Here is a 57671-nt window from a genome sequence, read left to right on the forward strand (position 1 = left end):
AAAATCAGTCATAACCTGATACGACTCCCAGGGGTTTACAATGGGATTTTGCAGAGCATACGGCCAAAGCAAAAGCCCCAGCAAATAGCCGGCAGCCGAAAACACCACTAATTTCAAAAACGTCCGCTGAACATCAGCCCACTTTATCTGCCTTCGGTCGAAGTACTCCAACAAATAAAAAAGCACCCCGGCGAAGAGCAGATAAAAGGCTAATAAGATTCCTCCTGCCCTGATACTGACGGAAAAAGCAATACTCGCAATTAAAAGTGAAATCGAAATCGTAGAGTGTGGCTTAAAACTGGCATAGGTTAATCTCAGTGTAAAAAATACACCGGCAATATAAGCCAGAGCAAAAGGAATGTCTTTTAAATTATTTTGTAGATGCCCCAAAAAACGGGGCGAAACAGCAAACAGCAATAAGGTAATAATTCCGGCGCGATAGCCTTTGAGCCAAACGGCAAACAAGCCAGCCACCAAAATACACAGCCAACCAATAAAACTGCTGAACAGATGTCGAAAAGCATACACCTCTTCAATACCCAGCCAGTGAATCAGAATGGTGGCCATATTGTCGGGGGTTTGCCCATAATACTGCAAGTGCGTTTTAGGCGTATTCAACGCATCGCGGTCTTTCCCAAAAGTGGCAAAGTATTCGTAAACCTCTTCCGAATGCAGATAGTGCACTTCTTCATCACCTGAAATACCAGCATCGCGACTGATGAACAACAAGCTCACCAGCATGATCAATGCCGACATATAAAATAGTATTTTCAGATGACGTTCGCGCATGTTTATTGCTCTTCAGAAGAATAAATGGTTTTAATGAAATAAAGGGGACGTTTCTGCGATTCTTTGTAAATCCGGTAAACATACTCGCCAACCACCCCCAGAAAAATCAACTGAATAGATCCCAGGAAGTAGATGCTAAGCACCGTGGAAGACCAACCCAAAAGGGCAAATCCCATAAATTTGGCAATCAGCACATAGATGCCGGCCAGCAGAAACACCACTGTTCCTATCAAGCCTAAGGTCAGGCACAGCCGGATGGGGAATTTGGAGAAGGAAAAAATAGCATCGGCAGCCAGCAGAAACAATTTCCCCAAGGTCATTTTGGGCTCTCCCTGCAAGCGATCTTCCCGCACATAATCAACAAATCCCTGCTGAAAACCAACAAAACTCCGCAATCCCGGCAAGTAGCGCACCCGCTCTTCCATCGACAACAAAGCTGCCAGTGCTTTTCGGTTCATCATTGAAAAGTTGCCGGCATTCTCCAACACTTCCATATGAGTCATGGCTTTAAACAGACGATGGAAAATGCCGGTCATCCAATTTTTTGCCCGGTTGCCCTTACGCGCCAACCGTCGGCCATTCACAATATCATACTGATCCTGCGATAGTTTCTGATACATTTGCAAGAGTAACTCCGGAGGATCCTGTAAATCACCATCCATCATGGCCACATAGTCGCCCGAAGCATTTTCAAGCCCGGCAGTGAACGCGGCCTGATGACCAAAATTTTTGGACAGTTGAATCACTTTTATCCGACGATCTTTTTGCTGATGATTGACCAGTTTCTGCAGACTGCTGTCCACACTTCCGTCATCAACCAAAATCAATTCAAAGTCGTCCGGAATTTGCTCCAGCGCTTTAATTGTCCGGGGAACTAACTCATCAATAAGTTCTTCTTCATTGAAAATTGGAATGACCAGAGAGACCATAGGCTATTTTTTAGTTTTACACCATTAACTCCACTTTCCTTAGGTTAGACGGGGGAAACTGGAGCTTCCCCCGTCTTTGGTAAATAGTGGTTTAATTGGCTCAGGTATTATCAAGCTTTGTGTGCTGTTCCCGGCACAGGAACAGGAAATTCCATCTCTACCGGACCAAATTTCATCTCCTTTGGTCCCAAATCCATATCCGATTTAAATATCTCATCCCAAGTTACCTTCTGTCCGGTATAAGCGGCTGTCCGCCCCATAATAGCAGTCAGGGTTGAAATGGCTGTTTGCTCCGCTTCATTCACGTACTCACCCGTACGAATGGCATGAACCAAGTGCATATGCTCCTGTACATAAGGTGGGATTTTCACCTTCGTCATGGGCTGCCCATCCTCTCCTTCCGGATATTCAAATTGCCATTTCACCGTCCCATCCAGGTTCCAGATGGTATTCTGGCAGTTGGTGTAACCTTCCGTTCCAACAATCATCTCCCCCGTTCCATTCGCACAATTATCAATCTGCCGGCTCATACTGTGAGAACTAAGTCCGTTTCCGTAGTCGAAGTCAATGCTGAAAAAATCATACTGATCCCCCGTCAAACGTCGGGCACGACCACCATAACCAATCGCACTTTCGGGCTGTCTTCCCACAAACCAGTTGATCACATCAATGTTGTGAACATGGGTATCTAAAATATGATCGCCACACAACCAGCAAAAGTTATTCCAATTGCGAAGCATGTAAGTCATATCATCCCAGCCTTCCTCACGCGTGCGAAACCAAACATGATTCTGGTTCCAAAACGCTTTGGCCGAGGTAATTTTTCCGATGGCTCCGTTAGCCACCTGCTTGTACGTTTCAATATAATCTTCCTGGTGACGACGCTGCGTTCCGGTAACTACATTCATTCCAATCGCTTCCGCTTTTTTTGCTGTGGCAATTACCGAGCGAATACCAACCGGATCAACCGCCATTGGCTTCTCTAAAAAGACGTGCTTCTGTTGCTTAACGGCCTCCTTGAAATGCTCGGGTCGAAATTGCGGAGGTGTTGCCAGCAACACCACATCCACCTCTTTCAGCGCCATCAGCTTCTGGTAAGCGTCAAAGCCAACAAAACAGTTTTCCTCCGGAATGGGACGTTTATAGCCTGCAAAACGCTTACGGCAAGCATCAATTTTATCCTGAAATACATCAGCCAATGCCACAATTTCCAAATCAGGCCCGGCACTAATAAAATTAATCGCCGCACCGGTTCCCCGATTTCCGGCACCTACCAAACCAGCCCGCAGCTTTTTTCCGGCAGGAGCCGCTTTCAAAATAGGTGGCAAGCCTAAAACCTGAGCATCTTTCGTATTCTTACAGGATGATAAAACGGCTCCGGCTCCAATCACGCCAATTCCGGCAAATGCTGTGGCCTCAAGAAACCGGCGTCGGTTAATATTTTTTGATTTATTGGTCATGACTTTGATCTTATTTTATTGCTCAATTGATTCTTCCACTTCACAAACAACACGGAAACCAACTTCCACCACATCCGAATACCACCAAATGGATTTAGGCATCTGTGGGTCAGTCATCAACCACGCTTTTGTTTTTGTATAGTCACGCGCTGCACTGCGCACATCTTTCGCATCACTCTTAAACGATCCACCACGCACCACATGCTCGCGTCCGTTCTTAGGTCCTCTCGGATCAACCACAAGCTTCTCCTTGGCATATTCCTTATAAATGGCCGGATCATAAAAATCCAGACAGAACTCCGCCACATTACCCGAAAGGTTTTTCAGTCCAAACGCATTGGGACGAACCGAATTAGGCTCTTTGGTTTGCCCATCGCTATTAAGCTCGTAAGCCACATAAGTATTGATAAGGGTGGTATCGGGTGAAAATATTTTTCTGAAAATACCGGTGGCTGAATAGTCCTTCGGACTGCCTTCAAAGAAATACGGCGTTTGACTTCCTGCTCGACAAACATATTCCCATTCCGCTTCGGTTGGGAGCCGATATTTCTTACCGGTAACCTGACTCAGCCAGCGACAATACGTATTGGCCGCTTTCCAACTCATGGTAATCGCAGGTTTGGATCCTCTTCCCCAGCCCTGGTCCGGTGCTCCCCATGGAGGTGTTGGGCCAGTAATACCATCCACTTCTTCATCCACCTCAAGGGCTTCTTTCCTACCTTGTGAGGATGTCGCATTGAAAAACGCCAGGTATTCATCCCAACTCACTTCAACTTTTCCCATCCAGAAGTTCGACACTTGCGCATTAAAAACAGGTCCTTCGTCCGAATCACGCAGAGGCTCATCGTCAGGACTTCCCATCTGAAAAGTGCCTCCAGGCACAGCAACCATTTCAAAGGATACACTGGTTCCTGGGATTTTCTCCGTAAAACTTTCAAAGGATTCAACCTGCGTCGGCGCTTCGTAAATTTCCGTATTCGCTTCGGCAAGCTTCCCAAAACTCAGGTTGTGTTCGTGCTTGGCATTCGGATCATGATGCCCCACATGCAGGTGACAGTTGATGCAGCGCAACTCTTCCTTGCTTGTCAAGTAATATAGGTGAGCATCATCTCCTTCCGGAGACAAGGTGGTAGGAAATAAATTCTGGTGACACTTCAAACAGGCATCTTCATAAACAAAATGCCGGGCATTCTCAAGTTTTCGTTTTTCTTCCCATTTGTAGTCAGCGCTGTCTTTAAACAACATGCCATAAACGTCTTTAAAGCCATGTTTTGCTTTGGCTGCCAGGTGACCATGTCCTTTGGGAGGTAAATGACACTCGACACAATGCACAATAACTCCGGCACTATTATTATAATGGGTAGAAAGTTTCCAACTCTGCTCTGCATGCGGATGCACATGACAAGACATACAATAATCATCCGTCTCCGTGTATTCAATGGCTTTGTTCCCTAAATTCAGAACAACTACACAAGCTATGATGCCAATGAATATGAAGCCTGCATAAATTCGTTTGCCACTCCACATTCTTTCTAACTTCAATTTCATCAAGGTCTCAATTATAGTTTTTGGTAAATTAGTGACCTGAATCTAAAAGAAGGCAGTTACCCACCCTTTAATCCTGACTTAGGCAGTGGTTAATGATGGGTTAATAAATGGGTTAATTTTGTATTTTCGCTCAAAAACACAAAGCCATAAAAGACTGATAAATAAAAACATAAAAGATTAATAAAAAAAATTAACCCTCTTGAAAAAAAGCTAAGTTTAAGACTTGAGAAGATCGTCAAAAGTAAGCTCTAATTTTTCACCATAAAGTTCTTCATAAAGCGAAGCAAACTTCTCATAGGTGTATTTGGCGGTATTGAGGTTATCCTGAATGACCAGTGCACGAAGCTTAAAAGACAGGGCCTGATCATTAATCGGGTCAGTAACCAGAATCCGGTCAGCCAGCTTTAAAATCAGTTCATGATCAGTCTGTGGATCTAACAAATGAATAAACTTCAGCAGATTATCAACAATATTATTCCCCACATTGCCTTTGTAGTCATCCAGCCAATCATGCGATTCATCCTTAAACACTTCACCACCACGAATAATCTTATAGAAATCCAGATAAAAGCCGGGCTCCTTTTCTTTATTTTCATTCAGCAACTTCAGGCATTCTGCATAATCACAATAAACGGCCTTACTGAATTGAATGGTCCAGCGATCAACATTAAAAACCACTTCAACCTGATCCATTCGCTCCAAGATGATTCTCAACTTACGAATCGTAACGCCCCGGCTGTTTTTAGCATTCTGATAACTCAAATCAGGCCAAAGAATCCGAGACAGTTCCTTCGTTGAAATTCCTTTCCGGTTATGCTGTGAATAAACAAGAACCAACAAAAACAGCTGTTTAATTTTGGGCGTGAATTGTCCGGTAATGTCCGTTCCTTCAGCATCCACCACTCGAAAATCGCCAAAAAGTTGTATGAAGTTTTTTTCCGGGTAATCATGAAGCTCATCGTCCAGTTCCTTCAGCTTTTCAGGAGGCAGCAAACGCTTGCGCCCTAAACGAGCCGGCAGCTTCAGGTAGATAAGCAACAGAAAGACCAAGGCCAGAAAAATGACACCTATTTTTGACAGTAAAGGATAACGCAGAAATACATTCCGGCTTTGCGCCAAATCAACCAGATCTTTGCTCAAACTCCAGATTTCTTCTTCGCCAAGTGTTCGTGACCAAATCACCAGATCATCAATCTCCCCATTCATGTGCGCACTGGCAGCATAGCCAGCCATTCCTAAATAGATGTTTTCGCGCCCTTTGTACGAAGGATGCCCCAACGAACGACTATCCAACTTTCCGTCCACAAAAATGGCTTGTTCACCGGTCAATTTATTGTATCGCCACACCAGGTGATACCAGCGTCCTGTTTCAAGGATGGTTTTTCCTTCCAAGTCATTGGAATAAAATCCGAAATAAGGTTTCCGGTTGCGCAACACCAAGTGAATCGATTGCTGATAAGAACTGCCCTTGGTTCCAATGATACTGATATCTTTATTATTCGTATCATAAGCATCAACCTTAACCCACGCCGAAACAGTAAAGTCATGATCCCTCAGTTTGAGATCTTCTGCTTTGGGCAATTCAATGAAACTTTCACTTTCAAAAACAGCCACCATCCCCCGCAAGGGATCATTTTTGTAGTGCACGCCAACATCTTTCCCATTAAACCCATTGATGCTATAGTCGATAGCTCCATTTTCGAAACCATAGTAAGCTTCCAGTCCTTCGGTAATATCCAACGGTACAGCCACAAAATGCTGTAGTTTATTTTGTTCCGGCTCTTCAAAAACAACCGTTTCGGGCTTAAACTGGTATCCCGGACTCTTAGGACTTAAGGTCAATGTTTCACCCGGACCTACCGGGAAGCAATATTTTCCACTGGTCAAACTATTGGTTCCTTCCCAACTCACATAATTCAGGGTTTGGGCATTGAAGGTCACCGTCCCCTTTATGGTATGAAAGCTTCGCAACTGATACAGCACCTGAATAATCCAACTCTGATACCGGTCCAACATGATGAAGTTGGGAGTCTTCCCGGTACTTTTCCAAACATTTTTCACATGTTCAATCAAGTAAGGATTTTGGGTTGTATTGAAAAACGAATCATCCGGACGACCAGCCCGCCTTGGGAAATTATAATCATTATAAATCAGCAGGTTGTTCTTGGGATCGCCTTTTAAAAATTCACCAATAAAATCAGGCGCTTCCAAAATAGAGAAATAAGGTTCAACAGCATAGTCCCAAACATAATGCAGCCAATCAGGACTGTTCCGATGTTGCTGCATCATAAAAACAACCACCCGCTTACCGGTTTCCACCATGTTTCTGAGCGTTGGCCATTCATTGTCCGACTCATGAATATAGAGATAGGGCAGGATCCCGGACTCTTCAACCACTTGACTCAACTCATTGGCATTCACATTAAAATCCAGAAACAAAGTCAATATTTTATCCGGCTTGGTCTCCAGGTGCTTCCGAATCAAAATAAGCTGATCCAGAAAGGGTGTTGACTGTCCACGCGAATTACGAAGCATCAACTGGTTTTGCTGTCGCTCCCATTCGAGGTAAAACCGAAATCCGCCAATGTTTGAATTCAATAATTGTTGAACAGATTGTGTTTCTTTTAAAGTAGCATCAGTTCCTGAAAAGTTAGAAATAACAAAAATGCTTTCATCATAATGCTTAAAGACAACGTCTTCAGCAGCCTTAACAGGCCATGAGGCGAGCCAAAATGAATAGAATAGGAGGATATATCTTATCAGTTGCTGTCTTTTCATAAATTTAGAAACAAGTACGATTCAAATTTAATCAAACAAAGATATAAAAAGGCTTGATTCATCACGATAGGTATCGCATGGGATTGCAAAGTATCATAAATCAATCCATTTTTTTGATAATTTAAAAACGGAATGATAATTTTTCTATTTTTGTGATTCGAAAGGGCTGTTAGCTCAGTTGGTTTAGAGCATTACCTTGACAGGGTAGGGGTCACTGGTTCGAATCCAGTACAGCCCACATAGTTATGACGAGTGACGGAATGGCAAGTAACAAACCTCAACATTGTTAGACAATGTGAAAGTTATTCAACATTTACCACTCTCCTGATTCTTTTCAGAAATTTGTTTTGTAAATCTTAAACTGAATTGGAACAAACTAAGTGGATAGATTATTCATTAAGGATCAGAACCGATATCTTGGTCTATGTTTAAATATTGCAAATATTTAGAGGAAAAATTTCACACACGATACACTTCTGAATTATCTTCTTAACTCCTTTATTTTTGCATTGAAAGATTCACCCGCTGCATTGGTAGAGTTGCAAAATCTGGATTGACTTGGCGGCTTGGTCAAATCGCTCTAAAACAAGCGATCCGGTAACCGATATCAACAAACACAATCGCCGTTGGCCCCATGAGCTCTACTATAAACTACGGATCGTGTCTAAAAAAAACTGGTCCTTACATCCATCACCATTCTCTCTGGTTTGCGGCATCCAAGTATACACCACAAAAGACACTGCTGCCATTGGATAGTTGTTTCCCCAAGCTAGTGAACTGTTAGGCATTCACATACTGAACCAGATCAACGGGTGTAAAATCGTGCAACGTCCCTACACTAATAGATAGGCAAAGATAGGAAATACGGATTTTTTGATATTTAAGTCAAATAGTCATTAAAAATCAAAACCACCTATATTTTCTACATAATATTAGACAATAAGCCCACAGATTTTAGAACTGTACAGTATATACTAGTTCTCCTGTTTCTCCACTTCTATTTCCTTGCGAAGGCAAAAAGCTAGTAACTACAAACATGTCAGCATCAACTGACGTAATCCCAGGATTGGCGAAAGAAGTAGATCCAAGTGGCGTTTGTGGTTGCAGCGTGCAATAAAATGCACCATTCCCAAATAAAAGTCGCCAGCTACTCCAATCTCCAGATGTTATTTGAGCTTCCTGAAGCAGATAATCCCCATCATGAGAAAATGCAGCTCTACCCCCAATATTCCCTTTGTAACCCATCTCCTGAATAGTGAAATTTGACACTTCATCTTTCCATGTTCTCCAATTGGAAAAATCATGTAGAATTCCAAACGCTTGTTGGTCACGAATCCCATTGTCATAATAATGGTATCCAATGAGAATATGAGAAGAGGAAGGGCTAGATCCCTCAATTGTCCGTATATCCGGAGTTCCTTCAGCTAAGTTAGAGAAGGTTTGAGGAATTGTGGTATCATTGGAGGGTTTGTCCACGACCAAGTCTGCATAGGACGTGTAGTACCTGACACGGATATTATTAGAGCCTTGAATTGGATCTTGTTCGTTAGTTATTATATACCCTTTACCCCATTTTTTTATATCACCTTGATGTGACCGATCTCCCAATACTGCAATAGTGGTCCAGTTTTTAAGGTCATTGCTGCCAGCAAGGTAAAGTATGAATTCGTTTGTACTCGCCATGGCATGATATACACCGAGATAAGTGTACGACTCATCTGCTTTTACTATCCGCAGGACATCCATTACCCGCCCTCCGTCATCTTTCATATCAAAAGAGGGTTCGGCATTCGCCACATTATTCAACTGCTCAATTTTCTGGTTTGTCGATGCATTTTGATAGAACCACCAACTATATGCAATACTCAAATTTCTGATATTGTTTTTCTTCTGAAGTTCAGATACGGAAAAAACAGTTTTAGTTGCATTTAAATCGATGATGGAAGTTCGATATTCCTCTAAAGTCATATCTGCCAACTGTTGAGCACTAAATATATCTGCATCAAGAAAAAACTTATACATCATAGCACCCAAACACAAATCAACATCATCCATTTGTTGCAGAAAAGAGGGTGCATCCTTACATCGACTGTCAAGGTCTGAAATCAATGTATTCCGCATATCTATGTAGCTCATCGACATCACTGTTGCAGCTGAAGCCCAGTCCGTATAAAGCAAGGTTTTCGCCAATACATTTTCATTCCTGGCGGGAGTCTCCTCCGGCAATGAATCGTCGCTCCCTTTAGAACAGCCTGAAAAACAAAGAGATAAAACGAATGAAATGCAGATCAAATATTTCATCCTTATTATTTTCTTATTCTAAATACAAAGTTTTTTAAATACCCATAGAGTCAGAACTTATTGACCTCAGACAATAGACAAGCCCACAGACTATTATTCTCAATCAACTATTTCTCTTTCGAAAACGAATAAGGAAAATCCGATGCTTGGGTTCCCCGATTTTTGTTAGGCTCAGCATCCATATCAAATTTAATGCTGGCACCTTTCATCAGCTCATCGTATTTGAAGTAGTTTTTGCTGTACGACTTTCCATTTAAATCAATGGACTGAACGTATCGGTTGTCTTTTCCGTTTTTAGGTGCTTCAATATTGATGGTGTTGCCGTTCTCAAGCTCCACAGTAATTTTATTAAACAGCGGTGCACCAATTACATATTCGTCGGTTGCCGGGGCTACCGGGTAAAAGCCCATGGCGGTAAACACGTACCAGGCCGACGTTTGTCCGTTGTCTTCGTCACCGCAGTAACCATCGGCTTGCGGCGTGTACAGGCGATCCATCACTTCGCGGGCCCAGTGCTGGGTTTTCCAGGGCTGACCGGCGTAGTTGTACAGGTAAATCATATGCTGAATGGGCTGGTTGCCGTGCGCATAGTTACCCATGTTCATGATCTGCATCTCACGGATTTCGTGGATCACTCCGCCATAATAGGAATCATCAAAAATGGGAGGTACCACAAACACAGAGTCCAGCATGCTGACAAACTCTTGCTTACCGCCCATCAGGTCGATCAATCCCTGCATGTCGTGGAAAACCGACCAGGTGTAGTGCCAGCTATTTCCTTCAGTAAAAGCATCTCCCCATTTAAACGGGCTGAAGGGCGACTGGAATGAACCTTCCTCGTTGCGCCCACGCATCAGGCTGCTTTCCTTGTCAAACACATTTTTATAATTCATCGCCCGCTTAGCAAAAATGTCAATTTCGCTTTCCGGTTTGCCCAAGGCCTTGCCCAATTGGTAGACACAATAGTCGGCAAAAGCATATTCCAGGGTCCGGGCAACATTTTCGTTTACCCCAACATTATAGGGAACGTAACCCAGCTTGTTGTAATAGTCAACGCCGTAACGGCCAACCGAACTCATGGGTCCTTCGTGCATGGTGTTTTTCACCACCGCATCCCACAGGGTTTCGACGTCGTATCCACGCAGTCCTTTCAGGTAGGCGTCGGCAACAATGGTGGCCGAGTTCGAGCCAATCATGCAGTCGCGGTGGCCGGGGCTGGCCCACTCGGGCAAAAAGCCACTTTCCTTGTAGGTGTTGGCCAGGCCTTCCTGTATCTTTTCATTCAGCGAAGGGTACATCAAATTGAAAAAAGGGAAGACAGCTCGAAAGGTATCCCAAAAACCATTGTCGGTAAACATGTAGCCAGGCAATACTTCGCCATTGTATGGACTGTAATGAACCACATCGCCATTTTCGTCATACTCGTAAAACTTCCGTGGGAAAAGCAACACGCGATACAAGCATGAGTAAAACGTTTTGATTTGATCGTCGGTTCCACCTTCAACCTTAATGCGCGACAGTTCCTTGTTCCAGCTGGCTGCGCCTTTCTCCTTCACTTGATCAAACGAGTCGTTGCCCAACTCTTTCAGGTTGCGCTCGGCCTGCTCGTAGCTGATAAACGAAGAAGCTACGCGGGCATGGATCTTTTCGCCTTTTTTGGTTTTAAACTGGATGGCAGCGCCAACATGGTTATCCGTCAATTCGGTTTTGCCTTCAATAATTTTGTCTTTGCTCCACACCTCGCTTTTCACAAACGGTTTGTCGAACACAACAACAAAATAGTTTTTGAAGTTGTCGGGCACGCCACCACTGTTACGGGTAGTATAACCAATGATTTTATTCTCTGAAGGAATCAACTTAATCGATGAGCCACGGTCAAACGCATCAACCAGCACAAAGGACTCGTCATTTTCAGGAAAAGTAAAACGAAACATGGCCGCCCGTTCGGTGGGCGTAATTTCGGTGACCACATCGTAGTCGGCCAGGTACACTTTGTAGTAGTGAGGCTTGGCTGTTTCGGCCTTGTGCGAAAACCAGCTTCCGCGCTTCTCTTCGTTAATAACCAGCTTCCCGGTCATCGGGAAAAGCGAAAACTGTCCGTAATCGTTGATCCACGGACTGGGTTGGTGGGTTTGTTTGAACCCGCGAATCTTATTGGCGTCGTAGCCATACACCCAGCCATCGCCCATTTTTGCAGTTTGCGGAGTCCAAAAGTTCATTCCCCACGGCCGGGCAATGGCCGGATAGGTGTTCCCGTTTGACAGCTTGAATTCTGAATCTGTTCCCATCAGAGTATTCACATAATCAACCGGTTGAAAGATCTGTGCCTTAATTTGAAGAGACATAAAACTGTAAACGACCACACACAAAAAGAACAATATATTTTTCATTTTAAAACCAATATTAAATTTAAAGACATAACAGACTTTCAATGCCCTCTCAAACCAACGGACATTAAAAGCCTGTTATTATTCATTATAAGACCCAACCTTCCCTGTATTTATAGTGTATAAACTGATCTGCCTCAGGCATATTCGGGAAACTGAGTTTCTCAGGATCAAAACTCAGACTTTGAAAACTCAGCTTTTCTCTCAATTCAGGCCTCAGTGCAATATTGCCCAACAAAACGGTTTCCGTTAATGGTCCGGCCCATTCGTAATTGGAACCTGCCGGATCGCCGCCCTTGCAAGCGAGTATCCATTCCATTCGATGTCCAGGTGATGAAGGGAGATATGGTTCTGGCTTTTGATAAGATTCGTTCAATGAATCCGGAAGAATTCGATTCCCCAGAATCTTCCCTTTACTTCCCACATAAAGAACTCCCCCCGCGCCCAATTGAACATCATCACCCATATCCGGCAAACGTGGAGGACGCAATCCACCATCATACCAGGTGAGCCTCAATGGTGGCATATCTTCTCGTGCCGGAAAATCATAGGTTACGATGGAACCAAGTGGATAAGTTTCATCATTTACCAAAGTTGAAACCGCCTGAATACTTGTTGGATATTTTAGCTTCAATGCTCGAAAAACAGTATCAAACGAATGACAGCCAATATCTCCAAGAGCCCCGGTACCAAAGTCGAGCCAGCCACGCCATCGAAATGGATGATAATCCGAGTGATATGGACGTAAAGGCGCAGGACCGGTGAAAAGATCCCAGTCAAGACTTTCAGGAACAGGAGGCGTATCCTGTGGTCGTCTCACTCCCTGAGGCCAATAGGTATCGGCAAGCCCCCGATTTGGACGATCAGTCCAAACATGTACCTCTTGAATCGGCCCAATCACCCCATCCCAAATCATCTCTTGAATCCGACGTGAAGCATCGCTGGCCTGGCCTTGATTTCCCATTTGTGTTGAAACTTTATACTTCCGGGCCGCTTCTGTTAACATCCTTGCTTCATAGACTGTGTGAGTCAGCGGCTTTTCCGTGTAAACATGCTTTCCCCTTCTCATTGCCTCCATACTTATCAGGGCATGCGTATGATCCGGAGTAGCAACAATCACTGCCTCAATATCTTTCTGCTCATCCAGCATAATCCTAAAATCCTTGTATTTCTTTGCCTTTGGGTAGGTACTAAACACCTTACTTACAGACTCATTCCAATCCACATCACAGAGGGCAACAATATTCTCAGTCTTTGCAACATCCTCCAGATCCACACGCCCCATGCCACCGATACCAATACCTGCAATATGGAGTTTATCACTTGGAGCAAGATGTCCCAGTCCAGCAACAGCATGTGAGGGAACAACGGAAAATCCTCCTAACACAATAGAAGACGTTCCAATAAAACCTCTCCGACTTATCGTTTTTGATTCTTGCGACTTCATAATAATCAATTTTTAATAATTGCCAATTATTCAATGATTGGAGTAAGAACCAGATTACGGAACGATATTCCGGTATGATCTCCTTGAAGGTATATGGGCCCTGGAGCAAACACATCAGACTGGATCGCTCCACCAGTTGCACCATAAACAGGTTGATTATTTATAATCGTAGTGCCATTCAGCACTACAGTTACATGGCGATCACACAAGGTGATATCCAAGGTCTGCCAGGCACCCGCTGGCTTCTCCGCTTTTACGGAGGGAAGAATTCTTGTAAAAATAGCGCCCATACTACCACCCCATGTTAGCGGACGCTCATACGAATCTGCTACTTGCACCTCGTATATGCCACGTAAATAAACTCCACTATTGCTGCTTGGAGGCGCATTAACCTCAAGCTTCAAATTGAAATCCTCAAATACCTGCTCGGTTCTAAGATTCCCATACCGAATAGGAGGCATTCCTTCTTTTTGAACCGGATTATTCGTTAAAACACCATCTGTTACTGACCAGCCATTTGTCAGGTGATCCTCAATCAGTCGCCATCCTTCAAGGCTATTTTTGTTTTTAATCAATTGAACTGGTTCTCCATACTTTAAGCTCTTCAAATCCGGCGCCGGAGGAACATCAGGAAGTTTCGTCCCATCAATAAAAACAGAATCCACTCCAAGCCCGGTAACTTTTGGGCTTAAATAAAATCCAGTGATTTTATCACCATCACGCTTTAATTCAATCCATGTTGGGTAGTCGCGAGTAAATGTTGCATTTCCCTGAGTGGCCTTGGTCAAAGTTGCCTGACGAGGATTTCGTCCAAGATATAAAACATCTCCAGCGGTATAAACATAAGGCAAGCCATAAAAGACGCCTCCACCACCCCACATAAGGTCAGCATCTAAATATCCATCTTCCTGCCTCACTTGAAGCCAACCAACAGCCCTATTTCCAAAATCAAAAGTCCATTGCCCCAAAAATCGATCTACCTGATCTTGGGGTCCTTCAGTCATAGATTCTGCATTGTTAGTGTGGCACAACGCTGACACACCAATACAAGTAAATAATACCACGAAACTTAAAATTGCTGATGATTTCATAACGAAAAGATTTAGTTTGATTTAATTCATGCGATCATTATTTTTAGTTGGTTTGGTGAGCTACACAAAATTTCTTTCTTAACGCTTAGAAGCTCAACCTGAACAAATTCACAAATGGTGGTTGATTTTCAATTCGACAAGCATGCCTACAATGAATACTCAATTAATAGACTATTAACTCCTTAAGAAAGCCCCCATGTGCCAAACACATGGGGTACAATCTCATATTCTGTTCAAAACATACTACTACCCCATTGAAAAATTCGTGAAATTTCATCTACCATTTAATTTCTACTTTGATACCATCGGGATCATTCTCAAATCCTAACAAACCAGTATTACTTTCCTCGTCCCACTCCCACGAAACATTGTTCAACTCTGTTCCTTCCTGATCAAATACACGGCAGGTCTTTGGTGTATCTGGCAGCAGGATACGCATAACATTGGTTGTATTCAACGGACTTTTCGTGATAAAAGAATAGCTAGTTCTTGTATCTACCTCATCGTAAACACGAGATGCGGCGGCCAAAACCTGAGGCTTATCCTGCTGCTCAATTCTATCCACATTTAAAAGGTAAGCCTGCTCTCCGGGCATTACAGTCTTTTCATCGACGACTGGTAATTTTGGATCGAATAAATCAATTAGCCGACCGGTTTGCACAAACGGTTCATCACTTACACTTTCGTCTAAAACCGAGATTAAATCATAAGCGCCACGCTCCAGATAAAAATTATTCTTAAAGACCAATTCTCCTGCCTTAGCGGTCTCCTCGTAGAGCTGCTTAACGATACCGACATATTCGTCATCCCTGTCAGCCTCCAACACAAACTCCTTTGGATCTTGACGAAGAATATATACTGTACCTTCTCCAAACTTATATTCGCCGCTTTCTCCAGAAGATTCAATACCCAACAGTTCAAACAGATGCTCGGAAGCAGTTTTGTATTGATTTTCTCCGGTGTTCCACCACTCCTGAACAGATTGAAATGGATCAATGTCGCGGCCCGCATAAACCAGGACACCTCCACCTTTTACCCAATCCGCGATGTACTCGTGGCCCTTTGGATCAGCAGGCTTCATATTCGAGTACGACATAACTAAAACCTTGGTGTCCTTCCAGGTTTCCGGGTAAGAAACATTTTCCAAATGCATTGTTTTAACAGGAACACCACGTTTCAAAAACGGTAAAGCTTGACCATAGAAATTTGAGAAACTGGGATCTTCATACCCTTGATGTGTTGGCAAACGCTGAAACATTAACGAATTCGCCATCAACACGCTGATTCCTTCAGATCCGGACAGTTTGTTATCAGACAACGGCATACTATTTAATGTGTTGACCATAACCTGCATCTGCGTGGAATAAAAACGAGGAATCCGCTCCTTCTTGTCACTATCTGCACTGGTTTTATAAAGGCCTTCGTAAATTCTGTTTGGCCATGGCATTACTTCATAATCCGCAATGTTCGGGTAAAGCAACTGGGCTGTAAATGTCGCCTGGTAGTTTTTTTTGTAATCTACCCAGTCCCTCGGCCAATCTTCAATGGGATCGGTTAAAAAAAACATCTTCCTTCCAGTCGGGGCCGTCATGGATTCCATTGAACCATATTCAAGATAGGCTGTCTCAAAAACCCTTTCCTTCTGCTTTCCGTCAAAATAATTGGGTGTTCGGGAAGTCCCGGTCCACACCTGTGCAACATAACCATCCACCGATGGCAAAGATGCTAAACTCGCTTCGGGACTCACAATCTGCCATTGAGAGTAGTTAACCAAAGAATGGGTTGGCACATAGCATCGCACATCCATCCCCTTGCTCTTGCCATATTCTTTGGCATAAGAAAAGCACTCATCTAAAGCCCTATAATACAGGTGATATTTTAATTTATTTGACAAGTAGGTATTTTCGGGAGACTCATGCTGTGGACGCCAATCGAATCCATAATACTCCTTCCACTCTCTTCTGAATGCCTCGCTATATCCAGCGCGTGCCCAAAATTCGGGTTCTTCCAGAAAAATGGCGTCTATCCCGGCATCAATTACCCGCTTAATTTGAGTCTCTTTAATATATTCGATAAAATTTTTTGACGGCACGATGTAAGGTACCATCCTTCCGTGCCAAATGGTGTCTCCTCGCTGTGTTACCTGACCTTCATCTAAATGTGGCTCACCATCCCATTTCCCGGTAAAATAATCTTGATATTCCCCCCACGCTATGCCCGTCATAAAATGTGTGACATAGCCTCTGTCCCGCCAGGTTTGCACGCGCTCCTCAAATGTCATCCCATTGTTACGGTGATGATCCCGAACGCTATACACAATGGCAACGTCCGCCCTAACATCGATCACGGGCTTCCATGGATTAGAGGTCTGAAATGCGGTCTTCTCTCTTTTTTCAGGAACTACTTTTTCTGCTGGCTCAGAACTTGAACAAGACGCAAAAAAAAGCCCTCCCAATATACTATATATAATTGATTTAAATTTCATTGTTATTTGTTTGCTAAAAGAAAGAAGCCATTCCGAACTTTCAAAAAGCCGAAATGACTTCATTCCAAAATTAATAATAACTAATTAGGAATTTCTACTCTGATTGCTTCGTTATAATTATGTCTCCTGATATTTTCGGTCGCATAATTTATTCGAGCAGCAGCCCGAATAAAAACTGTTCTGCCTGCAGGTATTTCTCCATTTGTAGTAATTGTAACTACCTGTCCTAAAAGGTTATCGAATGAATCTCCATCATAATTTATCTGCGTCGTATACCTGTTATCCCATTCTCGGTATCCAACATGTGGCACCTGGCTAACAAATAAGCGAAGATCAGTCACATTCAACATATCATCGTTGTACCCGCCCATGGGTTGAATTTTTGCTCTAAAATCAGCAGGACTAACTCCTCGTGTCACTCTAACCTGGGCAGTAACCTTTCCATTGCTTACAGCAGGCTGACCAACCCACTCCAATTTAAGGAATGGCTGAACCTCAAACTCTACTTCAGTGACTCCTGAGATGTCAACATACTTTGATTCATCAGCAATGGTGTCTCCGGAACTGGTAGTTCTCACCAATGGAATAAAAGCACCATCAATCCGAACATTATAATGACCTTTAAACACTTTCGTATTCTGAAAGACTCCCTCCTTCATACACCAGAAATCAAAATTGTCAGGAACTTCAGTCTCAGTCCAACTAAGTTCACGAAGTCGGATCCGTGTGCCCTCACTACCTTGATCAGTAAGAACAAGGTCTCCGGTAGCAACATCCACAACCCTGCCTTTTATGGTTTCCTCAGGCAAATCAAAATTGTCAATTTCACATGCACTGAAGGAAACTACAGCTAAGCAAAACAATATGCCATAAAATATTTTTTTCATCTCTTTCAATTTTAAGATTAGATTAACGGCCTGGTTGTTGATCAATCACAGGACTCTTAGATACTTCACCACCAGGAATTAAGAAATAATATTCCTGTTCTGAAAGACGGAAGCGGCGTCGGCCTTCGTCTAAGCCAGCATCGAAAAAATATTTTCCGGTCGTTGAAGAATAGAATGGATACAATCCTTTGTAGTATGCTCCATCTTCTTGCGTATAGCCATTCAACATGTCTGAATGCTGCGTTCTCCAACGTCGTATATCCCAAAGTGTTTTGTGTTCAAACGCCAACTCTTTTTTTCGTTCTTTACGAATAACGTCCAAATCTAGTTCAGCGACACTTGTCAACATTTCGGCTCCTGCTCTTTCCCGGATATCCTGGATAGCGTCAAAGGCAATCTGCTGAAAATCATCTCCCGCTGGAGCTGTTTCACCTGCAAGCAATAACTCTTCAGCAGCCTCTGCTGCATTCAAAAGAATTTCAGCATATCTCATTAGGATAAAGTGTTGTTCAGAACGAGCCTCCAGCACCAAACTTTGTGGCATATTCGGGTTCAGCCATTTACGCACCGCAAATCCAGTCATTGCAGCAGTACCATCCGAAGTAAACGGACCACTCTTTCCTCCAGCGTTCATTATCGTTCCATCCGGCAATTCGACTGTTTCGTGAGTGTTTCCATTCTGTGAAAGGAAAAGCGCTTTTTGCCCGGCAAAATCGCCTACCGCTCGATATGCATCCACCTGATTATAGTTCGATGGTCCAGAAACCGTATAATCTGGCGCACCTCCATTGACTACTCTCAAAGGATCAATCCCATTTGACGCATCGCCAGTAAAAATACCGCGACGAATCTCAATGACTTCACCTTTAAAAACATCACCCGGAAATATTACATAAGCGCGAAGCCGTGGCTCTGCATTGGCAAAGATATCAGTCACATTGTCAAATAAAATGTATTTGCCATTCTCATCGAAAACCTTAATTGTTCCATCTTCATTCTTCTCAAATCCATCGAATAGTTCCACAAAATCAAGAGTTGGACAGTTTCCGGCAGAATATCCATTACCCCCCATTAACTGACGTGGGATATTATAAGAATCATAGCCATGAGCTAAATCGGGATAACTGTATTCTTTAATATAGATGTTCTCCGGGCTCGAAACATCAAAAAACATATCTACCATGTTTTGAAACTGAGCTTCTTTGTCATTGGGAGACCACTTTTTCTTATATAAGGAATACTTTCCCGATTTCATGACCTCGCGGGATGCATTGTAGGCTTCTCTGAAGTATTTTTTCGAAGCTGTCGCAGCCGTATTTGGATCGAACCCAATCACACGTACATCCGTTTTCTGTCCAAAACCAGTTATATTGTTGTATTTAGCCACAGAGCCAGCAAACAACATGGCTTCAGATTTAAACCCATAGGCAACATACTTATTTGCATAACCACGTTTGGGACTTGATTCAGCAAGATTTGCAATAGCCATATCAAAATCAACCAACACCTGATTCCAGGTTTCCTCCTCTGTTGAACGCGGTATCTCAAGCTCCTCGGCTGGATTATCAGGATATTTCAACACTTCTGTGACTAACGGAACTCCTCCATATCGCTTTGCCAAGGCATAAAACACCATCGCACGGGCAAAATATGCTTCCCCAATGAAATGGTTGTAGTCCGATTCGCTAAAGTTTGCCTGGTACTCTGGCAAAGTTTCAAGTAAACGGTTGGCATCACGAAGCAGATTAAACGCTCTTCCCCAATAAGCTCCATTTCTGGCCCAACCTTCTGATGTCATAGCTGTCCCCGCATCGCGACCGATCGACTCCCCTGAATTTGCCCCAGGCGTTACCAACCAGTCATCAAAAAACTGACGCGCAGGAGAATATTTAAAATCCTCAAATGGCATTTGACTATACATACGCGACATATAAACAGCCATGCCTGTTGCGTCGGTAAACAGATCTTTATCTTGTACGACGTTCATCGGTGGGATATCTAAGTAGTCATTACAGGAAATAATCACACTACTAAAAGCCATTAGTGCTAATATCAAATATTTTAATTTCATAGCTAGATTTCGTTTAGAATTTAACATTTAAACCTGCAGAAACAGTTTTATTCAACGGATACAAATAACCGTAGGTATCATTCGGATGTTCCGGATCTACATAGTCAACTTTGGTTAATGTAAAGAGATTGTAAGTGTTTACATAAACACGTAAGTTTTTGATACCCGCTTTCATTAGCCACTGAGACGGAAGAGAATATCCCAACTCCACACTCTTCAATCGCAGATAGGCTCCATTTTCTACATTAAAGGTAGAGTTCACATTGGGTAAGGTACCTGTGTATGCATAGTGACCTGCGATCCATTCTGTAGCGGGGTCATATGGATCAGCTTTGGGATCTTCGGGATGCCATCTGTCCATAAATTGCTCCATGGCGCCTGAATTTCCACTTCCCCACATGGGTTCACGAAGTTGTTCTCCATATATCACAGAGCTCATTGCCGACCCTTGTAGCAAAAAATTTAGATCGAATTTTTTGTAGTTCGCATCAAAACTATAACTAAAGTTCATCCAGGGATACTGATTATACCGAATTGGGTGAACATCGTTCCCGTTAATCTCTCCATCGCCGTTCCAATCTTCATATTTATAGTCTCCAATAATAGTCGAACGTCCGATATAGGTCGGATTTGACCAGATTTCTTCCCATGATTGGAACTGACCATCGCCTTGTAGCCCCCAGTGAACTCCCTGCAAGCGATCATTCTGATTATTCTTCCAGTTACTCCAGGAGCTTCCAATATCTCCCCGTTCTACATATAAGCGTTTGACGCGAGCAATGGAGAACATCCCTTTCATATTGTAATAAAAACCTCTTACCTTATTTCGGTGTGAAAGCTCAAGTTCAAAACCATAAGTGCGATCACTATTTAAGTTTTCCTGAGGAAGTCCAGCACCGACTACGGTTGGAATTCCTCCACTTCGAGTGGCTAACAATCCATCACGATGTCTGCTGAAATAATCTGCGGTAACTCCCAATAAACCGTCCCATCCTTCAAAATCAACCCCAACATCAAAGGTCTTAGCCGTGTACCAAGTTATAAACTGGTTTGGAATACCTTTGTTATCAGCACTTGCATTGAAACTTCCATCGAAGACGTAGCCTCCTGTAAAATTCCTTCTATCAGATCTGGTCGGATAATTATAACCAGAAATAAACTGATAGCTTGAGGCATTATCATCACCGGTTTTACCATAAGACGCTCGAAACTTTAATTGATTTACAAATGCAAAAGTTCCCGAGTTTCTAAAAAAGTTTTCTTCTGACATTCGCCATCCTAATGAGGCTGCGGGAAAGAATCCCCACTGTGAACCTGCTCCAAATTTGGATGATCCGTCATAGCGGAATAGAAATTCCGCCAAATATTTATCGCTATATGAATAATTGAACCTCCCTGCCAAGGCAAGATTCGAATTCTCATAGAGAGCATCGGCTCCTGAATTCATCGACGCTAGTTGTCCTTCTGCAATTCCAGCAAAAAGATACGGTAACTGAAGTACTAGATCACGCTGACCATAGAAGTTATCACTTTCTCTCTTCTGGCCTTCGCCCAAAACCAAGGCATTTATCCGATGCTGATCGAACGTTGCCTCATAATTCACCGATACCTGACCTAGCATCTGTGTTTTAAAATATGCTTCTCTTCTAATTCTGTTTGGCGACTGGCGAGTAAAGGTAGAGTAAGTATCCGAAGCCTCATCATACCGATATTGATTGTACTCACGTTGGAAGATATTCGTACTGGAAACATAGTAGTCGTAACTAAACAGGCCCTTTATATACAAGCCTTCAATTCCCGGGATATCGTACTGCAAAGAGGCTGACGATTGAATCCACTTCTTATTGAACTGCCTATAACCAACAATATCTTTGTCCATAAAGGAAATTGGGTTATCTCCTTCAATCAACCCATGGTAAGGCCTGCTCGGATCATCATTGGCATAAGCAGGAATGTGAGCTCCTTGCCGCCAAAACCCACGAATAATCCACCACGAGTCTTGATAAGGTCTATCCTGCTGATCCATAATCAGATTTAAGTTTAAATCAAGAGTCAAGCGATCAGTGATTTCTGTTGAGATATTTGAACGTACATTGTACTTATTGTATTTCAAGTCGCTCGACTTAAAAAAGCCTTCCTGATATTGGTAACCAAGACCAACATAGTAGGTCGTTTTATCATTGCCTCCGGTAGCATTTAAATTGTGTATTGTTTGAGGGGCATAATCGTTAAAAACCAAAGGATACCAGTCAGTGCTTTGCAGTCTTCCCGAACGGTAATCTTCAAACTGTTCATCATTAAAAATTGGTGAGCCTCCATTGATGTTGTGCATCGCTCTTTCATTCCGAAGCGTCATATACTCAATGGCATCTACCGTTGCAGGAAGTCCTGAAGGAATTTGCCATGTAAATGCCCCTGAATAATTAAGTTCAACTTTGTTATTGGTTCCTCTTTTAGTGGTAACCAACACAACTCCATTTGCGGCGCGGACACCATAAATTGCAGCCGACGCATCCTTCAATACCGAAATGTTATCAATATCATGCGGATCGAGGCGTTGAAAATCGTCGTTTGTACGTGGTATCCCATCAATAATGATCAATGGGTTTCCCATTGCCCGGATATCAAAATTATTGTTGAAAGAGCCAGGTTCTGCTGTTTTTTGTGTAACACGCACACCCGAGATCTTCCCTGTCAGCATATTCTGAGCATTCTCATTTTTTGTAGCAACAATATCCTCTCCTTTAACCGCTGAAACAGCTCCGGTCAGAGTAGCCTTCTTTTGGGTTCCATATCCAACTGCGACAACCTCCTCAATGCCAATCGCATCTTCATCCATCGTGATATTAATACTGGATTGGTTCTCAACTGCTATCTCTTGGGTTCGCATCCCCACAAAGGAGAACACAAGTGTTGCATCACCAGATACCCCCGCCAAGGTATAATTACCATCAAAATCGGAGATGGTTCCCTGAGTTGTTCCTTTTATTAAAATTGTAACTCCTGGTAGCGGAGAACCGGTGGAATCAGTCACCTTGCCTCTAATTGTCCTAGCTTGCTGAATATCATTCAAATTGCCTTCATCTGATTTTGTGAAAATAATCACATGGCGATCAACAATTTTATATGCGACTTCACTTCCACTAAGCAAGTCATCTAAAAGAGACTCAATATTCTGGTTATTAACATTGACTGTTTTCCTGTCAATATTTTGGATTTGTTCATTCTGATAGAAAAATCTAAATTCAGATTGCTCTTCAATTTCTTGAAAAATTTCGCTTAAGATACCGTTCTGAATTCTTATAGAAACTTTCGTGTTTTGCGAATAGAGAGACGCCGATGCATCGAGAACAAAAAGCAAAATCAAAAAAGATGTTAGCTTCATAATTCGTAGAATTTCAGTCCATCCCACTCTCGCGGGATAACCACATAATCGTTTTTTTTTCATAGTTTTGTAAAGATTTATAATTATTAAATCGACTCACAAAAAGGTGATCATTCGTTGGCGCGGGTGTCACCTTTTTTTAAAATTTCATTTTGAATTTAATTTGATCGTTTTATTGTCTATTTCATAGGCAACAGGTATTGTTAGGTTAATAAACTCAAGTACTTTCTCAATGCTTAGGTTATCAAGTTTTCCGGTGTAATGAATATCTTCAAAATCGCTTTCTTCATAGATAAAGTCGACAGCGTAGTATCTTTCAAGCTTTTGAATCAAATCATTAAATGACTCGTTATCAAAAACGAGAATACCATATCGCCACAACACATGATCCTTTGCTCTTACGCTTGTTTTAATAAAACCTGTTTTATTTGAATCATATGCTACTTTCTGACCGGATTGAAGTTCTATATCTTGACTAATTTCCTGAATAGTCATGGAAATCTTTCCGGTTAGCAGAGTCGCCTCAGTCATCTTGGAATCAGGGTAATGAGAAGCACTAAACTTTGTTCCAAGCACTCTTATGGACACATTTCTCATATCAACAACAAAAGGCAAATCTGGAGCATGCTCCACTTCAAAATAAGCTTCTCCTGATAGTTTGACCATACGCTCATCCTTAGTTGTAGAATATTTAACTTCAGTGTCCGCATTAAGCCAGACCGTTGTACCATCTGGGAGTGTAACCTTACTTTGCTGTCCCGCCTCTGTTGATACAACCACCCAATTTTTTTGAGTAAAAAAACCTGTTTCAGATGCAATATAAACGGATAGTCCTGCGATAGACACAATGAGAATAATTGTAGCTGCAATTTTGATCAAATACGAAACAGGCTTCAATCTTTGCGCTTCATATTGACTTGTTGCATCTATGCGTGTTAATAAACGCTGACGAGCTATGTCTATTCTACTATTCGTTTCTTCTTCACCGACATAGTTCCAATACTCTTCCATGAGCTTCACAAAAGTCAAATTTCTGTTGGATCTGTTTTTCCACTCAGCAAGACTTTCTATTTCATCCTTACTAGCATTTTTCAATAGGTAATTCGCAACGATTAAGGCAATATCTTTCATTACAAATGATGAATTTAATGTAAGGACAAAACTTCCTTCAAATTTCCCTAAAGGATTTTGATTTTTTTTTGAAAAAGAACATCAAAAACAATAATGCGGTCCCTGGCATGATTATAGTGCAAGAAGAAAGGCCGTTAAGCCTCTTGATTTTTGAGGATTAGCCAAATCGATATTCAGTTGTCCTGCAATTTTCCTAACCGCTATTACAACTTGATTATCTACGGTTTTGACTGATACATTAAGAATTCGAGCCACTTCATTGCGATTAAATCCATCTTCACGAATCAACTTAAAAATAATCTTGCATCTTGATGGCAAATTGTTGACTGCAACATTCAATGCTTCCAACATTTCATTCTCTATAAGCAAATTTTCGGCTGAGGCTTTATAATCTGCCAACTGAATATAGACATCATCCAGCATATCAACAACAAACTTTTGGTCTTTCTTGAGTGTGTTTATCGCAGTATTCCTGACTGAAACAAATAAATAAGTCTCAATATTACTGATTGAGGCTATTGTCCTTTTTTGTTCCCATAGCTTAAGAAAAACATCAAGAACAATTTCCTCTGCTAAAATCTCAGATTTAGCAATTAACACCGCAAAATGGACCATTCTAGAGTAGTAATAATCAAAGAATTCCGTGAAAGATTCTTGAGTTAATTCCTTCCTGAATCGATTAAAAATATGTTTCCCTTTACTTTCCAAGATTCTCCTTTGATGATTTATTAGGAATCATTAACACAAGTTTACAAATTAATATTTGGATACCCTAAGAAAATAAAACAAGAGCTGATTGGGAATTATATGAAAAAGAAAGGGAAAACATATTAAAGTTAGTAGGACACTTCAAGCTTCATCCAAATCAAATATCTTAATGGTAGCAAAAGTCTTTTAAGAAGTATCTTTGATCAGCCAAGCGAGCAGAAAAACAATGAAAAACTAGAGAGACTATATTTGACTTCGAGACTACAAAGCACTGGAAATTAACCGCTATTTGATTGTTTTGCTTTGTTGATATTCATTTGTCTTACAATGTGGCTTACCAGCTCATTCTGTCTTTCTGCTGGAGTCTTAATTTGCTCATCTTCTCTGGACGCTTTGGGAATTAAATATGGAATTAGTTTAACGATCGCGTCTAGCTTTTCCTTGGGTTCAAGTTTAGTCATCAAATTGGGTAAGGATTCAAGCTCTTTAGAAATCACCTGAGTGATCATTTCTTTTACTGTACCTGATACTTTATTTGGGGTACCTTTTCTTCTTCCTCCAGTTTTAATTCCTTTTGCCATCGCATCTACATTGATCTACTTTAGATAAAAGTAATCGTTAATAACCTATATTACAACTCAATGACTATCAATTTCACGACATGAAAACAAAGAATAAATAACGGAAAATAGAAACAAGCTAAACATTGAATAGCGTGTTAGAAATTTCTCGTTGCCACTGCCTAATTTGATTTGTCTCATCTGGTAGGGGAATACGGATTATGGAACAGGGCTTATCTAGTTTTCCATTCAGCTCATGATAGAAATTTCCTCTGATCGAGGAATTACCTGTAGCCGGATAAACCAGGGCCGTGTGAATCGACTGGTAATAATTCGTGTAAACATACATCTGCTTCAGATCATCATCCGATGGGCGATTGTTTTTGATAATTTTCCACTTGGTGTCAAAAATAATAGTTTGGTCTCCCTTCTTGAGTACAATATCCGGTTCAATACTTGCTTTGGAGCCGTTCTCAGGTTTCCAGAACGATTTTCTCACTTTCCCAAGCGCCAATGTGCCGTTAATAGCGTAACGCTTTAAACTGGATAAGATAAAGCTCTCCCAAAGAACATTCATGTCAAACATCAACGCCAAAACGTTGCAATTGCCAGAACTGATATCGGGATGGTAATTTAGCAGGAGCATACGGGCAATATCAATTGCCTGCTGATAAGATTCAGACTTTCGGTCAAATTTCAATCTGGAAAATGTCAATTCTTTGACTTTGATTTTATCTACACTCGGAAATGCCAGATTCACTGCTCCAATGCGACTTGACAGCAACGGAGCGTTGCAAATTGAACGGGTCAATTCAAGGGCTGCAAATAGTATCTGATTGTATATGTGATTCCCATCGTAGGTCTGATGATTAACAAAAAATCGTTCTTTATGAATCAGGTTGTAATTTAGCTGTTGTGCAAACTTCAATTTGCCTTTTAGCGATGTGCTGTTCTCCTCAATCCTGCGGTATTGTTTAGTCAAGCCCTGATGTAATAACGATTCAAGCTCTGTGATGAACAACTCGAAACATAAGTCAAGGATGGAATTTGACCTGATCTTGAGATGGCTTGTCCCGGCCTGACCTACTTTTAGGGTTCCCACCGATCTCAACATGCCGATCAGAATTTCCCGCCAATAGTTTTGATTTCCCCCATCAGTTTTAGGTAAAACCTCAATTGTTAGATTTCCAACCTGAATTACGCCAACATGCTGATTGAACTTGACCCCTTTGTGAATCAAACTAAAGTAGCAATTACCTTTTTTCCCATGGTAGCGTTGCAAAGCTTCCAAATGCTGAATTGTTAGCTCTTTGCTGACCCCTAACTTCAAGCTTTGGTGTTCAAAAACCGTTATCGTATTTCTTTTGGATTTAAGCATTAGGACGAATCACATCGTTAATGGCAGCAATAAAATCTTCATCATCCGACCAGGTTTGCCTCAGTCTATAAACCTTTCTATCTATAAAGTCATCAAGTGCATCGTGACTGAATTTTGCAAAAATGTTTAGTTCTTGTTGCGCCTTCGTTTCAAAAAACTCTTCACCAAGCACTAAGCCAATTTTTGCTATATCACCATAAAAATACTCTTGCAATAACGGGATTATTTTGTTCTGAAACACAGCTTTTAAATCCTCCAGCGAGGCTACGGACAGAAAATAGCTATGCCCTATAGTGTGATCTTTATCTAAAAGCTTCTCAATGCGGAGATTGATGATAGTCATTAATTCAACCAGATCGTCAAGAGTAAAAGGCAAATCATGCTCACCGTTATTATTCAATGAACTACTTTCTCTAAGGATTTCAGGATCTGGCAAGATCTCAGTAAAAGTGAACCGCCTTCTCAACGCCGTATCCAGAGCTTCCACACTACGGTCTGCCGTATTCATTGTTCCAATCAAATGCAAGTTGGATGGAACCCCAAAATCTTTTTGCTTGCTGTACGGAAGGGTTACTGTGAGTTGTTCTGAGGCACCAATCCTTTTGTCCGGCTCAAGCAAAGTAATTAACTCACCAAATATTTGAGCAATGTTTCCGCGGTTAATTTCATCAATGATTAAAACAAAGTTCTTCCGGTTTACTTTTTCAGTTGTGATACCCCGTTTCAGCAATTCATTCAAAAGAGGTTCATAGTAAGGTTGCAAACCTCCCTTAATGATATCATTCTGACGAGCCAGGTACATATTTTTCAGTGTTCCAACACTTAATGAATGTTTGCTTGTTCCAGCGTCTTTTTCAAAAAATATGGTTCTGTCATTGACTTCAGTAATCTTGTAGGTAGACTTTTTCATCTTAACCTCGATGGCCGTCTCTTCTTCTGAAAGCGGTTTTAAGAAATCGGTCCAAACTTTCTCAAATGGTAGTTCTGAACTGCCCGAGGATGATTGCTTAAAATTTTGATGTGCTAATTCTGAGATTTCCTTAAATACACCTGCTTTTACCTCATAATGCAATTTGCCCTCAATCTCAATTGGCTTGATCCCTTCGATGAAATCCTCGTAGCTCATGCTCTGATGGAAGGTTGTGAAGACTACCTGTCCGGTCTGCTTATAGGCATTAAATCGCTTTAGCACGCTTTCCCGGTTCCCCTTGCTCTCATCTATTATCTCTTCAATCGATTTATCTTCAATAATCGCTACTGCATGACTAACAGAGTTGTATGTTTTTCCGGTCCCTGGAGGACCGTATAAAATTTGATTCAACGGATGACCTGCTACTAACTCTTTTTCTGCATCCGGAACGTAAGGAGTGTAATTACCATCCATAATCGCCATTAATCGTTCATAATATAGTTCATAATCGGGGTGTGCTGTCTGATAGGGTGTAACATCTGTTAATGTTTTAATCGCGAGAGGAAACTCGGTATCCCAATTCCCTTTCTTCAACCATTTAACTTTTCGAGCATTCCGATAATATTGTCTGTCGTCGTCATAGTAACAATCTGACTGAACAACTCCCTTGCCCACCAATTGCTTCGATCCATTTTTCACCACAATTACATCTCCGGGACTCATCGCATGAACAAATTCATAGCAAGCAGTGGCATCATTTTTCATCGATCCCGGATTCTCCTTTCCGGATAACTCTTGAAGCTTTTTCACCAGCTCACTTTTTTGCTCATATTTTGACAGGTCACCAAGCTCATCCCAACCGATTGCAATGATCCCGGCATTGAAAAACTCATTCCAGTAAACAGACTTGGGGCCCGGAGAATAGAGCCAATATCTGACATCTCCCTGATCATTTGCGGCGACGCTAGATTGGGGATTAGCTACTTTTTTAAATGAATGAATCCATATGAAATCCTGAACAAGAATATTGGCATTTGCACCTTCTGAAAGTTCGTTGATTTTCTTCTCCAAGAGCTCACTCATCATAGGGTTTTCAAATAAAACCGGCTTTAGCTCGTCGCATACCTTCCAATATCTCACCAACGGCTCTTCATCAGGTGGGGTAATGGAAAGGTTTTTACAAAACTGACCAAACATCCTTGCTTTATACAAAAAATATTTTTCAGGATAGCGCAGCGAAAGATAAACAGCAATAGCTCGATCATCCTGATAATCATTTATTTTTTCACCAGGTCTTATTTGAGCAACTGCGTCTTTGGAGAATTGTTTAAATTCATTGATTCGACCAATTATGTCCTGCGATTCATCATACAGTCGCATAAATGCACGTCTCGTTTCCTCAGGCAATTGTTCCGCCATTTGTACAATCATCCTCGCTGGATAATAGTTCCGGCTTGCCAGCAGATTTTTGGTTTGCGACAATGCGCTTTTCAGCATCTCTGAAAACTTAGGATGATCGAGGTCGAAGTTATGCTTGAAATGTTCAAATGCCTTCCACTTATAGGCTTCGTCGTATTCCTGAGTTTGAATAAATTGTAAATAAGTCTGAATTGAATCTTCAATGTCGTGAATTGTGGTACCAATAGTGCTCGTCATAGTTGATTTAGTTTTTTCTGTTTAAATGATTATTCCTAACTCCTCTCTTGTCTGGCTCTTACATTTCCCACATTTTCTTCCGATTCGCCAATCTCCCTCTAATTATTCCAGGACTCGATCGCTGTTATGCATTTTCAAAGAGATTAAAAGGCTTCAGACTGTTGATTATTTCTTCTTCCAATAGGACCAATCGCTTCGAACCGGACGAACCGACTACCTGGTTTCAGTCGGATACTTTTCTTCACTTTCAAAGTTAAAATGCTCACTAGGGTCATCACTTTCAAATCCAAGTTGCCTCCTCAAGATTTCACTGTTGTTGGGCATATTACTGAGCTTCTTCTTCTTTTTCTTTTTTCGAGGTGTATTGGTTTTCTTTGGATGCTCATCTCTCTGGTCGGCTCCGTTTTCTTCAGTTTCCGAAAGTTCTTTGAGAACCTCAATAAATCGGGGGTGAAATTCTTTAAAACTCGCATCGTCCCCAAAAGTTATTTCCCAGATATTTTCATCACTATAAATTCTATCATCTTTCAAAAGACAAAACAAAGACCAATCGGGTTCTGACATAAGATTTTGCTTTACGATAAAGCCTTTTGGAATATTAGAAAGTACTTCTGCAATTTTATGAATACAGTACCTTGCTGCATCAACATTTTTATAATCGCTCTCTAACTCAAATTCATCAATTCCTTCTAAATAAGAAAATAGCCTGTTGCAGTATACAATTACAACTTCAAGGCGATCAAGATTTGTCAGGTGGGCCATGTTCGTTATTTTGATTTAAGTAGTTGTAAAATCGTTAACTAATCGCAGCTATTTAATAGGTAGGTGGTTCCACGTTGGTCCGGCGGATATGAATCCAATAGGCTCCACTTTCTCTAGCAAAAACCAACGGAGACAAGAGATAGTTGCCATTCCTCACAAAAAACGTTGAATTTTCTATTTGGTCGTAATGGGGAGGGTCGGTAATAATATCCAGGTTACAGAAGCAAGTATTAGTTTTCATAAAGAAGACGGTTAGTAAATTGCAAATTTCTATCCATCCAAATTACATAATATAACCGAAATAGTCAACTACTCCTTGACAGACATGTCGCTAGAAATAGCTATCAAAGAAACTAACGGCTTAAAATTAATCTCCCCACTGATCAAACCGCTCTTCACAAGCATCTTTGGGCAATCGGCTTCCTATTTCCAGCAAAAACTTCAACTTGATTGTAGCCTGCCCCGGTGCTAATAATTTCAAACGAACCAATTCATCAAAAATGAACAAAACACCTTTGACAGAAACCTGATCTTTCGATGCGGTTTTTCGTAGCAAATTGTCTCCAGTAACAAGTGTATAACGATTTTTCTTTGAATAGTGCCAAACGGAACAGTCCGGGATCGAGAGCTTTCTGACGGATTCTTGTAGAGTATTAATCTCTTCCAGCTCTTGAAATGTAGCATTAGCCACATAGAGCCGACTATCTCCGATCAAATTATCAATAATCTCGACCTGATCTGGTTCCTCAATCTCATTAATCACAAAGTCAGTCGTGTGAACCTCCAATGGCATCTGAAAAAACAGGTCGATTAATTCGGCATGAATCAAATCAAGGAAGATATTGGTATCGCTGACGACAATCTGCATTAAACAAAATTGAGTGAAGTTTTTAATGTGTTAACAGATTGTTCCGAGAGAACAGAGGCTTTACTAAAAGATATTAACTCCTGAGCAAGCCCTTTATACAACAATTGATTGAACCGGAAAGAGGCTTCATCGGACCGATAGCGAGATTCATCTACCAAGTCTTTAAAAGGCTGTTTGGTATTGTACTCAAAATAAAATTGTGACAGTTTCGACTGTGAAATAATGTTTAGATCCCGTGCACGATACATACTTGCTTGAATGCTAATCCCCCATTCTTTTTGGATTTCCGCCAATTCCTGGGCGTAAATCTTCTTTCTCGAAATACCCAACTCCGATATCATTTTGCTTTTGGGAACTAATATCGCACCTGCAAAGCGATTACAGGCCGATTCAATCTCCTTTTGAGTGAAATGACCTGCAAATGACAGTAACAAATGTCCTAACTCATGCAATAAAGTGAAGCGCTTTCGCTCAACTGGGAAGTTCTGGTTGACCACAATAACCGGGATCTTTTTATTCACGAAAGTAGAAAGACCATCAAATTCCATCGGTTCATCAACCTCTACAACTTTAATGAAATTATCTTCCAACATCTCAACAATCGAGGTAATCGGATTAAGTCCTAAATTCCATTTTTCACGCACTTGGGCTGCCGACCATTCTACTTCCTCAATTCTATGAATTGAGGCATTGGCAATAGGATTGACAAACTCATTGTTGATCATGAGTATTTCTTCCAATTCCAGGTACTTTTCCAAGCGATCGATCACCCGATATTTTATGGATTCAACCGATTTTATACCCAACTTTGCTTTTTTCCGGAAAGCTACCTCTTGAAGTTCAACTGATGACTTTCGGAAAAAATAATCTACTTTTAATTTTAGAGCCTTAGCTAATTTTAACAGATTGGCACTGTCTGGTTTCATGATTCCTTTCTCGTATCGGGAAATAGCATTTTTGCTAAGCCCTGACAAAGAAGCCAACTCATCCATACTTAGCCCAGCCATTTTCCGGGCAGAGTAGATCCGTTGTGCAAAAGTGTTATTCATGATAATTGGATTGTTTGTTGACAAATTAAGGTATTTTACTGCCTTTTGTCAACATTAGACGTGCTGTTTGAAAGCATAATTAACAAATATTTATCCTATAATATCTCCAAACAACTGTCTATTATTACTTTAGCTTTGAGGTAGATACTTCCCTCATCATTTATTCCAGATACTCCTACCATGCCCAATTGAATGTTTTGAGGTTAACCCGAGGCGTTTATCCTCTGTGAAAGCACATTTCTTGCAATAAGTCTTAACACCTTTTAGAGAAACATATCTCATATGAGCACGGTGAAGTACATTAATTGCCTCGATGTCAATATTGTTTTTGTTCTTCTCCAAATATTGCCCAACAAAAACATATTCGCCACTGGCATTTGCCTTTTCCTGATAAATTTCAGGATTCCTGTTAATATCAACGTATCCGTTGTTTGTTAGAATTGCCTCAATAATGTTTGGTTTATCAAACTCGTGATTACATTTAAGGCACTTAAAGGTTGGTTTCTTTGTCTTTCTCCTGGACAATGTACAAGAACTGCAATTGGGACATTGCTCTACCTTTGTCCCGCGTCCTTTATTAGTCGAAGGACGTGAGGACGATTTTTTTTCTTTTTTAAAAGATGCTTTTGCCTTTTCTATATATTTGGCCGTTATTTCCCTTCTAATTGCGCTGTATTGTGGTTTCCAGCCATGTTGGATTAAAAGGTTTTCTGTTGAACCACATTTGTCGCATTCATTCTTGATAATTTTTTTTCTCTTCTCTTTCCATTCTTTTGTATCCCAAGGGCGAGGGAATTTCTTAATTTCTTCCCAATACTTCAATACTGTGATAGAACCTTGGTTGAGCTGATCTAATAATTCTTGTCTGTGGATGGTTAGTTGCATGTCGGTTAAAACAATTTTCTGAATGAATAGCTATAAGAAAAATCACAAAACTTGTGGCAGGTTATGATAACGGTCATTAACTCCCATTGCTGTTGGTATTTAATTTTACATCGCTTCATGCATCAAAAAAGTGTATTTATCAACCTGTTCTAGCCTGATTCTGATTTGACTCAAGGCAAAGTTCCGATTCTGAACGTCTGGATAAGTATATGATGCCTGTAATCCATTTTTAGCAATAAACTCTAAAACCTGCGCCTTTTGTTCAACATATGCTACGTTCGGAGTTAAAGCCAGAACTACTGTTCCAAGCTTTTCATCATAATGCTTCCGCATTTTATCTGTAAACATGTTACCTAATAAAACTTCCTCAATAGCTTCCTTGGGATACGGAAACTTCCGATTATTTTTAAACTCCTCGTCTTCCATATGTCCAGGTGTCGACATATCTTTTCCAAGTCCGACTAATCTCCATTCCTCTTCTTTTTCCCAGTTCTTCGATTTGATGTTTGTCAAATACAAAAAGGTAATTGCAGGTGCTTTTAATGATAATGGCTCCCATTCTTCCTGATAATTTATCGGGAAAGGACCGAGCAGCTTGTCATGAAGATGTTTCAACTTTAACTTCAAGGCAAAACCATGGTTTGAAGAAGCATAGTGTGCCCACATAATTGGATTTGCAATGTTTTCTGTTAATGAGACAATACCAAATCCAGAGTAAAGAGAAATTGGGAAAAACTTTCTAAAATTTGCTTTGAACCAATTATAGTGCTCTTCGGATTCAATTTCTTCATGATATATTTGGTAGTAATATCTAACAAACCGATCCTCCACAGTGTCTAAATCAATCAACCCGTCAAAGCAATCGAACTTGTCATTTAGCTCCCATGGATGTGCTGCATACAAATATCCATTTTGTAGTGCATCCAAATTGTAGTCACTTAAACTGTAAAATTTGTAAAGCGCTTTTGGCCTAGGCCTTTCATAAGGAGGAATTACCTGTAACCCGGCTTTCAGATTGGTGGATGTGTCCTGAACATACCTCCATCCCATAAATTCATGTGCAATTTCATATTCTGGCATATGCTTGAATTTTATTACTATTCTGACTCTTGAATCCTAAGCGCTATTCAACATACCAAATAATCACTATTTAATCGCTTCTTCATTTACCCACTTCACAAAATCTCCATAAAACTGACTGTCAAGCTTAATAAGATGCCATCCATCTTTAAAAGCCTTCTTGGAGAAGGCATATTTGATCCCACTTTCCCATTCAACCCAAACCTTTTTATCAAGGTCCCCGGTCTTACTTAGGTAGTACTCCTCACTGCACAAGTCAAAATAGGCTCTCATATACCGCAGAGTTTTCTTTCTTGACTCAGTTGATAAGCTAACAAAGCTAAAATCAGGCTCATTGATATTCTCCGGAAAGTTTAGCATGATCTCCTGGTACCTTTTGGTGTATTCAGAAAAGAAATTTAGCTTCATTTGCTTACGAGTCAGATTTGACTGCCAGATTATTGCGCCCAAAGCAACCAGAACTCCAATACCGGTTATAATCACAGACCAAAATTGAATACATTCTGACGTACTCATCTCTATTCGGTTTAGTTATTTAAAAATTACTTCTTCCCATACCTCCCCTTCGGTTCAGCAACCATTCTACCATCCTCATCACCTTTAATCTTTCTCGTTTTACCACGCTTGGGCTTGGCAGTTTTACTCAACTCAGCCTTAGCCTTCTCAATCTCCGCCAACAACTCCCGGGCATCGCCATCAGTTGGTAATTGCTCCACCAACTCGCCTTTAAAGGCTTTTGCTAAAATGGACTGGGGCAGGTTATCTATTTTTTCTTTTAGGTTTTGGTATTGCTGTTCTATTTTATCTGCTTTGGCAAAAAGGCTTTCTATACGGTCAACGATTTCTTGTTGTTCTTCAATATTAGGCAATCTGCAATTAAACGATAGAATCTGTTTGGAGCTAATGTGAGGAATCTGTGTACCTGTCTGTTCTCCAAAGAGATGTTTAATGTATGAATCAGAGGAAATCAGAAAATACAAATAACCAGATGATAATTTTTCAGATGGCCTAAATCTGGCGACTCGTTGCACTAACACACAAGGAAGATCTTCTTTCTTTGCTTTTGCTAATTTCAATCCTGTAGAAATAATTGGTCTATCCATTGCGAGTATTACGTCTCCTTTCTCAATGAATAGGTGATTATATTTCTGTAATTTTTCTTTAGGAAAGTACACTGTATTGTTCCATCTTAATGATCCTGGTTCGATATTTTCTCCTCTTAGAAGTCTAATTCCAGCATCTTCAAATTCTGCACTTTTGAAAGCCGGACCTACATCTATTTCCGTGAAATCCTTAAGAATAATATCATTCCATTCCTCTAACTTTCTCCCAACCCGCCATTCTTCAGTTAACTTACCCGTTACAGCCTGGTTAAGCACCGCCTGCCGGAAGTTTTTAAGCAATGCAGGGACGTTGTCTAAACGGCTTTTTATTTGCTCCAAATGACCAAATAGTACATCGAGCTTTTCTACAATGCGGTTTTGCTCGGGGAGTGGGGGGAGTGGAAAAAGAAGCTGTTCAAGATGCTCTCTTTTTATATTATTAATATTGATTCCTCCTGCCAAATTTCTAATTTCATTTCTATAAAAATCTGTCAGAAAATAATAATCGAAGTAACGAGGTGCAATCAATTTTGATGGGCGAAGAAGTGTTAAAAATGCACCAAAACTTATTTCACTTTCATCTTTGTCACAAATTGCAGCTTTACCTATCAATTTCTTACTGCCGGTTGATCCGACAATAATCACATCTCCTTTCTTTATCTTTTGAATATCTTTTACAATACTGTTGTTAACATAGACACTATCACTTTTCAAATTAATTTTACCATCTTGGATATTTCCACCGCGAAGTATTAGAACGGAGTTTTCAAAATGAATTGTTGAGGCATCAGTTTTTTTGTAGGTTACACCTCTAATAATTACAGATACATCACCTGTCTGAATTTCTACCCAAGTATTTGGTAAATCTTTCCCCATTATCCAATCTCCTTAATTATAGCTTCCAATTCATTCATAATTCCTTTTAACTCATCCATAGCCTGGTTGGCAATGTCTATTGGTTCGCCCTGGTTATTGCCGTTGCTTACACTTTCGTCGGCAATTAAACCTAAATCCAGTGAATCATTCTTTTTAGCTATTGCCTCTCGGGTTATACATTGCCATCGTTCGTTTTTAATGGCCTCACGTTTTTTCTGGTCTATTTCTCCATTGTAAGTAGTTGGTAATTCTTCTTCAGATATACCTCCGGTATAGGCTTTAATAAAGTCGTTAAACGCTGCCCTGGTAAACGGTGTGCGCTTTCCATAACTGGGCACATTAGTACGCATATCGTAGTACCACACCTTATCGGTATTCCCGGTTTCGGTGGTGGCACGTTCAAAAAACAGTACGTTGGTTTTTACCCCCTGGGCATAAAATATTCCGGTGGGTAAACGCAGTATAGTGTGCAAGTTGCATTTGTCCATCAGGTCGCGGCGTATTTTGGCACCATCACCATCTTCAAACAACACATTATCGGGTAACACAACGGCAGCCCTTGCACCGCCTTTATTGTGCAGCGAGCGGTAAATGTGTTGTAAAAAGTTCAGCTGTTTATTGCTGGTAGGGAAAGTAAAATCGTCGCGGCTGGGGCGTTCTCCGCCTTTTTTAGTACCAAATGGAGGATTGGCCAATACACCATCAAATCCTTTTAGGTTTTTCCCAAACTCGGTTAAGGTATCGTTTAAATAAATTGTACTGTCTAAACCGTGTAATTTGGCGTTCATTAAGGCCAGGCGGTGGGCATCCTGCACCAGTTCAACACCACTAAGGGCATCGGTTTCCTGGAAGGTTCTTACTTTATCGCTTACACTGTATTTGTAATCGTAGCGGTGCAAGAGGTACTGGTTAATGGATATGGGAAAACCAAAAGTACCACAGGCCGGGTCGTTCCACTTTTCCTTCAATTTTGGCGCCATTAGTTCCACCATTACATTAATCAGTGGTCGCGGAGTAAAATATTGTCCGGCCCCACTTTTCTTTTCGCTGGCGTTACGTTCCAACAGGTCTTCGTAAATGTCGCCCATTACATCGCGGTCGTGTTCTTCGTACCAGTCGAGGCCGTCAATAGCGGTTACCAGAGTCCGGAGGTTTACCGGCTTTCTTAAAGTAGTAGAGGCATTGGTAAAAATCTCTTTAATGTTGGCATTGTCGGTTTTGGTGCTTACGGTAGCCAGTAACTCACGGTAGGTATCAAACAGCTCCTTATTGTCTTTGATGCTCGTGAGGGCATTCCAACGGTACTCCTCGGGCAATTCTTCCTCAAAGCCTTTTATCTCACTTAGCTTAATGAAGAGGATAAAGGTTAACTCGTTTAAATATTGGTGGTAGGTAACGCCATCGTCGCGAAGTACGTTACAAAGGTTCCATAGTTTTTGGGCTATTTGTTCTGCGCTCATATTTCTAGTCTGCTTTAAAAGCGTTTAAATATTGTTCAAAAATAAAAATCCGGTTCCGGCTTTGCCCGGTTATCTCTACCAGGTAATTCTTTTGTTGCATCGCAGCCACTAAATCGTTTGCTGCCTTGTAGCTCAACCCACAAGTTTTTGATGCCTTTTCGATTGTCGTATATGGGTTTTCCAACAAGGAGTTTAACAGGATTAAGGCAGAATTGCTCCTCCGGCCAAATTCAGCGGTTATCTCCTGTTCAATCTTTGCTTTCAATTCCAATACATTCGATAAGGTGTTCACCGCCTGAGCCGCTGTCTGCTCCACACCGGCAAGGAAATACTTGATCCATTGCAGCATATCGCTTTTAGTTCGTACCTGGCTCAGGTTATCGTAGTACAACCCTTTGTTCTTCTCAAACCAGGCTGAAAGATATAGTAATGGCTTGTCAAGGATACCCTCACTAACCAGAAAAAGCGTGATTAACAATCGTCCAATACGGCCATTACCATCCAGAAACGGGTGGACGGTTTCAAATTGGTAATGAGCAATCGCGATTCGGACTAAAGCCGGAACATTAATTTCATCGTTATTCAGAAATTTCTCAAGATCTCCCATCAGATCGTTAACAAGCGTGTGGCTTGGCGGAATAAATACCGCGTCGGCGAGTGAGTTCCCCCCAATCCAGTTTTGACTTGTGCGGTATTCACCCGGGAGCTTATGCTCTCCCCTTACACTTTGCAACAAGGTATTGTGGGTTTGCCGGAGTAACCTGGAAGAAATCGGTAATTTCTTTAGTTCAAGAATCGCTTCATTCAGCGCCTGAACATAGTTGCTCACTTCTTGCCAGTCGTTTCGTCGTTCAGGTTTCACCTCTTCCATAGGAAGAATCGCTTCATCCATATTGGTTTGGGTACCTTCAATACGGCTTGAGACTACAGCTTCCTTCGTCACGTGAAGCTGAATAAAGAGATCAATATTCGGAACCAATCTGGCAAAGGAATTTAACTCGCCCAGCTTAACAGCTGCCTTTTCCAGCAATTTATTTATTGCCGAGGTTCTCCAAACCCATTCCTCATTAATAGGTGTAGGTACAAAATACTTGTAACCATAGGCTTTTTCGTAGTGCCCCGATTGGTATTTTTCTAGTTCAATCATAGTGGGTATAAAGGTAAAATAAAAAAGATGTTATTTTACTTTCTGGCATGAAAGTAAAATATAGAATTCTTTGTTTTACTTTTGTCACATTCAGAAAAAGATCTAAATGCTTTTGCTATTCTTCTCAGACTATCAGCAATCAGCCTGTATTTTAACCTGATTGCCTGTCAGTTGTTATCGTTATCGAACTAGTTTGACACAACATTTAGTTCCTCCGTCTGTGTTAGATCACAAACCAATTGGTAATATTTTTTCAGCTTCGACACAATCTCCGCGGTATTGCTTCCGTCAATAGGAGGCATATGCAGATAAACCCGGTTTTTGACGCTTTTCTCGTCCAAATGACAGTCAGGGTATTTTTCCAAAAGTCGGTTCTTGAAAGGAGCGAAAGCTAATGAGGTCCATGCAGTAATGAAAATCCGGAACGAATGACAGGGGTCAGTTTTGCTGGCCTCAAAATTAGATTCTATCCCAAATCTCAAGTCTTTTCCATGAAACTTATTAATGCCTAAGTCCCAGCCCTGATAGACCCACCATTCTCCTTCGGTTTCTTTTTCCAGTGTCTCCAAGACCTCAGCTATTCGGGGTTTCTGGCTGTTCAATATTTCTTGTTTGTGCTGATTATAGGCTTGCATCAACTGCTTAATTTTTGATTCATTCTCAAAGATAAATTCAGTTAATTCGAGGTTGGCATAGGTGTTTTTCATGTTCTCAATGGTTTCAATAAAATCATACAAATAGGTGAGGTATTTCTGACTGCAGGTTGAGATGTATGTATCAATTTGAACTCTTACAGCATTGAAAAGTTGACTGTAAGTAATTGATCTAAATCCATTTTTTTGAATTAATTCCAACTCTTGCACTTTAGTGAATTCGTCTACCGACAATACAAGCTTGAAGACCTTTTCTGAAGGATATGCTTCCAGCCTTTTTTTGTATGTTTCCAATGGATTATAGAGGTTCGCTGTGATTTTATTCTCGATGCCAACCACAAAGTCAGGACAAGCTAGTACTAAATCAATGCGCTTCCCCTCGGCATTGTCTTCTGTTATTATTTCAAGCTGTTCCGGATCAAAACGGATATTTGCTTCTAGTATATCGAGCAAGGAACGGATAAACAAGTCACCAAGTCCATGCTCCTTAGTCGGATCGAAGTAAAAGGCCAGCAGCCGACTGCAAATTTCTTCAAAACGACGTTTGGGGTACTGACACAATTCCAGATAGGTGCTGTCCTTAAAACTGATCGGGATCTTTTTAAAGTTCTCTAATAATTGGGTTGTTGATTCTAAATTCATCTATGGTTCTTTCTAGTTCAATAGGTATCAGGGCAGAGTTATTTTAGGTTATCGCTTAGTTGAGTAGCACAATAACGGACCCAGAGCAGCATCGTCCATTCGCGGGTTTCCCAATCCAAATTTAGCTGTTGAAGTGTTGTCAACAGACTATTAAAGCTGATGACATGAAAACGTTCATCTCCTTTTTTTAGCATTCTCTGGAAGGCTATTCCTTTACTTAAAGCATTGCTGTCTCCCTCGTAGCAGAATAAGCCACTGTATGCCACATCGTAGCTCTTGTTCAGAATAGCCGATTCTACAATCAGCTGGTTTCTGAAGAGTTGGTTGTACTCAGTTCGGGTCAGCTCATCATAGCTTGCAATGAAAGCATCCGACTCTCGATACAGCTTCTCATAGCTTTCCTTTCGGTGTTCTTTGGGTGAGAAAGGTTCGGTGTACTTGCATTCCAACCCGATTAATCCACGTTTACCATCAACTGCTGTAAACTCAATTGCGATATCGTGTGCTGAATTATCGCCATTCTGAGCTGCGTTTGGGGCAAACTCGAACTGAATGTCTGTTACTTTGGCAATTGCCGGATAGTACAACTTGAATACGGAAGTCGCCAACGGCAGATTATACTTTAAACGACCAAAGAAATTGAAACAAAGCGGCTGACTGGAAAGCAGGTTGTTGAATAATCGGCCCTCTGAAATCATCCCTTTGGAACCAGATCCACGATCTTCCAGGGCTTCTCTCACCGCTCGTTTGGCATAGTCATCCAAAAAGTTGGAAAAGCCTTCGTCCCCATTGAGTATACTGCTACCAATCACTTGATCCTTTTTCATCGGGTGCTGGCCTTGATCTTCACAAAGAACAAAAGCGCGCCACCAACTTTGGTGCAGGCGCATACGACTAACTAATTTATTGTCTGATGGGCTTTGGTCTCCTAGTAGTTTTTTGTATTCCATTTTAGCGGATTAAACATTTAATCTACGCGAAATCCATATTTCAAAAGCATTTTTGGCAGGTAATCGTCAAGGCTTTCAATATGGGCGTTCTCCAATTCAAGAAGGTTAAGCTGATTGTCTCGATAGATTCTTTTCTTCTTCTCTTTTCTGGCCTGGTATTTTTCATCGTTCTCCATTCCCCAGTATTCAATATAAACTGCTTTACCACTATTCTGAGAGGGAATATAAAAATCGCAATAAACCTCATCTTCGATAGGAAGCCGGCGTTCATAAGCATGAGCAAGTCCGTATTCATATAAGGAATTGTCTATCAGTATTTCACCACGAGAACGAACCATATGTCCGTCTTTAGTCCGGAGTCCTGCCGGAAATTTTTCTCTGAAGTTTTTTGAATTTTTCAGATCTCCAATAACTTCTAAGTTGTCAGTTGTTTCTGGTTGAATGGTTTCAGCACCATTCTCTCCGGTACTAATAGAACTAATTAAGGTCTTGTTGTTTAACAATTCGGGAGGCCATAAAACAAAGATGGCTCCGGATGTATGCTCAAATTCAACACCTCCCACTTTTTTCCCCAGGGTGGTCAACGACCAGCCTTTGATTGCTTTTTCAATCCAGCCAATTTCTGATAAAATAAGATTTACCTTTTGGGATGACAAGCTGAAATCCTGGCCAATGGCTGTCGCATTTATCAGTTGTTTTTTATTGGCAGGTTCAATTGTATTCGGATCAAAATCAGAAGGCCAGACTACATACTCTCCAAACTTTGGATGGGTGGCCATTTCCCCACCGCAATCCAGTCCTTTTTTTGTGAGGTGCCACTGATCATCTTTTCTATAGATTAGCTTTAACTCACACATAAGGTCAAATAACTCATTGCCTTTTAAGTTTAGCTCACGGGATAAGGCGGTCGTACTGATTTTGTTTGTTGATTTAATCATAGAGTCACGTTTATGCTATTTCCTCATAAAGATTCTCATTCATCGTGTTGATTAAAGCGTCTAGCTCATTATTGAAAATTTTATTAAGCCGTTTGTAGCCACCATCGCCATCGAAAGGTGCCAGGTCGAGATCTGTCTTTTGCAGCACATTTTCCTGCAAGAGCTGCTTCTCAAAGCGGTCAATCCATCGAAGCTGAATTTTATTCCAGTGATTCATTGAACGGATCTTGGCAACGGCCTTTTTTATTCGGTCCTCGTGGCTTACTAAAGCATCGCCCAGCGCCAAAGTCCGGATATAAGAAATGATATCGGCGGCAATATCTTCATTCTTCGCTTGCTTCCAGGCGTGGTTCAGGTACCTCGTATTAAATCCTTTGCGGTCGAGTTCAAGCAGCAATTCCTTCAGCGATTTACGGTCGAGCTCTTGAGGACGGGAACAGATGATCTTCAGCGCGTCGACTTTATTGAGATTCTCACGGATGTATTGCTCAAAGCTTAGCAAATAGTCTTCAGGCTTTTGGCCCTGCCCGTAACCGCGTTCAATCCCCCGCTCTTCGTCATCATGATCGGAAACCAACTGAACCCCGGGGCTCGGTTTAAGCTCATCCAGGTACTTCCAAACTCCGCGCAATCCTTTTAAATCATCAAACTCATGACTCTCGCGAATCTCTTGAAGCTTGTTGGCAAATTGTTCTGGATCCTGTCCTCCGGTTAGATAAGTGAACTGATCCAGTTTATCTTCCGTGATCTGTTTTCGCTTACGCTGGTATTTGGCAATTAACTGTTCCACTTGTTGCAGAGCCCGGTCGTTGCTTTCGATTGCATCGAGCTCATCGATCAACTTCGTGAACGTTATTGATGGAGAGGGAACAACGGGCTTCATCTGTGTGTAATCTTCCAAAGCTTCATACAAACGCACCGCGTCAAAAATCCGGAACACCTCTTTGCCAATTTCATTGCAAAGGCGTGTGGCACGTCCAAGCATCTGCTCATACAGAATTCTTGATTTCACCCGACGCATAAACACCAGGTTACAAATGGGCGGTACGTCAATACCTGTTGTCAACAAGTCAACCGTAACCGCTATTGACGGATATTTTTCATTCTTATAGCATTTCACCAACTGCTCCGGATCGTATGCTTTTCCGGTTATCTTTTCGATCGTGCTTTCATGAACGTCCAACCCAATCTTTTCATATTCCTCCTTCAGCAGTTTAACAATCGTATCGGCATGCTCATCGGTCGCGGCAAAAATTAAAGTTTTTTCATCGTTTTCGGGATCAATTTCCTGAACCAATTGGGAAAGAACAGCCCGATTAAAGTTCTCCGTTAAAACTTGCTTGTTAAACCCCTCTACATTGATGGCCAGTTCATCCTCCAACTCACTTAGTTCAGCGACGGCATTATTCTCCTTATCGTACACTTTGGGTTTTTCTCCTTTTCCCCATACAATACCTTCTTCACTAAGCTTGGTTTTAATGATAAATGGTGGTTCGTGATCAATGAGGTATCCATCAATCACCGCCTCGCGATACGAATAGGAGAATACCGGGTTACCAAAGATCTCGGTCGTATGGAGGGCAGGGGTAGCCGTTAATCCGATACCTGTTGCATCGAAGTAGTCTAACACCTTCCTGTACTTGCTTACATAGTCATTCTGATCCTTGAAGTTTAAATCCTCTTCTCCAAGCTCCCGATCCATTAGATAACCACGGTGTGCCTCGTCGACAATGACGCAGTCGTATGCATCGACAGGTAAAACGGTGTTCGGATCATCGCTGTAAAACAAGCGTTTCACCATGCTTTGAACGGTGGCAAAATGAAGTCGCGTGTCAAGCTCCGGGATGAGATCTTTGAGACCTTTCATTTCATAGATTTCACCAAAGGTATTGAGATCCTCAATCTTGTTATCCTTGAAGGCATCGAAGGCCTGAGTTGCCAACAAACGACGATCTACTAAAAATAGAATCCGTTTGAATCGATTGGATTGAATTAAACGATAGGCCAGACCGATGATCGTTCTCGTTTTACCCGTCCCGGTAGCCATGGCTAACAGGATACGGTTCACTTGTGGTTTGGAAAGCAGCGTCTCCTCAACTTTGCTGATTGCATTTATTTGGTAATCACGCAATCCTAAACCGCTTTTTGATTGTAAATAGTCAGGGGAGTTATCTTTTAACTTTTTGTCAGCCGCAGTAACATCTTGTTCATATAGCTTGACCAGCCCCTGAGGCGAATACCATCCTTTTAACGAGCGGCCGTGATTTCGGCTATCTCGAATGTCAACGAACCAAATGCCACTTTTTGTTTCGATTTGCTTCAAATAGGGACGTCCGTTTGTTGAGAATAGAAAAGGTACTTTGTATTTGGCCCAGCGACCAAGCAATGTCACCTGGTCCGATTCTTCAGCCAGCTCAGCGTATACTTTTGACTGATGCAGATTCGTTGAGATATCCTGAGCGTATTTTTTTGCTTCAACAATACCGTAGAGCCCAGTTCCAACAAATAGGGCGTAATCAGCCCATTTGCTGCCAACCTTCCACTCTGCAATGGCTAGATTTCTTCCTTTCACTGGCTTAGTGCCATTCAGCTTACAATTCAGGGTCGGTGTATCAACTTCCCAACCAGCTGCCCGTAATTGTTCATCAATTAAGATTCGGGTTTCAGCTTCCGACATTTCAATCTTCTGGCTAGCCTGAGCAGAACGTTTTTTGAACTGTAACGCTTTTTCCTGACTTAATTGACCAATCCGGCGTTCTCTTAGCAGCTCCTCCATCTTTTCTTCCAGCTGCTTATAGTCCATCTCTAACTTTTGGAAGTCTTTCTCCCAATCGACCTTTTCGGGTGGACTGAACTTAACACTGGACAAATTCGCATAGTTGTCAGCATATGACTCGGCAAACCACTTGCAGAGCTTGAAAAGGCTAAACAAGTGTCCTATTGCCGTCCCGCTTAAATCTGCTGTACTGTGGGTCGCGACGTTACCTGATTTACGGAGCTGATGAAGTAGACTGATGATCTTATCATCCAGAATACCTTCGTCTGATAGAACCTGGATTCTCCGGAATATGGAGTTGTCATATGGAAAATCAAGTTGGTGAGCCTCAAATAGAAGCTCTGTCATTCTTTCCACTAAGAGACGGACTTTCCCGAGGGCAGCACCTGGATCGTCGTAAATGTATTTCTCTGCTTGATACCCTAGATTAGCGAGTATCGGATACTCCCCTCGCAGGAAGTTGAAATTGCTTTTAGACATAAGTCCAAGGGTTGTTGATTGGCCTTGGCAAGTTACATAATCCTGAAAAGAAAAGGAAGATTATGAAAAAGAAAGATTGAAAGCGTCGTCAATTATTTTAGGGACTCTTAAGATATGGAAGAAGTAGAATCAGAAACTGCCATGATGGATATGCCATGTTGCATAGTGAGCTGCATAGTAGTATTTTATAGGTGATTCTTAGGGGATCCAGAGATGAATGGTATTGAAGTGTTCATGTTGAACAAACAAGAGCGTTAAAACAGCAGGCTAAACATTAAAGGCTGATTGTCCATTTCAAGTGTCATTCAATCGGAAGTTACCATATCTGCAATTGCAAGCTAAAGTACATTTGTGATCACATTACACTTGATATCTTGCTTCAGCTTTCACTTTCATATTTAGCTCACGGATTAATGGATTTTCTGCTACCGGATAATTTTCAGATGCCTTTTCACGGATAAACTTTCTTATTTCATAAGCTTCCTTTTTAGTGATTTCTTTGCCGAGCTGCCAGCTTGAAATTTCACTGAGGAATTGATCAATACCGATGCTATGTATTTGTTGTAGGGCCAGTGATTCAATGAGCCTGGTTTTGCTCCCTATTGGTTGGAGTTTTATTGGGCTCTCCATCTCCATAATGAGACTTTTAAATTCTTGTCTCCACATCAAACATAGCTTATTGAAAAATGATCGATCCATTAAATGCAGGACTTGTAATTCAGGAACATGGAATGTTTTTCCAAGTTTCCGGGTAAAACGCATTTCAAAGCGCATAATATTTTTACCCTTAAAGTATTCAGGTATTACTTCTCGTTTTCTCTTCATTTCTCTGATTTTGTCATAAAAAATCAAACCCTTTTCTTCAGAACCATAGATAACACCATTGTCTAATACAGATTTTATAAACCGGGATTTCTGTCCAAAAAAATTGAAATAGGCAGCCGGATCATGTTTGACTTTCATGTTCCCGGAAAAGTCTAAGCGTGAAACACGTGCCATTTCCAAGGGAAGTTCCAGACATTCTTTTAAAAGCTCCATGGCCTCAATATACTCCTTGAAACTCATAGCATCCAGGTTATTCCCTTTGTAAAATACATGGATACTGCCTTCAATCTTGATTTTACTTTTGGTGATCCTGATTTTTAGATTTCTAATTTTACCTCTGATGAATGGTATTCCATATTCAATGCCTTTCGATGTGATTACTAGTTCATGAGGGATCTGACTGAGGAAATTGATTGACAGATCATATTCATTGGTAAGTATCATGGTGAGACTATCGTAATTCATGGTTACAAGATTTGGGTACTCGTCCCGCTTAACAAGGAGATGAAAAAAATGAGGGGCTCAAACCCCTCATTTTATCTATGCAAAGTTCAGTTGAATACATGAAGAGTGGATCCTAAGAAATTCAAGTTCATGGTCTAATTCTCCATCAACTAGCTCGTACCAAAGGTTCTTCCGATTGTGTTTCTGACCTCTGCCAATAAACAGCTCGATATCAGTGATCCCGGATTCTCTGAAGTTCTCATTGAAAACGACTAAGCAAGCATCATTAGTCCCTTTGATGTCGCAATATCCATATGGGAGACTAGGTTCGGGAATGTAAACACTACTAATATTCTCAGAGCCTTTCGTGATGGCCATATCCGGGCTTTCTTCACCTTCCCACCTTTTGGGCCTTGGTACAAAATTAAAGGACCAGCCTCTAGGGTTTGGATTTCGTTTATTAATCAGCAGCAATTGAAACCGATCGTACTCCATCGTTGATTTGGAAATTTCAAAGCGATATTTGGCCTTGACCTCCTGGAGCTTTTCGGCCTTATAATAGTCAGATAGAATCATAATCCATCCTCCTCTTCATTAAGTTCTGACTCTAAAATGGTTCTGAAATCTCTCAGGTCGCTGAGGAAAATTTGCATTCCGACTTTTGTGCTTTCATCAAAGGAATCTGAGTTAGCCAAAAGAAAAGAGAACATGTAGATATACTCATTTGTACTTTCCACATCGTATTGATCACAAAGGAATTCAGTGGATTTATATTTTCTCAGTTTCATTTTGCAGCTCTCCTATTGTTAAGTGAAACATAGGTACTTGCCCTGGCTTGGATCTCATCAGCCGGGGATATGCGATTTTGAAGCAAGAACCGATTAATGCTTTCTAGTTCAAAATATATCATCTTTCCTCGGGGCTTATAAAATTCTAGGCTTCCAAGCATAGTCATTTTGTATAAGTGACTCTTACTTATACCCATGTAAGTGGCGGCCTCTTCAAATGTTAGAACATCTTTTTGTGAGAGGATCAGGTTTTCTATACTCTGTTGCCTCTCTTCGATTCGCTGTAAAAGTTCAGCGATTGAAATTTCTCGCTTGTCCATTTTATTTCATTTTATACTGTGAATAAAACGGGTTTAGGCGTGCACTCCATTTGCCCGGTTCTCTTGTCGATCGACGGTTCAAATGTAAGCAAGAGAAAAAACATAAAGCATTGACATACAAACAATAAAGCGACTACTCAGCAGGTCGCTAAGTGGTCGCTTTTAGTCGCCAATGCTGTAAATCAATGCTTTAGCAGTTCGCTGTTTTTTTGTGTATCTCAGCAATTAGGTCACTGTCAGAGCTTGGTACAGGTTTATTTTTTGCTAATGCATTGGGATTGCCTTTGTCATTAATGAAAACCAAGGGAACAAACCGCTCATAAACAGCAGACTTAATATCTAGGGGTTTTAGCGGCGTGAGCAATTCACGTAAAAGCTGTTTGTTTTTAAGCCATGTTATTTTAGATTTCAGATTATTATCATTCATTCCACCAAAGACCCAAATAAAATCGTCTTTGTCGGTATCTTTTGGTATAAATCCACCATCTACCAATAATTCAAATAATAAGCTTCTTTGAGTATTGTTAAGTCTTGTACGGAAAAAACTGAATACTTCACCTGTAAGATACTCAATATCAATGCCATTATCAACGACTAAGGTTCTTAAATTTATTGAAAACAATTGAAAAATTCTTTGCACCTCAATAATTAGAAAATAAATGTCAGAATGCAAAGCACTTATTTCTAAGTATTTATCATTACGCCTGTGAAGAAGAATTTCGTGGGTATAGACTTCTCCAGTTATTCCTTTTTGATCAGCTTCTTCCTTTGAAATAGTTCTATACGAAGTTGAATCACAGTCAACTAATTTAACCACTTCAATCACCTCTTTTTTATCAACATAGTCATACTCAAGTTGAATTTCAAGTGTCCGTAAGACTTCAAGAGCATAAATTTTTCTCGCATCTTCTGTCATTGTAGACAATCTGTAAAAAATATCTTCAGTATAATCTTGAATTTCAGGGAACCAAATATTGCCAACACAATTATAAGGATGCTCAGGTGACAAATGGTAGCTTTTCTCATCCATTATCACCTTAATCATTTCAAAGAAAAAAAGCCGTATATTTTTCATATATAGTTAAAGTAAAGTCAATTTCATAATTCATATTCTGGCAAAGCATTAACGGCTTTCTTTTTTAGATCATCAACCACGTGCATATACACCTCTGTTGTTCTGGTCGAAGTATGCCCCAAGATACTACTTACTGTTTTAATGTCCGGCTTTTCATCGCTGGTCAACAGGTTTACAGCTAAACTGTGACGGGCACAATGCCAGGTAATGTGTTTATTTATTCCAGCTTTCTTTACCAAATTGCTGATTGTCTTTGTCGCCCACTTTCTGCCTGGCAAATCAAAAACCACACTATCTTCAGTTTCAGGTTTGCCAATTAATTTCAAAGCTGTTTGGTTAAGGTCAATTATAACTGAGTTTCCTGTTTTTTGCTGGTCAATTTTGAGTTGGGCCGCTGAAAAGTCAATATCAGAATATCTCAAGGCTTTAACATCAACAAATCTAAGCCCTGTACATAAACAAAACAAAAAGGCTTTCTTGATCTCCGGCCTTGAACAGTTGGTTTTTGCTAACAGCTGTATTTCATTGTTTGTCAGTATCTGCTTTCTTAATCCAGATGGTTTTCTACAGGTTAGCTCCTTGTCTCCGGGCTCTTTCTTCTGTGCCGGACTTTTGGATATAATATTTCTAGCTACTGCATAGTTGAGGATTTTCTTAAACCTGCTATAATATGAATTTGCCCCCTCTCCTTTATGATTGTCTTGTAAAAAATCAATAAAATGGATAATCATAAGTCTATCAATCTGGCTTATTTTAAGGGTTTCAAGTTTAATCCCGGGATAATCTTCTTTTATAAATCTCCTGAAATCTTCAATAGCACCATTTATCATGGCCTTATCCTTTTTTGTATAGTTATCCAGATAGTTTTGGGCAAACTCAAAGAACAAAACTTTCTGCTTTGCGACAGGGATATAATCAAAAGCAAGGTTATTGAGTTCATTTTCCCGGTCAGTTCTGATCCGGTTCGCCAATTCATAATTTGCCCTGTTTTGCTCCTTGTCAATAGGATTCCTAGCTTTGGGGTTAATGTATAATTTCAGAAATTCATAAGAACGTTGTCCATCGCGGTAAATATCAAGATATAGACTGATGTTTCCAGAGATTAATATTTTTTCCCTAAGCACAACATTGTTCTTTTTTGTGCCTTTTTTGACCTTTTTTTGTGAAGTTGCACCCATTATCTTCCGTTGTTAAGTTGTTGCTTTCAAATATAATAACAAAAACGACACGAGTAACAAAAAGTAACAGAAAAAGAGTATGACAAAAGAAAGTAAACAAATCTCAAATACTCCAAGTGCCAAGATATCAGGCCTTTTATCTTTCTCTTATTTACTGTTTTTAGCATGACAATTACCTTGACAGGGTAGGGGTCACTGGTTCGAATCCAGTACAGCCCACAAAAAGACCAGTAAGTTTATCACTTGCTGGTCTTTTTTATTCCTTATTCAATAGCTGTGCAAGCAGAAACTCAAGCTATCAACACTTGGTCTTCCTTACCAAACCAAAAACAATAAAAGTTGCACTTACAGATTATCGTTTAATGAGGGAGGCACATCGCTAATGCCCGTTCCCCAACCTCGCTGAGGCTTTGGTCCCATCTGAAACTCAAGCACTCCTCCCTCCATAATCTCCGCATGTGAAATCCATGTGCGAGAAAATGGCTTCCCATTCAGCATTGCCGATTGAATATATTTATTCTGAGTCGAATTATTCACTGCTTTTACCGTGAAGGTTTTCCCGTTCTCTACCTTCAGCCGGACTTCTCCAAACAACGGACTTCCAATAACGTAAGTTGGCGACCCCGGAGTTACAGCATAAAAACCAAGCGAACTTAACACGTACCACGACGACAATGATCCCATGTCCTCATTTCCGCAAAGTCCTCCTGGGCCAGTGCGGTACAATTGCTCCACAACCTGCCGAACCCGTTTCTGCGTTTTCCAGGGCTGTCCTGCGTAATTATACAAGTAAGCAACATGATGGGATGGTTGGTTGCCATGCACATACTGCCCAATGGTACCCACCACTCCAACATATTTAGGTAAACTAATCAGCGGACTCATTTCAAAAAAGGTATCCAGCTTATCTACAAAATTTTCCTTCCCTCTAAAAAGTTGAATCAAGCCATTGACATCATGCTGTACCGACCAGAGATATTGCCAGGCATTTGATTCGGTGTAATACCGGTTAGGGCGTCGGCCAACCAGTAAGGGATCAAAGTAGGCATAATAGGAGTGGTCCCCTTCAGATACAACATGCTGGTCTCGACCATTTAGCGCTTCCAGCCAGGAACCGTCGCTTTTTCGTGGACGCATAAATTGTGTGCTTTCATCCCAAACGTTCTTGTAATTGGCTGCACTTTTCATGAAATCCTGATAATCATCCAGCTTTCCCAAATCTTTTGCCATTTGAGCAATGCACCAATCATCATAGGCAAACTCCAACGTTTTGGGTACAGACTCTTCAATTTTATCCACCGGGACATAGCCCAACTTCAATAAGTATTCGAGGCCAGATCGGGCGTCCTCGCGTAAGGCAAGTGGAGCTGGAAACTCACGGGCCTTCTTACGCATCGCATTGTAAATGAAATCCACATCATAATCCCGGTATCCTTTCCGGTAAGCATCAACAATAACCGGCACCAAATGGTCACCTACCATACCCTGTCCAAAAACATTTTGAAAATGCTGAGCCGGCAGCCATCCATAATCACGGATTTTTGCCTCAATGGATTTGATAAAATCATTGACATGGTCAGGTGCAATTAAGGTCAAAAGAGGGTGTTGCGAACGATACGTATCCCAGCAGGAAAATGAGCCATAAAAATCAAAACCTTTAGCCTCCTTTATCGCTCCGGAGGCCCCCATGTATTTACCGTCCGCGTCCTGCGAAATATACTGGGCAAGCAACGAACGATACATCGCCGTATAAAAGATGGTTTTCTGGTCATCTGTTGCTCCCTCAAGCTGAACACGCGACAGTTCACTGTTCCACACATCCTCTGCCTGTTGTTTTACAAGATCGAAATCCCAGTGGGGCAATTCTGCCTCCATATTTTTCCGGGCACCGTCAATACTCACATATGAAAGAGCAACTTTCACCAAAACTTGCTCCTGATCTTTGGTTTGAAATGTGACAAAAGCACCTATATCTACTCCCCGCTCCCCACTTTTATAGGGGAAATAACCAGCACCTGACTCAGGAGTCGAATAGCTTGCATCAAAAGTTCCATAATATTGAAATGGCTTACTAAATTCAGCAACAAAATAAACCTTACCAGCACCTGATCCTTTCACCCCTTCAATCCGCTGGTTATCGAGGATTCGAAGTTCAGAAACATCCGTTTCCTGATTCCCGCCAATTTGATGCCCCAAGTCAAGAATTACCCGTGCATCATCAGCTTTCGGAAAGCGGTATCGATGAAAACCCACCCGCCGGGTCGTGGTTAACTCGGCCTTTATTCCATAATCTTTTAACAAAACAGCATAATAGCCGGGGGAAGCCTTTTCATCCGAATGATCGAAGCGGGAACGATAGCCCGCGTCTGGCTCCTCTGCCGTTCCCGGAACCAGCTGAAGCTTATTCCCAACGGTAGGCATTAACAGAACATCGCCTCCATCAACCATGCCTACGCCACTCCAATGGGTATGGCTAAAACCAATAATTGAGTTGTCAGCGTAAACATATCCGCCACAATACGTCCACCCTTCGGTACCGGTATCCGGGCCAAGGTGAACCATGGCATAGGGTAGCGATGGCCCCGGAAAGGTGTGTCCAAAAAACTGTGTGCCTATAAAGGGATCAACGTATTTAATCAACTCGTCCTCCTTTGCCTGCCCAAAACAGGTAAAAACCGATACTCCCAGAAAGACAAGAAACAATTTTAAATTTAGCCGCATTTTTAGTGTCATAAGTTTATTCTTCATTTCAAATGTTCATCATTTTCAGAGAAATCAATCTTCCTAAAAATGCCCTCATTTATTGAGAAGTACCACCAAAATATCAATAAAAACAGATGATTTCTTAACCCAAATCGCAATTCCTTCAACAGTTCCAACCCGAACAAAGCAATAAACAACTAGTAACAAGCTCTTCTTCAGATTGATTTTGAAACTGTCTGCGGCTTATAAGCCTACAATTGGTTCAATTTCCCATCGAAGGTATATTTCTGGCCCACGTCGGTTTGTAACTCCACTTCCAATTCTCCTGACTTCAACTTGCAGGGCTTACCGGCTTTTGACCAAACTTCCAATTTCTCCAGCTTACCCTTACGCCAGCTAAAAGCCAGCTCAAAACCGCCGCGGGCGCAAACACCCGAGATGCTTCCTTCCGGCAAAGCATCGGGCAAAGCCGGAAGAATCGAGATTTCATCCAGATGACTCTGTACCAACAGCTCGATCATGCCAGCAGGGGCTCCAAAATTGCCATCAATCTGGAAGGGCGGATGGGCATCGAATAAGTTGGCATACGAACCGCCACCGCCCGAGTAAGCCACCCCATCAATGTCTACCGGACGAAAAAGCAGTTTCACCATGTCGTAAGCATGGTTTCCATCCAGAAAGCGAGCCCAAAAGTTAATCTTCCAAGCCAAACTCCAGCCGGTTCCTTCATCTCCCCGGAAGATGAGCGATTGCCGCGCAGCTCGCATCAGCTCCGGAGTTTCCTTCCAGTTAATTTCATTGCCCGGATGAACCGCCCACAAATGAGACACATGCCGGTGTTTATTATTAGGATCATCCAGGTCAGTCAACCATTCCTGCAGCTGACCGTATTGTCCAATCTGATTGGGGGCAATTTTCGGCAGCAGGTCAGTTAATTTCCGGGCAAAATCCGGATCGGTATCTAAAATAGAAGAAGCTTCGATGCACGAACGGAATAAGGCGCGGATGATTTGATGATCCATCGACGGACCAGCAACCAAACCACCAGTCTCCGGTGAGTTGGATGGCGTACTGATCAAATAGCCAGTAACAGGATCTTCAATCAGAAAATCAGTAAAAAACTCAGCAGCCCCTTTCATGATAGGATAAGCCTTACGAGCTAAAAACTCGCGATCCTGAGAAAACAGAAAGTGCTCCCACAAATGCCTGCTCAGCCAAGCTCCTCCGGTTACCCAAATGCCATGGTTCGAGTGATTAATGGGTGCTGTGCCCCGCCAAATATCCGTATTGTGATGGAGTACCCAGCCCGGTGCCTGGTAATGCTCCCATGCAACCTCCTTCCCTGTTTCGGCGCAATCAGCAATCATATCGAAAAGTGGCTGATGACATTCGGCCAGGTTGGTCAGCTCGGCCGGCCAGTAGTTCATCTCCGTATTGATGTTGACTGTCCATTTGCTATCCCATGCCGGATCAAGCTGATGATTCCAGATCCCCTGCAAATTGGCTGGCTGTGTTCCCGGCCGACTGCTCGCAATAAGCAGGTAACGCCCATACTGAATGTATAAAGCCAGCAACTGAGGATCATCCGAATTCTTACTAAATGCGACAATGCGTTCGTTTATAGGCAGAAGCTGTCGCTCATTCGCTCCAAAGCTCACCTTAAACCGCTGAAAAAGTTTCTGGTAATCGGCCTGATGTGCCTGACGAACATCTTCCATTTTTTGATTCGACAACCAGGAAAGCCTTTCCCGGACATCTAGCACCGGCTTTCCACTGACATCATTATAATTGACATAATTTGTTGCAGCAGTCAAGTAAATGGTGGCCGTACTGGCATCTTCCACTCGAAGTTGACTGCCTTCGGCAGCAACCAAGCCATCGGAAAAAACACGCAAGCCGGCTATTCCATATAAAGCACCATCTTTCACCTGTACTTTCAGCGAAAGCTCGTTTCCTTCGGCTTTGATTTCTTTGGACTCGTGAAGGGCATCAAATGACAAATCAAAATTCAAGGCCTTGGGCTGATCAGCCGTAAGCTGAATGGCAATAGCTTGATCAGGATAGGAAGCCAGGTACTCCCGGGTGTAATTTACGCCATCAGCCTGATAAGTCACCCGATGTACAGCCTGCTCCAAATCCAACTCGCGATGATAATTCGTAAAATCCGTGTGCTCCGGAAAGTGCAGGTACAAATCACCAAAAGCCTGATAAGCCATTTGTCCGAGCGGCACGCTCATAAATTCTGCCATCGCCAGCGCTTCGGCTTCTTTCTGTTTACCGTCAAAAAGCAATTGCCGTATTTCTTCCAAATGCTTCCAGGCACCCTGATGAGCATAACTATGCGGGGCTCCTTGCCAAAGCGTTTCTTCGTTGAATTGGATACGATCGTGTGCCACGCCACCAAAAATCATAGCACCCAGACCTCCGTTTCCGATGGGTAAGGCATCGGTCCATTTTTCAGCAGGAGTGCTATACCATAATTTGAGTGACGGATTGTTGCCTGCCCAAACGGAAGAGCCGAGCAGCAATAAAAGCAGGAAACTTGTTAAGCGTAGTCGATTAGTCATAGCTAATTTCGTTTAGGTTAAGTCAGGTTCGAAAGCGTGTCAAACACAATTTGGAACACCTGTTTCGTAAAGTTAATTATTTTGTTTATTCCCGGAGGCTCATTCCCATCATTTTGAAAATCAAACAATCCCAATAATTCGAATTCTGAGAAGCCTTGTAAAGATTGCCAACAAGCATAAAAAAACCCGAAGCAAAAAAGCCCCGGGTTTCATTCTTATTTAAAATTGTTGTGCTAGCTACACCAGAATATCTGTTGTCAGGTTCTTGATACTTACTTCCAGCTCTTCAAAAGGCCTTCCGTTCCCCTGATTATCATCTTCAACAAACATATATTTCATGCCGGCAACATCTTTGGCTGCCAAAATCGATTTGAAATCAATAACCCCGGCACCAACCGATGTAACATCGTCTTTGTTTACATCAAAGAACGGAGCTTCTTTCTTGCCCATGTCTTTCATGTGGAATAACTGGAATCTTCCGGGATATTTGTTAAACAAGTCCACTGGATCGTATCCGGCTTTGTTGGTCCAAAACAAATCAAGCTCCATGGTAATGTACTCCGGATCCATTTCAGGCATAAAAATATCGAAATAAGGCACGACACCATCAATGTTTTTAAACTCGAAGTTATGATTGTGGTAACCAAACTGGATACCAACGCCTTTCATGATTTTACCAACTTCATTCCAATCGCCTACCATTTTCTTATAGGTCTCAATGTTGCGGTCCTCTTCGTTCACCCAAGGCTGAACACAATATTTCACGCCTAACTCGGCATGGTCATCAGCCATCTTTTGAGCATTATCAACGGTAATTCCGGCGGCCTCAACCTGAGTGTGACTACTTAAAATTGTCATTCCCAAGTCGCTCACGATTTTCTTGAATTCTTTCGGAGCATAGCCGTAAAACTTGCCATCAGAATAACTGGCCAACTCAAGATTCTTGTAGCCCAGGTCCGATACTTTTTTCAGCGAACCCAACACATCGGCAGCCATGGCATCACGGATGGTGTACAATTGCAGCCCCACTCCGAAGCTTTTTCGGTCAACAGCTTTTGGAGCACATGCGAGTGGTCCTAAAACAGTCAATCCAAGGGCTCCAGCCGCTGAAATCTTTAAAAATTCTCTTCTGTTGTTAAACTTTGTCATGATCTATTCTTTTGTTTGGATATAGGTTAAATGTTGTCTTTTTACTCGAAGGCTAAATATACAATAAATCATTTATATACACGACAACTCGCCATAAACTGACACAAATAAGATCGTCAGTTATGCCGGATTTCGACCAGCTTTCGCAGCTTCCCACACAAGCAGAATCCTTGGACACAAAAAAGAGCAGGAAGCTGTCAACAGCCGGCTGCTCTCTGAATGATAAATCCAATCGTCAAAAACGAATTGTAAAGCCTAATTTCGTCGTTTTGATTTCCAGTATTTTCGAAACTGGTCCTGGGTCATAATCCCAACTGGGCCTTCATAAATTCCGCCTAAGCCGGTGCGATCGTAAACGCGGATTTCCAGAATGTTTTCTTTGTCGGACTTAAAAGCTCCTGGCGGAAAAAAATAGTTCCGGAAGTCACCATCGAAATCTCGGTTCGACCAACGTTCATAATCTCCTGTTTGTCCCATCAGCCGGCCATTCAAATAAAGCTGATCGGCATCGTCAATTTTACCGGCAAGCAATACCAAACGCTGCCCAACAACATCAGCCGGCAGTTTAATTTTACGCGTGTAAACTGCATAGCCATTGTAGTTATTGTAACCCTGATTTTCCCAGGCTCCCGGGACCAGAATATCGGTATGATTGTTTGCGTTGAATGCTTTTCCTTTGTTGAATAACCAGTTTCCCGTCAAGTCAATCAAAAATGGAGGAAGCACACCTGAGGTGTAAATTCGCACGTTTCCTGAAACAATTCCTCCTTCAAGCTGACTGTCATAAACCCGAACGGCAATCAGGTTTTCTTCGCCGAAACGAATGAGATGAGCAGGAATCTGATACTTACGCAAGGCATTGTAGGCTGTTGAAAAATGAGGAGGAAACGAGCCTGTCTGTCCCACCCGAACCCCGTTGATAAACACTTCATCCACATCGTCGATGTAGCCCAGCTCCAATACCATTTTTTTATCCGCCAACGATTGATCAATCAACACCGAGGTTCGGTACCAGGCATAGCCATCGTATCCTCGGAAACCTTCATTTTCCC

The 57671-nt window shown here is 41.5% G+C and carries 41 protein-coding genes and 1 tRNA gene (2 of these 42 only partly in view); 1 reads left to right on the forward strand and 41 read right to left on the reverse strand.

From position 1 onward, the window contains the following. The 5 genes from ACRD6K_RS06635 to ACRD6K_RS06655 all read right to left on the reverse strand — a co-directional run. Positions 1-789, reverse strand: partial view of a tetratricopeptide repeat protein gene (locus ACRD6K_RS06635; RefSeq protein WP_430972604.1) — the beginning only. The gene continues 1281 nt to the left of window position 1, outside the view; only the first 789 of its 2070 coding nucleotides appear in the window; it begins with the start codon at positions 787-789; its stop codon lies off the left edge, out of view. A 2-nt stretch (positions 790-791) separates the two neighbouring features. Next, complete coding sequence (locus tag ACRD6K_RS06640) at positions 792-1718, reverse strand: glycosyltransferase family 2 protein (protein WP_299579094.1); 927 nt, start codon at positions 1716-1718, stop codon at positions 792-794. Positions 1719-1828: 110 nt separating this feature from the next. Further along, positions 1829-3178: a Gfo/Idh/MocA family protein gene (locus tag ACRD6K_RS06645; protein ID WP_430972605.1), complete on the reverse strand. Its 1350-nt coding sequence runs from the start codon at positions 3176-3178 to the stop codon at positions 1829-1831. Between the two features lie 15 nt (positions 3179-3193). Continuing rightward, positions 3194-4726: an SUMF1/EgtB/PvdO family nonheme iron enzyme gene (locus ACRD6K_RS06650; RefSeq protein WP_430972606.1), complete on the reverse strand. Its 1533-nt coding sequence runs from the start codon at positions 4724-4726 to the stop codon at positions 3194-3196. A gap of 216 nt (positions 4727-4942) precedes the next feature. After that, complete coding sequence (locus ACRD6K_RS06655; RefSeq protein WP_430972607.1) at positions 4943-7504, reverse strand: LamG-like jellyroll fold domain-containing protein; 2562 nt, start codon at positions 7502-7504, stop codon at positions 4943-4945. 163 nt (positions 7505-7667) lie between these two features. Here ACRD6K_RS06655 and ACRD6K_RS06660 point away from each other — a divergent pair. Then, a tRNA-Val gene (locus tag ACRD6K_RS06660) sits at positions 7668-7742 on the forward strand. Positions 7743-8458: 716 nt separating this feature from the next. Here ACRD6K_RS06660 and ACRD6K_RS06665 read toward each other — a convergent pair. The 36 genes from ACRD6K_RS06665 to ACRD6K_RS06840 form a co-directional block, all read right to left on the reverse strand. Beyond that, a complete protein-coding gene (locus ACRD6K_RS06665) occupies positions 8459-9805 on the reverse strand; it encodes a hypothetical protein (RefSeq protein WP_430972608.1) in 1347 nt (448 codons plus the stop codon). 107 nt (positions 9806-9912) lie between these two features. Then, on the reverse strand, positions 9913-12195 hold the full coding sequence (locus tag ACRD6K_RS06670; protein ID WP_430972609.1) for a GH92 family glycosyl hydrolase: 2283 nt from the start codon (positions 12193-12195) through the stop codon (positions 9913-9915). 85 nt (positions 12196-12280) lie between these two features. Continuing rightward, positions 12281-13639 carry a Gfo/Idh/MocA family protein gene (locus ACRD6K_RS06675; protein WP_430972610.1) on the reverse strand — a complete coding sequence of 453 codons (1359 nt, stop codon included), beginning with the start codon at positions 13637-13639 and terminating at the stop codon, positions 12281-12283. Between the two features lie 26 nt (positions 13640-13665). Then, the gene (locus ACRD6K_RS06680) at positions 13666-14730 is read right to left on the reverse strand and encodes a 3-keto-disaccharide hydrolase (protein WP_430972611.1); all 1065 of its coding nucleotides are present in this window, start codon (positions 14728-14730) and stop codon (positions 13666-13668) included. A 277-nt stretch (positions 14731-15007) separates the two neighbouring features. Next, entirely contained in the window at positions 15008-17278 is a 2271-nt protein-coding gene (locus ACRD6K_RS06685; RefSeq protein WP_430972612.1) for a hypothetical protein, read from the reverse strand. Between the two features lie 17 nt (positions 17279-17295). Further along, positions 17296-18102, reverse strand: a complete 807-nt coding sequence (locus ACRD6K_RS06690) for a DUF3823 domain-containing protein (protein WP_430972613.1) — start codon at positions 18100-18102, stop codon at positions 17296-17298. A gap of 22 nt (positions 18103-18124) precedes the next feature. Beyond that, on the reverse strand, positions 18125-20173 hold the full coding sequence (locus ACRD6K_RS06695; protein ID WP_430972615.1) for a RagB/SusD family nutrient uptake outer membrane protein: 2049 nt from the start codon (positions 20171-20173) through the stop codon (positions 18125-18127). Between the two features lie 13 nt (positions 20174-20186). Then, entirely contained in the window at positions 20187-23621 is a 3435-nt protein-coding gene (locus ACRD6K_RS06700) for a TonB-dependent receptor (RefSeq protein ID WP_430972616.1), read from the reverse strand. Positions 23622-23705: 84 nt separating this feature from the next. After that, complete coding sequence (locus tag ACRD6K_RS06705) at positions 23706-24689, reverse strand: FecR family protein (protein ID WP_430972617.1); 984 nt, start codon at positions 24687-24689, stop codon at positions 23706-23708. Positions 24690-24800: 111 nt separating this feature from the next. Then, positions 24801-25397: an RNA polymerase sigma-70 factor gene (locus tag ACRD6K_RS06710; RefSeq protein ID WP_430972618.1), complete on the reverse strand. Its 597-nt coding sequence runs from the start codon at positions 25395-25397 to the stop codon at positions 24801-24803. A 278-nt stretch (positions 25398-25675) separates the two neighbouring features. Beyond that, entirely contained in the window at positions 25676-25978 is a 303-nt protein-coding gene (locus tag ACRD6K_RS06715) for a hypothetical protein (protein WP_430972620.1), read from the reverse strand. Between the two features lie 118 nt (positions 25979-26096). Further along, complete coding sequence (locus ACRD6K_RS06720; protein ID WP_430972621.1) at positions 26097-27287, reverse strand: McrC family protein; 1191 nt, start codon at positions 27285-27287, stop codon at positions 26097-26099. Positions 27288-27327: 40 nt separating this feature from the next. Then, entirely contained in the window at positions 27328-29901 is a 2574-nt protein-coding gene (locus ACRD6K_RS06725) for an AAA family ATPase (protein WP_430972623.1), read from the reverse strand. Positions 29902-30114: 213 nt separating this feature from the next. Next, positions 30115-30663 carry a HepT-like ribonuclease domain-containing protein gene (locus tag ACRD6K_RS06730; RefSeq protein WP_430972625.1) on the reverse strand — a complete coding sequence of 183 codons (549 nt, stop codon included), beginning with the start codon at positions 30661-30663 and terminating at the stop codon, positions 30115-30117. 52 nt (positions 30664-30715) lie between these two features. Next, positions 30716-30904, reverse strand: coding sequence for a hypothetical protein (locus ACRD6K_RS06735; protein WP_430972626.1), 189 nt, complete (start codon positions 30902-30904; stop codon positions 30716-30718). Positions 30905-31030: 126 nt separating this feature from the next. Next, complete coding sequence (locus ACRD6K_RS06740) at positions 31031-31531, reverse strand: PIN domain-containing protein (protein WP_430972627.1); 501 nt, start codon at positions 31529-31531, stop codon at positions 31031-31033. Next, positions 31531-32580 carry a helix-turn-helix domain-containing protein gene (locus ACRD6K_RS06745; protein ID WP_430972628.1) on the reverse strand — a complete coding sequence of 350 codons (1050 nt, stop codon included), beginning with the start codon at positions 32578-32580 and terminating at the stop codon, positions 31531-31533. Before ACRD6K_RS06745 ends, ACRD6K_RS06740 begins: the two co-directional genes overlap by 1 nt. A gap of 156 nt (positions 32581-32736) precedes the next feature. After that, on the reverse strand, positions 32737-33465 hold the full coding sequence (locus ACRD6K_RS06750; RefSeq protein WP_430972629.1) for a hypothetical protein: 729 nt from the start codon (positions 33463-33465) through the stop codon (positions 32737-32739). Between the two features lie 105 nt (positions 33466-33570). Then, entirely contained in the window at positions 33571-34545 is a 975-nt protein-coding gene (locus tag ACRD6K_RS06755; RefSeq protein WP_430972630.1) for a hypothetical protein, read from the reverse strand. 66 nt (positions 34546-34611) lie between these two features. Further along, positions 34612-35061 (reverse strand): hypothetical protein, encoded by a 450-nt coding sequence (locus ACRD6K_RS06760; RefSeq protein WP_430972631.1) that lies wholly within the window; start codon positions 35059-35061, stop codon positions 34612-34614. A 26-nt stretch (positions 35062-35087) separates the two neighbouring features. Beyond that, the gene (locus tag ACRD6K_RS06765) at positions 35088-36524 is read right to left on the reverse strand and encodes a restriction endonuclease subunit S (RefSeq protein ID WP_430972632.1); all 1437 of its coding nucleotides are present in this window, start codon (positions 36522-36524) and stop codon (positions 35088-35090) included. After that, positions 36524-37984, reverse strand: a complete 1461-nt coding sequence (locus ACRD6K_RS06770) for a class I SAM-dependent DNA methyltransferase (RefSeq protein ID WP_430972633.1) — start codon at positions 37982-37984, stop codon at positions 36524-36526. The genes ACRD6K_RS06765 and ACRD6K_RS06770 overlap by 1 nt, the downstream gene beginning before the upstream one ends. 4 nt (positions 37985-37988) lie before the next feature. Beyond that, positions 37989-39131, reverse strand: a complete 1143-nt coding sequence (locus ACRD6K_RS06775) for a Fic family protein (protein ID WP_430972634.1) — start codon at positions 39129-39131, stop codon at positions 37989-37991. A 188-nt stretch (positions 39132-39319) separates the two neighbouring features. After that, on the reverse strand, positions 39320-40426 hold the full coding sequence (locus ACRD6K_RS06780) for a PD-(D/E)XK nuclease family protein (RefSeq protein WP_430972635.1): 1107 nt from the start codon (positions 40424-40426) through the stop codon (positions 39320-39322). Between the two features lie 38 nt (positions 40427-40464). Then, positions 40465-41376 carry a PGN_0703 family putative restriction endonuclease gene (locus tag ACRD6K_RS06785; protein WP_430972636.1) on the reverse strand — a complete coding sequence of 304 codons (912 nt, stop codon included), beginning with the start codon at positions 41374-41376 and terminating at the stop codon, positions 40465-40467. Positions 41377-41393: 17 nt separating this feature from the next. Then, on the reverse strand, positions 41394-42314 hold the full coding sequence (locus tag ACRD6K_RS06790) for a hypothetical protein (protein WP_430972637.1): 921 nt from the start codon (positions 42312-42314) through the stop codon (positions 41394-41396). A 10-nt stretch (positions 42315-42324) separates the two neighbouring features. Then, on the reverse strand, positions 42325-45570 hold the full coding sequence (gene hsdR / locus ACRD6K_RS06795) for a type I restriction-modification system endonuclease (RefSeq protein ID WP_430972638.1): 3246 nt from the start codon (positions 45568-45570) through the stop codon (positions 42325-42327). A 360-nt stretch (positions 45571-45930) separates the two neighbouring features. Continuing rightward, positions 45931-46860: a phage/plasmid replication domain-containing protein gene (locus ACRD6K_RS06800; protein ID WP_430972639.1), complete on the reverse strand. Its 930-nt coding sequence runs from the start codon at positions 46858-46860 to the stop codon at positions 45931-45933. A gap of 75 nt (positions 46861-46935) precedes the next feature. After that, on the reverse strand, positions 46936-47415 hold the full coding sequence (locus ACRD6K_RS06805) for a hypothetical protein (protein ID WP_430972640.1): 480 nt from the start codon (positions 47413-47415) through the stop codon (positions 46936-46938). A 208-nt stretch (positions 47416-47623) separates the two neighbouring features. After that, positions 47624-47947, reverse strand: coding sequence for a helix-turn-helix domain-containing protein (locus ACRD6K_RS06810; protein ID WP_430972641.1), 324 nt, complete (start codon positions 47945-47947; stop codon positions 47624-47626). Positions 47948-48137: 190 nt separating this feature from the next. Then, a complete protein-coding gene (locus ACRD6K_RS06815) occupies positions 48138-49022 on the reverse strand; it encodes a hypothetical protein (RefSeq protein ID WP_430972642.1) in 885 nt (294 codons plus the stop codon). 23 nt (positions 49023-49045) lie between these two features. Beyond that, positions 49046-50200: a tyrosine-type recombinase/integrase gene (locus ACRD6K_RS06820; protein WP_430972643.1), complete on the reverse strand. Its 1155-nt coding sequence runs from the start codon at positions 50198-50200 to the stop codon at positions 49046-49048. 345 nt (positions 50201-50545) lie between these two features. Then, positions 50546-52948: a GH92 family glycosyl hydrolase gene (locus ACRD6K_RS06825; protein ID WP_430972644.1), complete on the reverse strand. Its 2403-nt coding sequence runs from the start codon at positions 52946-52948 to the stop codon at positions 50546-50548. 206 nt (positions 52949-53154) lie between these two features. Continuing rightward, positions 53155-55470 (reverse strand): glycoside hydrolase family 95 protein, encoded by a 2316-nt coding sequence (locus tag ACRD6K_RS06830; RefSeq protein WP_430972645.1) that lies wholly within the window; start codon positions 55468-55470, stop codon positions 53155-53157. A 237-nt stretch (positions 55471-55707) separates the two neighbouring features. Continuing rightward, positions 55708-56619 (reverse strand): sugar phosphate isomerase/epimerase family protein, encoded by a 912-nt coding sequence (locus ACRD6K_RS06835; RefSeq protein WP_299579106.1) that lies wholly within the window; start codon positions 56617-56619, stop codon positions 55708-55710. Positions 56620-56874: 255 nt separating this feature from the next. After that, positions 56875-57671, reverse strand: the 3' portion of a protein-coding gene (locus tag ACRD6K_RS06840; protein WP_430972646.1) for a glycoside hydrolase. Its footprint extends 187 nt past the window's final position; the window shows 797 of its 984 coding nt (coding positions 188-984); its start codon lies off the right edge, out of view; the stop codon is at positions 56875-56877.

This window comes from Sunxiuqinia rutila, from assembly GCF_050589705.1.
GTDB classification, from domain to species: Bacteria; Bacteroidota; Bacteroidia; order Bacteroidales; family Prolixibacteraceae; genus Sunxiuqinia; species Sunxiuqinia rutila.

Coding starts and splice junctions, on each gene's coding strand:
- ACRD6K_RS06680 (WP_430972611.1), bottom strand. CDS start 14,730: ATGAAATCATCAGCAATTTTAAGTTTCGTGGTATTATTTACTTGTATT.
- ACRD6K_RS06770 (WP_430972633.1), bottom strand. CDS start 37,984: ATGAGCGCAGAACAAATAGCCCAAAAACTATGGAACCTTTGTAACGTA.
- ACRD6K_RS06745 (WP_430972628.1), bottom strand. CDS start 32,580: ATGAATAACACTTTTGCACAACGGATCTACTCTGCCCGGAAAATGGCT.
- hsdR (WP_430972638.1), bottom strand. CDS start 45,570: ATGTCTAAAAGCAATTTCAACTTCCTGCGAGGGGAGTATCCGATACTC.
- ACRD6K_RS06750 (WP_430972629.1), bottom strand. CDS start 33,465: ATGCAACTAACCATCCACAGACAAGAATTATTAGATCAGCTCAACCAA.
- ACRD6K_RS06695 (WP_430972615.1), bottom strand. CDS start 20,173: ATGAAATTAAAATATTTGATATTAGCACTAATGGCTTTTAGTAGTGTG.
- ACRD6K_RS06690 (WP_430972613.1), bottom strand. CDS start 18,102: ATGAAAAAAATATTTTATGGCATATTGTTTTGCTTAGCTGTAGTTTCC.
- ACRD6K_RS06785 (WP_430972636.1), bottom strand. CDS start 41,376: ATGGAATACAAAAAACTACTAGGAGACCAAAGCCCATCAGACAATAAA.
- ACRD6K_RS06805 (WP_430972640.1), bottom strand. CDS start 47,415: ATGATTCTATCTGACTATTATAAGGCCGAAAAGCTCCAGGAGGTCAAG.
- ACRD6K_RS06825 (WP_430972644.1), bottom strand. CDS start 52,948: ATGAAGAATAAACTTATGACACTAAAAATGCGGCTAAATTTAAAATTG.
- ACRD6K_RS06665 (WP_430972608.1), bottom strand. CDS start 9,805: ATGAAATATTTGATCTGCATTTCATTCGTTTTATCTCTTTGTTTTTCA.
- ACRD6K_RS06835 (WP_299579106.1), bottom strand. CDS start 56,619: ATGACAAAGTTTAACAACAGAAGAGAATTTTTAAAGATTTCAGCGGCT.
- ACRD6K_RS06700 (WP_430972616.1), bottom strand. CDS start 23,621: ATGAAAAAAAAACGATTATGTGGTTATCCCGCGAGAGTGGGATGGACT.
- ACRD6K_RS06655 (WP_430972607.1), bottom strand. CDS start 7,504: ATGAAAAGACAGCAACTGATAAGATATATCCTCCTATTCTATTCATTT.
- ACRD6K_RS06830 (WP_430972645.1), bottom strand. CDS start 55,470: ATGACTAATCGACTACGCTTAACAAGTTTCCTGCTTTTATTGCTGCTC.
- ACRD6K_RS06810 (WP_430972641.1), bottom strand. CDS start 47,947: ATGGACAAGCGAGAAATTTCAATCGCTGAACTTTTACAGCGAATCGAA.
- ACRD6K_RS06800 (WP_430972639.1), bottom strand. CDS start 46,860: ATGAATTACGATAGTCTCACCATGATACTTACCAATGAATATGATCTG.
- ACRD6K_RS06775 (WP_430972634.1), bottom strand. CDS start 39,131: ATGATTGAACTAGAAAAATACCAATCGGGGCACTACGAAAAAGCCTAT.
- ACRD6K_RS06765 (WP_430972632.1), bottom strand. CDS start 36,524: ATGGGGAAAGATTTACCAAATACTTGGGTAGAAATTCAGACAGGTGAT.
- ACRD6K_RS06820 (WP_430972643.1), bottom strand. CDS start 50,200: ATGGGTGCAACTTCACAAAAAAAGGTCAAAAAAGGCACAAAAAAGAAC.
- ACRD6K_RS06740 (WP_430972627.1), bottom strand. CDS start 31,531: ATGCAGATTGTCGTCAGCGATACCAATATCTTCCTTGATTTGATTCAT.
- ACRD6K_RS06760 (WP_430972631.1), bottom strand. CDS start 35,061: ATGAGTACGTCAGAATGTATTCAATTTTGGTCTGTGATTATAACCGGT.
- ACRD6K_RS06705 (WP_430972617.1), bottom strand. CDS start 24,689: ATGAAAGATATTGCCTTAATCGTTGCGAATTACCTATTGAAAAATGCT.
- ACRD6K_RS06645 (WP_430972605.1), bottom strand. CDS start 3,178: ATGACCAATAAATCAAAAAATATTAACCGACGCCGGTTTCTTGAGGCC.
- ACRD6K_RS06815 (WP_430972642.1), bottom strand. CDS start 49,022: ATGAAAAATATACGGCTTTTTTTCTTTGAAATGATTAAGGTGATAATG.
- ACRD6K_RS06735 (WP_430972626.1), bottom strand. CDS start 30,904: ATGAAAACTAATACTTGCTTCTGTAACCTGGATATTATTACCGACCCT.
- ACRD6K_RS06755 (WP_430972630.1), bottom strand. CDS start 34,545: ATGCCAGAATATGAAATTGCACATGAATTTATGGGATGGAGGTATGTT.
- ACRD6K_RS06790 (WP_430972637.1), bottom strand. CDS start 42,314: ATGATTAAATCAACAAACAAAATCAGTACGACCGCCTTATCCCGTGAG.
- ACRD6K_RS06675 (WP_430972610.1), bottom strand. CDS start 13,639: ATGAAGTCGCAAGAATCAAAAACGATAAGTCGGAGAGGTTTTATTGGA.
- ACRD6K_RS06725 (WP_430972623.1), bottom strand. CDS start 29,901: ATGACGAGCACTATTGGTACCACAATTCACGACATTGAAGATTCAATT.
- ACRD6K_RS06685 (WP_430972612.1), bottom strand. CDS start 17,278: ATGAAGTCATTTCGGCTTTTTGAAAGTTCGGAATGGCTTCTTTCTTTT.
- ACRD6K_RS06730 (WP_430972625.1), bottom strand. CDS start 30,663: ATGGCCCACCTGACAAATCTTGATCGCCTTGAAGTTGTAATTGTATAC.
- ACRD6K_RS06670 (WP_430972609.1), bottom strand. CDS start 12,195: ATGAAAAATATATTGTTCTTTTTGTGTGTGGTCGTTTACAGTTTTATG.
- ACRD6K_RS06780 (WP_430972635.1), bottom strand. CDS start 40,426: ATGAATTTAGAATCAACAACCCAATTATTAGAGAACTTTAAAAAGATC.
- ACRD6K_RS06650 (WP_430972606.1), bottom strand. CDS start 4,726: ATGAAATTGAAGTTAGAAAGAATGTGGAGTGGCAAACGAATTTATGCA.
- ACRD6K_RS06715 (WP_430972620.1), bottom strand. CDS start 25,978: ATGGCAAAAGGAATTAAAACTGGAGGAAGAAGAAAAGGTACCCCAAAT.
- ACRD6K_RS06640 (WP_299579094.1), bottom strand. CDS start 1,718: ATGGTCTCTCTGGTCATTCCAATTTTCAATGAAGAAGAACTTATTGAT.